Source organism: Streptomyces sp. NPDC127100 (assembly GCF_042724095.1).
Lineage (GTDB): Bacteria > Actinomycetota > Actinomycetes > Streptomycetales > Streptomycetaceae > Streptomyces.
The window spans coordinates 1-55,971 of the sequence record NZ_JBHXFL010000035.1 but is presented as its reverse complement, the minus strand read 5'-3'; the positions used below and the strand labels follow the sequence as shown (position 1 = coordinate 55,971).

Sequence of the window (55,971 nt, the reverse complement as noted above, 5' to 3'; positions counted from 1 at the left end):
TCGTATCCGGTGACCGTGCGGCTGGACCGGCCCGAGGCCCGGGCGGACGGTTCGGGAGAGCAGCACTACACGCGGCTGACGCTGACCTACACCGACGGCAGGCCGGAGGGGGCTCCGCGCGTGGTGACCTACCCTCTGGGCTGACCGCCGACCGACCGGAGTGATCAGCCGGGGAGCACGAGCCGGCTGGTGTCCCCCGGCTGGATCTGCACGGCGCGGTCCGGCAGCCGGACGTCGATCGGCGGCAGGTCCGAGGCCGGCACGGCGATCTCCAGATGGCCGTGCTCCAGCCGGAAGCGCACGCCCCAGTGCCCCTGGTAACGGATGGAGAACCCGTACGACGACAGCTCCGGCAGGGGCACCGGGTCCAGCCAGAGGGCGCCGGCACGGGTCTCCAGTCCGGTCAGACAGCGCTGGATCAGGTCGAGGGTGCCGCCCATGGCGCCGAGGTGGATGCCCTCGCCGGTGGTGCCGCCCTGGAGGTCGGCGACATCGCCCCTGAGCGCCTCCTGGCAGAAGGCCCACGCCTCTGCGCGGCGGGCCCGGGCCAGGACCCAGCCGTGGACGAGTCCGCTGAGGGTGGAGCCGTGGCTGGTGCGGGCCAGGTAGTGGTCGACGGTGCGGCGCCAGGTGTCGTCGTCCAGGTCGTGGCCCAGCCGGCCGAGGAGCGCGCGGAGTTCGGCCGGGGAGAACAGGTAGCCGAGCATCAGGACGTCGGCCTGTTTGGACGCCCGGTAGTTGTTGACGCTGTCGTTCTCGGCCTCCAGGATGCGGTCCAGCCGCCGGATGTCGCCGTAACGCTCCCGGTAGCCGGCCCAGTCGAGTTCGGCGAGGTCGCCGTAGCCCTCGAACTGGCTGATGACTCCCTCGTGGAAGGGCACGTGGAGGGTGCGGGAGATCTCCTCCCATTGCTCGAGCTCGCCGCCGTCCAGCTCGGTGCGCTCGGCCAGTTCGCGTCGGCGGGGCTCGGGGAGGGAGTTCACCGTGTCCAGGGCGCGGGTGAGCACCCAGGACGCGGTGACGTTGGTGTAGGCGTTGTCGTCGAGGCCCGGTTCCGTGGCGCCGGGATAGGCCTCGTGGTACTCGTCGGGGCCGACGACGCCCCGGATGCGGTGCCTGCCCAGGCGCTCGTCCCAGGTGGCCGAGTCCGCCCAGAAACGCGCGATCTGCAGCAGCGTCTCGGCGCCCTTGGTGTGCAGGAACTCGGCGTCGCCGCTGGCCTCGCAGTACTGCCACACGTTGTAGGCGATCGCCGAGCCCACGTGGTGCTGGAGGTGCGAGTGGTCCGGCAGCCAGCGGCCCGAGCGGGGGTTGAGGTGCAGTTGCTGGGTCTCCTCGCGGCCGTCGCTGCCGCTCTGCCACGGGTAGAGGGCGCCCCGTCTGCCGATCGCGCGGGCGGAGGCGCGGGCCCGTTCCAGGCGGCGGTGCCGGTAGTGCAGCAGGGCCCGGGAGACCTCGGGGAAGTGCAGGTTGAGGTAGGGCAGGACGAACAGCTCGTCCCAGAAGACGTGCCCCCGGTAGGCCTCGCCGTGCAGCCCGCGGGCCGGTACGCCCACGTCGAGGTCGGCGGTGTGCGGGGAGAGGGTCTGCAGGACGTGGAAGAGGTGCAGGCGCAGGATGGCTCCGGCCTCGCCGGGGACCTCGAGGCGGGCCCGGCGCCACAGCAGGCCCCAGGCGGTGCGGTGGCCGGCCAGCAGTTCGTCGAATCCGGGGGCGTCGGTCACCCGGTCCACGGCGGCCTGCAGGGGGTCGCTGATCGCCGGGTCGCGCGAGGTGTGCAGCGCCACGACCTTGTCGACGGTGGCGGTGCGGCCCGGCTCGAGGCGCAGGGTGACGCGCTGTGTGGCCCGCAGGTGCTGCCGCCCCGGGGTGACCGGTGTGCCGGCCGACGTCCGGGCGGCCATGCCGATCCGGATGTCCGAGGTCCGGGTGCGGCAGCGCAGCCACACGATGCCGTCGCCGGCGTCGCCGGTGTGCACGTGGGTCAGGTGGCGGCCGGCGAGATCCCGGTAGCGCGGGACGCCCGAGTTGGTGACGTCGCCGTCGAGGGCCGCCACCACCTCGAGGTCCGTGCCGGCGCCCGCCACCGTGAACTCCGTGCGCAGGGCGGCGAGGTGGGGGTCGGCCATGTGCACCACGCGCAGCTGGCGCACGGTCAGCACGAGTCCGCCGCCGAGTGCGAACCGGGTGTTGCGTTCCAGCACCCCGGAGTCCAGGTGCAGGGTCTGCCGGTGCTCCGGCACCGGTGCGGTGTCCGGCGTGAGCCAGTCCCCTCCCCCGGCCCGGAAGGACAGGGGCAGCCAGTTGGGGAGGTTGACCATGTCCTCGTTCTCTACGTGCCCCACCTCTCCTCCGGCGACGGTGGAGGTGAGCCGGTTGTAGCAGCCGGCCACGTAGGTGCCGGGGTAGTGCACGTCGTCCGCGGTGCACTCGGGCAGCGCGCCGCGGGTGGCGAAGTAGCCGTTGCCCAGCGTGCACAGGGACTCCCGCAACCGCTCCTCCGCGGGATCGTAGTGGACGTAGTCCCAGGTGAAGGCGATCGCGGTCACGGGTTTCCCTTCCCTCGGCGCCGGGCGCGGCGGTCAGCCGTCCCAGGACCAGTCGGCGACCTCGGGCAGGTCGACTCCGTGTTCCCGGATCCAGTCGTGGTGGCGCAGCCGGGTGTCCTCCATGCGCTGGCGCACGGCCGCCGCGCGCACGGCGAGGCCGGGCACCCGGTCGATGACGTCCATGACCAGGCGGTAGCGGTCCAGGTCGTTGCCGAGGACCATGTCGAAGGGCGTGGTGGTGGTGCCGATCTCCTTGTAGCCGCGCACGTGCAGGTGGCCGTGACCGGTCCGGCGGTAGGCGAGGCGGTGGATGAGCCAGGGGTAGCCGTGGTAGGCGAAGATCACCGGCTTGTCGGCGGTGAACAGGCCGTCGTACTCGAAGTCGCTCATGCCGTGCGGGTGTTCCCCGCTCGGCAGCAGCCGGGCGATGTCGACGACGTTCACCACGCGCACCGCCAGTTCCGGCAGGTGGCGGCGGATGAGCTGGGCGGCCGCCAGCACCTCCAGGGTGGGCACGTCGCCCGCGCAGGCCAGCACCACGTCCGGCTCGCGGGTGCCGTCCTCGGTGCCGGCCCAGTCCCAGATGCCGGCGCCGCGGGCGCAGTGGACGCGTGCCTGCTCCATGGTCAGCCAGTCGAAGCAGGGCTGCTTGCCCGCGACGATGACATTGACGTAGTCGCGGCTGCGCAGGGCGTGGTCGGCGACGGACAGCAGGGTGTTGGCGTCCGGCGGCAGATAGACCCGTACGGCTTCGGGGCTCTTGTTGAGGATGTGGTCGACGAAGCCGGGGTCCTGGTGGGAGAAGCCGTTGTGGTCCTGGCGCCACACATGGGAGGTGAGGAGGTAGTTGAGTGAGGCGATGGGGGCGCGCCAGGGCAGGCGGCGGGTGACGCGCAGCCATTTGACGTGCTGGTTGACCATCGAGTCGACGATGTGGACGAACGCCTCGTAGCAGGAGAACAGTCCGTGCCGGCCGGTGAGGAGGTAGCCCTCCAGCCAGCCCTGGCAGGTGTGTTCGGAGAGGATCTCCATGACCCGGCCGTGCCGGTCGAGATCCTCGTCGACGGGCAGGGCCCGTTCCTGCCATGCCTTGCCGCTGGCGGTGTAGACGGCCTGGAGGCGGTTGGAGGCCGTCTCGTCGGGGCCGACGAGGCGGAAGTCGCGCCGGTCGGCGGTGGCGGCCATGACGTCCGCCAGCAGGTCGCCGAGGACCCGGGTCGGCTCGTGCGTGCTCGCGCCGGGCTTGTCGACGGCGACGGCGTAGGTCTCCAGCGGCGGCAGGGGCAGTTCGCGCAGCAGCAGTCCGCCGTTGGCGAAGGGGGTGGCGCCCAGCCGGCGCGGTCCCTCGGGCACGGCGGCCAGCACGGCGGGGCGCGGGGCTCCGGTGGCGTCGAACAGTTCCTCGGGGCGGTAGGAGCGCAGCCATTCCTCCAGCTGGCGGAGGTGCTGCGGATTCGTCCGTACGGCGGCGAGCGGGACCTGGTGGGCGCGCCAGGTGTTCTCCACGGGCAGGCCGTCGACCTCGGCGGGGCCGGTCCAGCCCTTCGGGGTGCGCAGGACGATCATCGGCCAGCGGGGGCGGTCGCCGGCGCCGTCCTGGCGGGCGGCGCGCTGGATCGCGGCGATGCGGTCGAGGCAGGTGTCCATGGCCCGGGCCATCGCCCGGTGCACGGCGGCGGGATCGTCGCCGGTGACGTGGACGGGGTCGTGGCCGTAGCCGCGCAGGAGTTCGTCGAGTTCGTCCTCGGGCAGGCGGGCCAGGACCGTCGGGTTGGCGATCTTGTAGCCGTTGAGATGGAGGATCGGCAGGACGGCGCCGTCGTTCACCGGGTCGAGGAACTTGTTGGAGTGCCAGGACGCCGCCAGCGGGCCCGTCTCCGCCTCGCCGTCGCCGATCACGCAGGCGACCACCAGGCCGGGATGGTCGAAGGCGGCGCCGTAGGCGTGCGAGAGCGAGTAGCCCAGCTCGCCGCCCTCGTGGACGGAGCCGGGGGTCTCGGGGGCGACGTGGCTCGGCACGCCGCCGGGGAAGGAGAACTGCCGGAAGAGCCGGGCCATGCCGTCCGCGTCCCGGGTGATGTCGGGATAGGTCTCGGTGTAGGAGCCCTCCAGCCAGGAGTTGGCGAGGACGGCCGGCCCGCCGTGGCCGGGTCCCCAGATGCACAGGGCGTCCAGGTCGCGGGCCTTGATCACCCGGTTCAGGTGGGTGTGGACGAGGTTGAGGCCCGGCGAGGTGCCCCAGTGGCCGAGGAGGCGCGGCTTGACGTGCTCCGGGCGCAGCGGCTCGGTCAGCAGCGGGTTCGCCATCAGGTAGATCTGGCCGACGGAGAGGTAGTTCGCGGCGCGCCAGTGGGCGTCCAGGGTGGCGAGCTCCTCGTCGGGGAGTTCGGGTGGCGCCTGCTGCGTGTCGACGGACATCGGGGGTCCTTTCCGTGTCGGGACAGCGGTCGGGCCGGGTGGGCGCGGTGCCGGGCGGCGCGGGTGGCGCTCTGCACATCCCAACCCTGTGCGGACCGGGCGGGTACCCGACAGGGCCATTCGGGTCACGTCGGTTCCCGAACGGAGGCGGAAGCGGCCTCCGGGAACGTCGGAACAGCGGTTGGCGCCAATCGGTGATCATGGTCTTGCGGTCGGGAACATCCGTGTCGGACCGTGCGCCGAGCCTTCGGCCGGGGCCTCGCTGCCGGGCTGTCGACCACAGACGCGCGGAGCGCGCCCGGAACCCGGCCAAGTGGGCGTGCCACGCCCGGGAGTCACTGTTCTCCCGCTGGCTCACGTGTCACAGCGGGACGCTGACGGCCCTTTACCGTGCCGTCGCTGCTCGCCGCCGTGGCGGCCGCGACGGTGGCGGGACGCTTCCGGTTGCCGGCCGCGCTGGTCGCGGCGCAGACCACCGACTGGCCACCGCCCTGCGGCAGGCGAAGAACACGGACTCCTGGGACTCCCTGGACCGGCGCTTCCGGCCGCTGTGCGCGGACTGGGCACAGGTCGGTGTCTCCGAGGTGGTCTGGTTCCGGGTGCCCGACCCGGACATCGGGGCCGACTGGCACGCGACGGCCGCGCGCGCCGCGGACGGCAGTCGGCGGTGCGCACAGGCGCTGGACGCCCGCGACCGGCCTGCGTTCCTGACCGCGCTCCGGCAGTTGGTCGGCGCCGGGAACTGCGCGGCGAAGGTCAACGCCCGCATCGACACCCTGTTGCGGGACAGCGGCCGTCGCGGCACCGCGCACCGCCCCGTGGAGAACCCGGCCTGTGCGCGCGTGGCGCAGTGACCGTGCGCTCAGCAGCAGCATGTCGTCGCCGAAGACCCTTCACGGGCCAAGGGCGCGGCGCGCGGCGGGAGGGTCAGGCCAGGGAGAGGAAGAGCTTCTCCAGGCGCGCCCGCATCTGCACGGAGTTGCGCACCTCGGGGTCGTCACTGGTCATGCACTGCTGGAGCCCCGTGGCGATGATCGAGAAACCTGCCCGGTCCAGCGCCCTGGAGACCGCGGCGAGCTGCGTGACGACGTCCTCGCAGTCGCGCCCCTCCTCTATCATCCTGATGACCCCGGCCAGCTGCCCCTGGGCACGCCGCAGCCGGTTGAGCGCCGACTTCAGCTCCTCGGCCGACATGTCGAGTTCCACGCTTCCTCCTCCACATACCCCTGTGGGTATGGTACCGCGTGGGCAAATTTTGCATGGCGTGCAGGTTTGCATACCATGCAACTTATGTCGGAGAAGAGTGCCGCCGGGGGCGGTCTGCGGGAGCGGAAGAAGCGGGCCACACGGGCCGCTCTCACCGAGGCCGCGGTACGCCTCGCCGCCGAGCACGGTGCGGACAAGGTCACCGTCGAGGCGATCAGCGCGGCGGCCGGCGTGTCCGTGCGGACCTTCTTCAACTACTTCGACACGCGCGAGGACGCCTTCGTCGTCCTCGACGCGGACGCGGGCGCCCGCATGCGGCGCGCCATCCTCGACGCACCGGCCGGCCTCCCCCCGCTGGAGGCCCTGCGCGAGGCCATGGCCGCGGAACTCGCCGAGGCGGAGCAGCAGCACGAGCTGTGGCGGCTGCACGCCGAAGTGCTGCACGCCTCGCCGCACCTCCTGGCCCGCGGCGTCGGGGCGCACATCGCGGCGGAGGCCGACCTGGCCGACGCCCTCGCCGTGCGTCTGCGCGGTGCCCCCGGCGACGGGGAACGGCCCGCGGACCCCGGGCTCTACCCGCGGCTGCTGGCCGCGGTGGCGTCCGCCGCGGTGCGCACCAGCGTGGAGCACTGGTCGGCCCACCAGCACGAGGCCGCCTTCCTGGACGTGTTCCACCAGGTGTTCAGCCTGCTCGCCGCCGGCCTTCCGGCGCCTCCCGCGTGACCGCAGCGCAGGACGATCGCGACACCCACCCCACCATTCACCCCGAAAGAGATGCCGTGACCGCAGCTCAGGCGCCCGACGACGCGCCTCCCACCTCCATGACCCACCGGCAGATACTCCAGGCCATGTCCGGCCTGATGGCCGGCATGTTCGTCGCGATCCTGGCCGGCACCGTCGTCTCGAACGCGCTTCCCACGATCATCGCGGACCTGGGCGCCAGCCAGTCCTCCTACACCTGGGTCGTCACGGCGGAACTGCTGGCCATGACGGCGACGGTCCCCCTGTGGGGCAAGCTGTCCGACCTCGTCAACAAGAAGCTGCTGCTCCAGCTCTCGCTGAGCCTGTTCGTCGTCGGCTCGCTGCTGGCCGGCTTCTCCCACGGCGTCGGCCTGCTGATCTTCAGCCGGGTCGTGCAGGGCATCGGCGCGGGCGGTCTGACGGCCCTCGCGCAGGTCGTGATGGCCACCGTCATCCCGCCCCGCCAGCTCGGCAAGTACGCCGGCATCTTCGGTGCCGTCTTCGCCGTGGGCACCGTGGCCGGTCCGCTGGTCGGCGGTGTGCTGGTCGACACCTCGTGGCTGGGCTGGCGCTGGTGCTTCTTCATCGGCGTACCGTTCGCGCTGCTCGCCATCGCGCTGCTGCAGCGCACGCTGCGGCTGCCGACCACGCGGCGCGAGGTGCGCATCGACTGGCTCGGCGCCTTCCTGATCGTCGCCGGTGTCTGCGCGCTGCTCATCTGGGTGTCGCTGGCCGGCAACGAGTTCGGCTGGGCCTCGTGGCAGACCGGCGTCCTCACGGGCGGTGGCGTCCTGCTGCTGGTCGCCGCGGTCTTCGTCGAGGCCCGTACCGCCGAGCCGGTCATCCCGCTCGGCATCTTCCGCAACCGCACGGTGACGCTCACGACCGTCGCCAGCCTTCTGGTCGGTGTCGCCATGTTCGGCGGAACCGTCTTCCTCTCCCAGTACTTCCAGGTCTCCCTCGGCAAGTCGCCGACCGTCGCGGGCCTCATGAGCCTGCCCATGATCTTCGGCCTGCTGGTGTCGTCCACCGTCGCCGGCCAGGTGATCAGCAGGACCGGCAAGTGGAAGCGTTACCTGGTGGCGGGCGCGCTGATCATGTCCGTCGGCCTCGCGCTGCTGTCCACGATCGACGCCGGGACGCACTTCGGTCTGCTCAGCATCTACATGGCGGTGCTGGGCGTCGGCGTCGGCATGCTGATGCAGAACCTGGTCCTGGCCGCGCAGAACGACGTGGCCGCCGCCGATCTGGGCGCCGCGACCTCCGTGCTGTCCTTCTTCCGGAGCATGGGCGGCACCATCGGCGTCAGCGTCCTCGGCGCGATCCTCGCCAACCGGGTCACCAGCGAGATGACCGAGGGGCTCAAGGCGGCCGGCGTCACCGCGCCGGCCGGCGAGGGCTCGGGCGGGAGCAGCGTGCCGGACATGTCCACGCTGCCCACCCCGATGCGGTCGATCGTCGAGCACGCCTACGGTGTCGCCACGGCGGACCTGTTCCTGATCGCCACGCCGTTCGCCCTGCTCGCGCTGGTCGCGGTCGTGTTCCTGAAGGAGAAGCCGCTGAAGACCACCAGCGGCATGGAGCGGCTCGCCGAGGAGTCCGGCGGGACCGCCCCCGAGGTCGCCGACAAGGGACCGGCGGCACCGGTCGGCTGAGCCGCCGGCCGCACCGTGCGACGGAGCCGCCCGCCCACCCGGGCGGGCGGCTTCCGCGTACCCGGAGAGAGGCGGACAGGACCGTCTCCGCCCGGCGGCGGCCCGTCCGGGCGGGCGAAAACCACCGCGCCCCGGCGTGAGGAGACTGTTAGGCTGGCGAAGACGTTGATGGCGTATCGAGAGGTCCCGGACATGGTGGGTGACGACGACATCTGCGGGTGATACCCCGCACCGACGGCCACAGGCAGGCGCACAGGAGCGCCGCCGCGGTGGCCGCCTTCGTCGTTCCCCTCTCCCTGTCTGTCCCGGGCGGGCGCGTCCCTTCCCCCGCCCCTCTCCTCAGCGAGGTCATCCATGTCCGACGCCGCCGTCGTCTGCTCGAACCTGTCCTTCTCGTGGCCCGACGACACCCCCGTCTTCGAGGACCTGTCCTTCACCGTGGGCACGGGCCGCACCGGTCTGGTGGCCCCCAACGGCTCCGGCAAGAGCACCCTGCTCAGGCTGATCGCCGGGGAACTGCGGCCCGGCGCCGGGTCCGTCACCACCACCGGGACCGTCGGCTGGCTGCCGCAGACCCTCCCGCTGACCGGTGACCTCACGGTGGCGGAGGTGCTGGGGGTCGCGGCCGTGATCCGCGCCATCGACGCCGTCGAGTCCGGAGACGTGGCCGAGGAGCACTTCACGGCCATCGGCGACGACTGGGACATCGAGGAACGCACTCGTGCCCAGCTCGACCGGCTCGGCCTGGGCGACCTCGCCCTGGACCGGCGTCTCGGTACCCTCAGCGGCGGACAGGTCGTCTCCCTCGGGCTCGCCGCCCAGCTGCTGAAGCGGCCCGACGTGCTGCTGCTCGACGAGCCCACCAACAACCTCGACCTGGACGCCCGGCACACGCTCCACGACGTGCTGTCGGACTACAAGGGCTGCCTGCTGCTGGTCAGCCACGACCGCGCCCTGCTGGACCGCATGGAGCGCATCGCCGAACTCGACCGCGGTGAACTGCGTTTCTACGGCGGCGATTTCACCGCGTACGAGGAAGCGGTGCGGGCCGAGCAGGAGGTCGCCGAGAAGAACGTCCGCAACGCCGAGCAGGAACTGAAGCGGGAGAAGCGGGAAATGCAGCAGGCCCGGGAGCGGGCCGAGCGCCGTGCGAGCAACGCGGCCCGCAACCTCAAGAACGCCGGTCTGCCGCGGATCTTCGCCGGGAACATGAAACGGGGCGCGCAGGAGTCCGCGGGCCGGGCCGGGCAGACGCACGCCGGCCGGGTCGGCGAGGCGAGGGCCCGGCTGGACGAGGCGGGACGCGCGCTCCGCGACGACCAGCGCATCGTCCTCGACCTGCCGGACACCGACGTGCCCGCCGGGCGCACCCTCTTCCTCGGGGAGCGGCTGCGAGTCCGGCTCGGCGACCGGGAGGTGTTCGCCGGCGAGGGTGTCGACCTGACCGTGCGGGGGCCCGAGCGCATCGCGCTGACCGGCCCCAACGGCGCCGGCAAGAGCACGCTGCTGCGGCTGCTGAACGGCGACCTGGAGCCCGGCGGGGGCACGGTCGGGCGGGCCGACGGGCGCGTCGCGTACCTTTCGCAGCGGCTCGACCTGCTGGACGGGGACCGCACGGTCGCCGAGAACTTCGCCGCGTACGCCCCCGAGCGGCCCGAGGCCGAGCGGATGAACCTGCTCGCCCGGTTCCTCTTCCGGGGCGCCCGCGCCCATCTGCCCGTCCGCGTGCTGTCCGGCGGCGAGCGGCTGCGGGCCACCCTCGCCTGTGTGCTGTGCGCGGAACCCGCCCCGCACCTGCTGCTGCTGGACGAGCCGACCAACAACCTCGACCTGGTCAGCGCGGCGCAGCTGGAGAGCGCCCTGAACGCCTACCGGGGTGCCTTCGTGGTGGTCAGCCACGACGAGCGGTTCCTGAACGGGATCGGGGTCGACCGGTGGCTGCGGCTGGCCGACGGCACCCTGACGGAGACGGCGGCCCCCGAGGTGTGAGCCGGCCCGCGGTGCCTGTTGCGGCCGGAGGGTCGCGGACGGCAGGCTTCGGGGTGTGGCCACTTTGCTGATCGTGCATCACACCCCGTCGCCGAACTGCCAGGCGATGCTCGAAGCCGTCGTGTCCGGAGCGACCGCTCCGGAGATCGAGGGGGTGCGGGTCGTCCGGCGTGCGGCGCTGGCGGCCACGGCCGTCGACGTGCTGGAGGCGGACGGATACCTGCTGGGCACCCCGGCCAACCTGGGCTACATGTCCGGCGCCCTGAAGCACTTCTTCGACCAGGTCTACTACCCGTGCCTGGACGCCACGCGGGGGCGGCTCTTCGGCTACTGGGTGCACGGCGGCAACGACACCACCGGCGCCGTGCGCGGCATCGAGTCGGTGACGACCGGCCTCGGCTGGCAGCGCGCCGCCCCGGCGGTGACGGTGGCCGGTGAGCCCGCCAAGGCCGACCTGGAGGCCTGCTGGGAGCTGGGGGCCGCGCTCGCCGCCGGGCTGATGGACTGACGCGGCGGCGCGGCCGGCGTGCCCGGGTACTGGATCACGCCGTCACGCCGCGGTTCCGTCAGAGGGGCGTCGCGGCGCGGAGGACGAGGAACATCGTGACGGCCGCGTTCGCGGAGGACATCGCCGACACGGCCGTGCCGGCCGCCGCGCCCCACACCGCCAGCCCCACCGAGGTGAACACCGAGGGCCTGGTGCGGGGCGTCGGAGCGGGGCCGAGCAGGGCCGCCACCCGGCGCGGCACCGGCCCAGGTGCCGCGAGACCGGCGAGGGTGGCGACCGGGGTGCCCCGGGAGACGAGGGCCGCCTTGCCGATGGCGGTCGCCACCGCGCGGCGGTTGCCGACCGTCCGGGCCGCCTCCTCGTCGGCCCAGCGCTCCGCCGTGTAGGACACGGCCGTACGCAGCGGCCGCAGGAACGGGTTGGCCAGCGCGGCGAGCCGTACGGCGAGCAGGAACCGGTGGTGACGGGCGGCCAGATGGGCCCGCTCGTGGGCGAACAGCGCCCGCCGCTCGGCCGGTTCGAGGCAGTCCAGCAGGGCCGTGGTCACCACCACCCGGTCCCTTCGCCCGCCGGGCAGCGCGTACGCGTAGGGCACCTCGTCCGGCAGGACGGCCACGGACGTGCCCGGCAGCCCGGCCAGTGCGCGGTGGGCGCGGCGGCGCACCCGGCCGTGGCGCCACAGGGCCCGGGCTGAGGCCACGACCACCGCGCACAGCGCGGGGATCGCCGCCTTGCCGGCGACCTCGTCGTAGGGCACCGCCGCCCGTACCTCCGGGTCCGACCAGCCGTCGGGCAGGGGATTGCCCGGGAGCTGCGCGGTGCCGACCACCATCAGCAGGGCGAGGCACACCGTGCTGCACAGCGCCATCACCGCGGCCACGGCGGTGAGCAGCCTGGTCGCGGTCCGGGGATGCAGGTGCTGTTCGGCCAGGCGCGCGATCGGCCACGCGGTCAGCGGCAGGACGAGCGGAAGGAAGACGAAGACCCCCATGAGGCGTCAGTCTTCCCCCGCGGCCCGCGCGTCGCCGCCCAGCAGGTCGCGCAGCAGCCGTTCGTCGGCCGGGTCGAGGCCCGTCACGAAGCTCGCCAGCACCGCCCCGCGGTCGCTCTCGGCGTCCAGCACCCCGCGCATCCGGCGCGCGGCCAGGCCCGCCGGGTCCGCGGGCGTCCAGACGAAGGACCGGCCCGCGCGCTCCCGGCTCACCGCGCCCTTGTCCAGCAGGCGGGTCAGGATCGTGACCACCGTCGTGTAGGCCAGGTCCCCGCCCAGGCGCTCCTGCACCCGGCCGGCCGTCGCCGGACCCTCCGCCCCGCGCAGCACCGAGAGCACCAGCGCCTCCAGCTCGCCCTGCCCCCGCCGCCGGGGACGCCGGTCATCCGCCACGCCCGCACTCCCCTCGTCCCGCCGTCCGCTTCCCGGTACGCCATCGTATCGACGCCGCGGACACCGCCGGGCCACCGGACCGCCGCCCCGGCGCACGGGGACGGCGGGGTTCGTTCGCCGGGCGTACGCCCCTCCGTCACCCGGAGAGCGCCCCGGCGACGCACTCCACCCTCAAGATCACTTGGTGCCCTTTGTTGTCATGTCTTCGACTTCGGGAGTACCGGCGTGACCAGATTCCCCTTCGGCCGTACGGCCGCCTGCGCCTTCGCCGCGGCCTTCGCCGCCCTGCCCGTGGCTCCGGCCGCGGCCCACGGCGGCGACGCGCTGCCGACCGTGCGGCCGCGGGCCGAGACGGCCGCCCTGTACGACGACGAGGCCGGCGGGAACGCAGACGCGGACGACCCCGCCATCTGGCGCAACCCGTCCGACCCCGACCGCAGCCTCGTCGTCGCGACGGCCAAGGAGGGCGGCCTGCGCGTCTACGACCTCGACGCCCGGCTGGTGCAGTCGGTGGCCGCTCCCCCGGCCTCGGATCCCGACAGCGCGCCCGGCCGCTTCAACAACGTCGACCTGGTGCAGGGCATGCCGCTGAGCACCGGCCCGGCGGACCTCGCGGTCACCACCGACCGCGGCAGCGACCGTCTGCGCTTCTACCGCATCGACCCGGCCGCGCCGGGCCGCCCGCTGACGGACGTCACCGACCCGGCCGCCGCGCCGGTGTTCTCCGCGGACCAGGACGAGATCGACGAGCAGCGCACCGCGTACGGTCTGGCCACCTGGACCGACAGGGCGACCCGGCGTTCCTACGCGCTGGTCAGCCGGCGGGAGCGTACCCGGCTCGCCCTGCTGGAGCTCACCCCGGCGGCGTCCGGGCGCGTCGGCTACCGCACGGTCCGCACCCTGGACCTGCCCGCGTCCTTCCGGCTGCCGAACGGCGCCCGCTGGTCGCCCTGCGCCGAGCCCGGCGAACTGCCCCAGGTGGAGGGCATGGTCGTCGACCCGGCCGACGGCACCCTCTACGCCGGGCAGGAGGACGTCGGCATCTGGCGTCTGCGCGCCGACCTCACCGGCACACCCCGGCTGGTGGACACGGTGCGTGAGTACGGTGTCCCCGCCACGTACGACGAGGCCGCCGACGAGTGCGTCGCCGGCTCCGACCCCGGGTTCGGCGGCAGTGTGCTGTCCGCGGACGTGGAGGGGCTGACGCTCCTCCAGGAGTCCGACGGCGACGGGTATCTGCTGGCGTCCAGCCAGGGGGACGACACCTTCGCCGCGTACGACCGCGAGCAGGGCGACCACAACGAGTACGAGGGCGGGTTCCGCGTCGGCGCCGTCTCGGCCCGGCTGGACGGCTCCGAGGAGTGCGACGGGGCGGCGGTGCTGAACCGGCCGCTGGGCCGCCGCTACCCCGACGGCCTGCTCGTCGTGCAGGACGGCCACGACACGCCGGAGGACGGCGAGCGTGCCGCCACCGGCTTCAAGTTCGTCGACCTGGGCGACGTCAAGGACGCGCTCGGCGACTGACGCCGTTAGGTCCCGGCCGGCGTCGGGACCGAACGGCGCGTCAGGGGGGTGTCACAGGGTGCGCCGCCTGGTGCGGAGCAGCAGCAGGCATCCGGCGGCGAAGAGGACGCCACCGGCCGCCGCGGGCCAGAGGCCGAGGCCGGAACCGGTCTCGGCGAGACCGCCCCGGTCGCCCTGCGGCCCGCTCGCGGAACCGGCGGCCTGCACGGCGCCCCCGTCCGTCCCCCGCGTCCCGCCGGGGGCGGCCGCGGAGGCGCTCGCGTCGCCCGGAGTGCCGGCGGGCGGGGTCGCGGCCCTGGGCTCGGCGGAACGGGAGGCCTCGGGCCGGTCCGGGTTCGCGGGCCGGCCGGCGTGCTCCGGCTGCTCCCCGTCCTGGCCGGCGTCCGCGGGCGCCGACGGGGCGCCGGTCTGCCCGGCGGGGGGTGCGGCGGTCTGCCCGCCGTCGTCGCCCGGCTGTTCGGGGGTCTCCTGACCGTTTCCGTCGTCCGGGGCCCCGGATGCCTCGGGGGTCCCGGGGTCGTCCGGAGTTCCGGAGACCTCGGGGGTCCCGGGGTCGTCCGGGGCCCCGGTCGGCTGCCGCGGGGTCTCGCTCTGGCCGGGGTCCGGGGCGGGCGGCGTGCCCGCGCCGCACGAGCGGCCGCCGTTGATGCAGTCGACCATCTCCCGCATCAGGTCCTCGTCGAAGACGTTGATGAAGTCGCTGTGGTCCGTGACCGGCTTGTGCAGCTGCTCGGGGAAGGAGTCCACGGCGAACAGGGGTGTCGTCCGGCCTCCGTCACGGAGACTGGGCGCGTCCACGTCGTACACGATGCGCTGCACCAGCCGCGGGACGGGACGGAAGCCGTCCGGGCAGCTTCCGTCGGCGGCGGCGAACGCCACGTGGGTGCGGTGGTTGGCGCTGTCGATGTTGCGGCCGTCCCAGCAGCTCTGGAAGGTGAAGGTGCGCACCACGTCGCTGCCGGCCGGGCAGAGCGGGTACTTGTCCTTCAGCTGCCGGTCCTCGTGGCCGGTGCAGCTCCAGGAGGCGTTGGCGTTGGTGTTGCCGTTGACGAACGCCTTGGCGTCGCCGGTGATGACGCGCAGCAGCCGCGGCATGCCCGTGACCTTGCCGCGCTCGTTGCCCTCGAAGGTCAGCGTCACCTCGGCCGGCGTGACGATCTCGCCGGCGTTGCCCTCGACGCCCCCGCCGGGCGACCGGTCGTCCTGTTCGGCGGTGCCGTTCTGCAGCCGCAGCACGGGCCAGTAGTACGAGGACTTGTCGCCCTGGTCCGCGCAGCTGGTGCCGGCGTTCGCCAGGTCGTCGTCGGAGGCGAAGGCGTCGTTGCCCTGGTTGCCGACGTAGTCGTGGAAGTGGTGGGCGCCGTTGCCGACGCCGGGCGCGGCGATCAGGTTGTCCGAGTTGAACAGGCCGTCGGCGTTGACGCCGCAGCTGGTGGTGAAGGAGCCGCGCGAGGCGCCCTTGTCCGGGCTCGGCTTCGCCGCGCCGGGCGGGACGGTCGTGATGTCGACGTAGTCGGCCGCGACGGGGCCGTTGCCGGCCTGGCCGCCGTTGCCCTGCTCCTGCCCGGCACCGGGCTGCTCCCCGTCGGCGGCGTCACCGCCCGCCGCTCCGGTTCCGTCGTCCGCTCCGGTGTCCCCGCCGTCGCCCGAGCCGTCCTGCCGCCCGTCCGCGTCGCCGCTCGCCGCGTCCGGTGTCGCGACCGCGGTGCGTCGCAGCGTGCACGGTGCGAGGGCCTCCAGCCCCTCGGGCCGGTCCCCGGCGCCGTCGACGGCGGAGACGATCCGCGCGATCGTCTCCGTCCGCTGCCGCTCCAACGGGTCGAGGATCGCGCCCTCGTCCAGGCCGCCGTCGTCGGCGGTGCGTGCCGCTTCCTGCAGTTGCCGGTAGGCCGTGGCGATCTGCCCGTCCAGGCGGGCGAGTTCACCGTCGACGTCCGGCCTGGCCGCCTCGGGGACGGTCGTCAGCCGCTCGCTCAGGTCGGGGCAGTCGACCGTGGCCGCGACGCCGGAACTGCCCAGGGGGACGGCGGGGCCGGTCCCCGTCTCGGTCGCGGAGGCGAACACGTTGGCGGCGACCAGACCACCGCCGCCGAGTATCAGGGCGACCGCGGAGAAGGTCGCGCGCCGCGCCCCGGTCGGGCGTCTGCGCCTGCTGTGTCCCAAGGCGTGCTCCTGTGTGCGTCGTGGCGGACCCGGGGCATGCGATGCCCCCGGCTCCATACGGAGTCGGGGGCGCGGGCGTTCAACCGCCTCGTGGATTCTCAGGAATCCCTCACCTCACGGGCGCAGGATCAGCCGGATCGGGTTGCCCTCCTTCTTCTCCAGCCGGGCGACCGCCTCGGCGGCCTCGGCCAGCGGCAGCACCCCGCTGATGGACGCGGAGAAGTCCAGCCGTCCGCCCTGGATCAGCCGCAGCAGCTGGGGCAGGGCCACCGGCATGTCGGAACCGTAGTGGCCGAGGATCCGCTGCTGGAGGTAGCTGAAGCGGGTGCCGTCCACGACGCTGAGCGGCTTGTCGGTCAGGCCCACCAGAACCAGTCGGCCCTTGGGCGCGAGGACGGAGAGCGCCTGCTCGCGCACGGCGGGCACGCCCGCGAAGTCGAAGGCGGCGGCGACCCCCGCCCCGCCGGTCACCGCCGCGACGGCCTCGCGCAGCCCGGGGTCGGCGGAGTCCAGGGCGAGGTCGGCCCCGGCGGACAGGGCACGCTCGCGCGCCACCGGATTGGGGTCGACGGCGACGACCGGGCAGGCGCCGACCGCGCGCAGCAGCTGCACGGCGTGCACACCGAGTCCGCCGACGCCCCACACGCCGACGGCCTCGGCGGGACGGACGCCACCGGTCTCGGTGATCGCGCCCCACGGGGTGGACACGGCGTCGGGGATGATCGCGCCCTGGTCGAAGGGGATCGCGTCGGGCAGCGGGGTCAGGGCGGTCTCGGCGGACAGCGCGTACTCGGCCCAGCCGCCGTCGTAGTCGACGCCGCGGGTGTAGGTGACGCCGTCGCGGACCTCGCCGGCGTACAGCACGACCCGCTCACCGGGCGACCAGGTGGTCACGCCCTCGCCGGTCTCGGCGATCGTGCCGGAGACCTCGTGGCCGAGGGTGACCGTGTCGCCCCGGAGGAGGAGCGGGGTGAGCGTCCCGTCGATGAGGTGGACGTCGGACAGGCACACCCCGGCCGCCTCGACCTTGACGAGGACCTCGCCCGGGCCGGGCTTCGGCCGGGGCACCTCCTCCAGCCGCAGCGTGCGGCTCGGGACGTGCAGGCGGGCGGCGAGCATCTGCGCCATGACATGACCTCCTCGGTGCGGCGACCCGGACGGGCCCCACCGGTCCATCGCAGGTCGACTTGCGTTAACCGTACACCCAACGCAAGCCGACCTGCTTTAGTCTGGTGCGATGACCTCTCCGGAACCCGCCGCCCCGCCCCTGCGCCGCCGTGGGGAGCGAATGCGGCAGGCCGTGCTGGCCGCCGCGGTGGAACTGCTGTCCAGCCAGGGCCTGGCGGGGACGACCGTGGGTGCCGTCGCCCGCGCGGCCGGGGTGCACGAGACGTCGGTCTACCGCCGCTGGGGCACCCGCGAGAACCTGGTCCTGGACGCGTTGAACACGCAGCTGGACTCCGCACTGCCGGTCCCGGACACCGGGCGCGTGCGGGACGACCTGCTCGGCTTCTTCTCCTCGCTGGCCGTGCTCCTCGGCACCGCCCAGGGGCACGCGCTGCTCCGGATCGGTGTGGAGCACGACGAGACGCTCGACGACCGCCGCCGGCCCTACTGGAGCGACCGCCTCGACCGGGCCGTCGTGATGGTCCGGCGCGGCGTCGAGCGCGGCGAGCTGGCGGCGGACACCGATCCGGGCCTGCTGATCGAGGCCCTGAGCGGCCCGCTGTTCGTCCGGGTGCTGCTCAGCCGGGCTCCGCTGGACGAGGCGCTCGTGCGGGGGCTGGTGGACCTGGCCCTGGAGGGGGCCCGCCCCCGTCCGGCATGACGCCGGGACCGCACGGACCCGCGGTTCTGTTAACCGGCTGCGAGAGGGGAACCCGGGGCCCGTCGTGACCGTCGTGCGCCACCGCGCCCCTGTCGAGGGAGTTCCGGGATGCAGTCACTGATCAAGGGCCTGGTCGCCGGCGCGGCGGGGACCGTCGCGCTGAACCTCACCACGTACGGCGACATGCTGCTGCGCGGCCGGGGCTCCAGCGACATGCCGGCCGAGGTCGCGGACCGCGTCGCCGACCGCGTCGGGCTGGTGCTCGGCGACGAGGAGACCAAGCCCCACCGCGAACAGGCCGTCGGCGCCCTGCTCGGCTACGCCACCGGCCTCGGCGTCGGCGCCGTCTACGGGGTGCTGTGCCGCCGGCGCGGACCGCTGCCGGACTGGGTGGCCGGGCCCTTGCTCGGTGCCGTGGCCATGGTGGGCAGCGACGTGCCGGCCACCGCGCTCGGCGTGACGGACCCGAAGCAGTGGGACCGTACGTCCTGGGTGTCGGACATCGTGCCGCACGTCGTGTACGGCTTCACCACGGCGTCGGTGTACCAGGCACTGCACTGACCACCGGACGGCCGGCGCCCCGTCAGGTGTCGCGCGACGGCATGGAGGCGTCCAGGGCGGGCAAAAGGTTCGCCTGGAGCTTGGAGGACGCCATGACGACGACTGAGCAGCCGGCCGATCCGACGGGAAAGGACGCCGCGTGCTGCGGACACGCCCACAGCCACGGGCTCGGCTCCGGTGCCGAGGACCGGGAGACCCCGCGTGAACGGGTCAACCGCCGCTGGAACGAGATACTTCAGGAGACCCGGGTCACCCAGACAGGCGTGCAGATCCTCTTCGGGTTCCTGCTCAGTGTCGCCTTCACCCCCACCTTCAGGCAGCTGGAGACGCTGGACCGCAGCATCTACGTCATCACCGTGGTGCTCGGCGCGGCGGCCACCGCCTCGCTCATAGCCCCCGTCTCCATACACCGCTTCCTGTCCGGTCAGCGCATGAAGGACGAGGTCGTGGAGGCCGCCGGCCGCCTGATGATGTGCGGCATGGTCCTCCTCGCCCTGACCATCGGCTGCACCCTCCTGCTGATCCTCCGGTTCGTGGTCCCGGGCGTCCTCGCCGAGATACTCGTGGGCACGGTCATGCTGTGGTTCGGCCTGTGCTGGTACGCGCTGCCCCTGCGCCTGCGCCACCGCGCGGGCCGCCGCTCCCGCTCCGCCGGGGACGCGTGACACGGTCGACGGCCGCGTCACGGAGGGCCCCTTGTCGGGGCCGTCCCCCCGGTGGAGGATGAGCCCGGCACCGGCTCATCCAGCGAAGGGACCCTCGTGACCGACGGACAGCAACGGCCGCGGGCCGCCGCCGTGTTCGACGCGCTGGGCGCCGACTACGAGAAGGCGTTCGCCGGGGCGCCCGCGCACCGCCGCTCGCTGGAGTGGCTGCTCGGGCGGCTCGCGCCGGGCAGCCGGGTGCTGGACGTGGGCAGCGGGACCGGGCGCCCCACGGCCGAGACCCTCGCGGACGCCGGTCACCGGGTCGAGGGCGTCGACATCTCCCCCGTCATGGTGGAGCTGGCGGCCCGGCAGGTGCCGGCCGCCTCCTTCCGGTGCGCCGACATCCGTGACGTGCCGCTCGCGGAGGGCTCCTTCGACGCGGTCTGCGTGTACTTCGCGCTGCTCCAGCTGGACCGGCGCGAGCAGACGGACGTGGTCCGGCGCCTCGCCCGGGCGCTGGCCCCGGCGGGGCACATGGTCCTGGCCACCGTTCCGCTGGACGTGGAGGGCGTCGACGCCACCTTCATGGGACAGCCCGTGCGCGTGACCAGCTTCACCGCGCCGGACCTCGTCGCCGTGGCCGAGGGCGCGGGCCTGGAGGTCCTGGAGCGGGAGGAGTTGCTGTTCACCCCGGCCCACCCGGAAGCCGGGCCCGAACCCCATCTCTTCCTGCACTGCCGGCGCCGGCCCACGACGACCGGCGCCTGAGCCACCGTCAGCGGTAGTCGTCCGCCGAGCCGTCCTTCCCGCCGTACCGGGTGTCCTCGAAGTACGCCCAGGCGTCGGGGCGGCTGCCGTCCACGTCGCGTACGCCGTAGGCCTTGGCGAGGTCCGCGCTGGAGGCGGACTTCCTGTTCCAGCGGGCCGCCCGGTCCGGGTCCGCGGCGAGCGCGGCGACCGCTCGGGCGAGGTAGTGCGGTGACTCGGCGATGGCGAAGGCCGGTTCCTGGGCGACGGCGTCGCGCCAGTTCTCCTCGCTCACACCGAAGTGGGCGAGCATCTGTTCCGAGCGCATGAAGCCCGGTGTGACGGCGACGGCCATACCCCCGTACTCCGCCAGCTCCTCCCCCAAGCCGAAGGCGATCCGGATCGGTGCGTTCTTGGCGAGGTCGTAGTAGAGGTTCTCGCGGTAGCGGCGGTTGGAGGCCGCCGTGCCGTCGGTGACCTCGACGTGGAGCGGGGCGTCGGAGCGCACCAGGAGCGGGAGGGCCAGCGCCGCGGTGATCACGTGGGAACGGACTCCGAGTTCCAGGATGCGCAGGCCGTCGGCTAGGGGTGTCTCCCAGGTCTTCTTGCCGAACACGGAATCGACGAGGAGGTGTTCGCCGCCCCACAGGTCGTTGACGAGGATGTCCAGTCGTTCCTGCTCGCGTTCGATGCGTCCGACAAGGGCGCGTACCTGGTCCTCGTCGAGGTGGTCGGTGGGCACCGCGATGCCGGTGCCGCCGGCCGCAGTCACCAGTTCGCCGGTCTCCTCGATGGTCTCCGTGGTCCGGCCGACCTCGCTGGCGCGCGTACGGGTGGTGCGGCCGGTGACGTAGACCGTGGCGCCGAGCCGGCCGAGTTCGACGGCGAGCGCGCGTCCGGCGCCGCGTGTGGCCCCGGCGACGAGTGCGATCCGGCCGGTCAGCGGAGCCTCGCCGGCGATGTGCTGGGGGGTCGTGTCCTGGTTCATGCGACCACCGTGCACGGTAAACACGACAACCTGCGTCGCCTTTTCCTCGCGAGTTCGCAGCGGTGGTGGTGTCGTCCTGGACGGGCGGGGCGGCGTTGTGCAGGACGCCGAGGCCGGCGTCCGTGGTGAGGGTGGCCGCGCGGCATCAGGGGTCCGCCGTCAACGTGGCGACTGGGGCGGTAGAGGCTCGGTCGGGGGGACGCCGTCCGCTTTGGCGGCGTCCGCCAGGGCCTCCGCGGCGGCTTCCGCCGCCTGCGCCGTGTCACTGGCGGCCTGCGCGGCCATGTCGTCACCCGACGGCTTCTCGCGGGTTGCCGGTGACGGGGGCAGCACCTCGCTGAAGGCTCGGGACACGCCCTGAAGGGCAGAGGTGATCTCGCTGGGGATGACCCAGAAGTTGTTCCCCTGGCCTTGCGCGAGCTGGGGCAACGCCTGGAGGTACTGGTAGGCGAGGAGTTTGGGGTCGGGGTCGTTGCGATGCACCGCCTGGAACACCTCGTCGACGGCCCGGGACTGGCCCTCGGCCTGGAGAATGGCCGCGGTCCGGTTCCCCTCCGCGCGCAGGACGGCAGCCTGCTTGTCCCCCTCGGCGGTGAGGATCTGCGACTGGCGCTGGCCTTCCGCCCCGAGGATCGCGGCGCGCTTGTCCCGTTCGGCGCGCATCTGCTTCTGCATCGCGTCCTTGATGGACTGCGGTGGATCGATGGCCTTGATCTCCACTCGGTTCACCCGCAGCCCCCACTTGCCCGTGGCCTCGTCCAGTACGCCGCGGAGCTGACTGTTGATGGTGTCCCGTGAGGTGAGCGTCTTCTCCAGGTCCATCGACCCCACGACATTGCGCAACGTGGTGACGGTGAGCTGCTCGACGGCCTGGAGGAAGCTGGCGATCTCGTAGAAGGCCGCTCGCGGGTCGGTGACCTGGAAGTACAGGACCGTGTCGATCTCGACGACGAGGTTGTCCTCGGTGATGACGGGTTGCGGTTTGAACGAGACGACCTGTTCGCGCAGATCGATCAGCGGATGTACTCGGTCGATGAAGGGGATGACGAGGCTGAGTCCGGGAGTCAGTGTGCGGTGGTAGCGGCCGAGTCGCTCGACGTTGCGAGCGCGTGCCTGGGGCACGATGCGCACCGCCCGCACCACGGTGAAGATTGCGATGAGCGCGACGATCAGGCCGGCGATGAGGGACGCGGACAGCTCCATGGCTTCAGTCCCGTGGGTAGACGAATGCGGTGGTGCCGCTGATCCGTATGACGTCGACGGTCGCTCCGGTGGCGATCACCAGCGTCTCGTCGTAGGGGCGGGCCGTCCACTCCTCTCCGTCGATGCGGATCCTGCCGCCCGTGGCCGTGACCTCCGAGGTGACGTAGGCGGCCTTGCCGACCAGCGCGTCGATGCCGAATCGTGCCACCTGGGGCTGCAGCACGTGGCGCAACGCGATCGGCCGCACGAACAGCACGGTGACCGTGGCAACGACGGCGTACACCAAGAACTGAAACGGCACCGGCAGACCGACGGCGGCCCCTCCGGCCGTGACCACAGCGGCCACGCTCAGCATGCCGAGCGCGGCGGTGAGCGTGAAGATCTCCGCCACGGCAAGGACCGCCGCGATGATCAACCAGACAAGCCATGGGTCCATGACGCACCTCTTCTCACCGATCCAGGTGAAGAGGTCGGATCACGCCGTTCAGTCCTTCGACCGACCGGACGGACGCGATGTCGCTATTTTACCTATCCCGACCAGCATGCTCCTGTCGGCTGGAGGAGGGCCGGCCGTAGCCCCGTGGGAATCGGTGGCCGCCGAGCGTGGCGATGCCGGTCCTCCCTCTCCCGCGGGCGATACGGTCATGTCCGGAAAGTCGGCCAGAAGGACCTCGCTCGATACCGTTCCGGGGAGTATTCGTGCCCGTGCTCGATCGTCTCGCCTCCGGCGTCCGGTCGTTCGCCGCGATGGCGGCGGACGGGGTGACAGACGGCGATCTGGCCGCGGCCCGGGCACAGATGGGCTTCTCACTGGCCTGGCACATCATCGTGGCCTGCCTCGGCGTGGGGCTGCCCGCCCTCACGCTCATCGCCGAATGGTACGGAATCCGCACAGGTGATCCGGCGCACCGCCTGCTGGCACGCCGATGGGCCCGTGGAATGGGGGTCCTGTTCGCGGTGGGCGCCGTTTCCGGCACCATCCTCAGCTTTGAGATGGGGCTGTTGTGGCCGGGCCTGATGGGCACGTACGGGCAGGTCATCGGCTTGCCGTTCGCGCTGGAGGGCATCGCGTTCTTCATCGAGGCGATCTTTCTGGGCATCTACCTCTACGCCTGGGACCGGATGCCGCCCAGGCGGCACCTGCTCATCGGCTTGCCGATCGTGGTGGCGGGCGTGGCCTCGGCGTTCTTCGTCGTCTGCGCCAACGCATGGATGAACCAGCCCCGCGGATTCACGCTGCGGGACGGGAAAGTCGTCGACGTGGATCCCTGGGCTGCCATGCTCAACCCCGCGAGCCCGCCCCAGACGGTGCACATGATCCTGGCGGCGTTCATGGTGGCGTCGTTCCTGACCGCGGCGGTCTATGCGGTCGCCATGCTGCGGGGCCGCAGGGACGCCTATCACAAGGCGGGTTTCTTCATCCCGTTCACTCTGGGGGCGGTGGTGACCCCTTTCCAGATCGTCGTCGGCGACTGGGCCGCACGGTTCCTGGCCGAGTTCCAGCCCACGAAGCTGGCCGCCATGGAAGGCGTGTACACCACCGGGTCCCACGTGCCCCTGACCCTCGGAGGCATCGCCCGCGACGACGCCCTGCGCTACGGGCTGGAGATCCCGAACGGACTCTCCCTGCTGGTCGGATACCGCCCCAGCACCGTCGTCCAGGGTCTGGACAAGGTTCCGCGCGGTCAGTGGCCCGCGGTGACAGCGGTGCACTGGGCGTTCGACCTGATGGTGGCCGTCGGCTTCTTCCTGTTGCTCCTGGGGGCCTGGCTGCTGTTCTCGTGGTGGCGTGGCCGACGCGGGAGCGGTGAACTGCTCGACCGGCGCGGATCGCGTCTGTTCCTGTGGGGGGCCGCGATCGCCGGTCCGGCTTCGGTGGTCGCGTTGGAGAGCGGCTGGTGTGTCACCGAGCTCGGACGCCAGCCGTGGATCGTCTGGGGGATCATGAGTGTGCGGGACGCCGTCAATCCGGCGCCCGGGCTGATGACCGGCCTGTGGCTGGTGCTGATCGTCTACGCCGCCATGACCGTCGCCACGGTGTACGTCCTGCGCCGTCTGGCAACGCGCACGGCCGTGCCGCTGGCGCCGCAGGAAGAGGACGTCGAACGCTACCCCGTCGTGTGACCGCGAGAGCTCTCGTCATCCGACGCCGTCGTCCGGCCCGAACCGATTCGCGCCCCGTTTTCCCGGCCACCACTGGAGGTCACCGTGCTCGCAGACACGGCACTCGCTGTCATGTGGGTGGGTCTCACCTGCTACGCCGTCTTCGGCGGTGCCGACTTCGGCGCAGGCGTGTGGGACCTCCTCGCCGGCGGAGCCCGACGAGGACGAGACCGGCGCCGGCTCGTCGAGCACAGCATCGGTCCGGTGTGGGAGGCCAACCACGTCTGGCTGATCTTCGTGGTCGTGCTGCTGTGGTCGGCCTTCTCACCGGTCTTCGCCGCCGTGATGTCCACGCTCTACCTGCCGTTGACCTTCGCAGCCCTGGGCATCATCGCCCGTGGAGCCGCCTTCGCCTTCCGCAAGGCCAGCACGGAATTGTGGCAGCAGCGTCTGTTCGGCGCCTGCTTCGCCCTCTCCTCGCTGATCACACCGTTCTTCCTCGGCACCGTGGCCGGCGGCGTCGCCTCCGGGCGGGTCCCGCCCGGCCTCGCCGAGGGCGACGTCCTCACCAGCTGGCTCAACCCCACGTCGGTCCTCGGCGGCGTCCTGGCCGTACTCACCTGCGCCCACCTCGCCGCGGTGTACCTGTGCGCCGACGCCGCCCGCGAGGGCCGGGCCGCTCTCGCCACCGACTTCGCCCGACGCGGCATCATCAGCGGTCTGGCGTGCGGTGTCGTGGCGTGCGTCGGCATCGCCGTCCTGAACGCCGATGCGCCATACCTCTTCCACGGACTGACCCACCGCGGCCTGCCCCTGGTCGTCCTCAGCGCCGTGGCCGGTCTCAGCGGGCTCGCCCTGCTGCACAGGAGACGCTACGTACTGGCACGCCCCACCGCGGCGCTGGCCGTCGCCGCGATCCTGTGGGCCTGGGGCGCGGCGCAGTACCCGGCCATGCTGGTGGGCGGTACGACGGTCGCCCGGGCCGCCTCCGACGGAGCGGTCCTCTCCGCCTGTCTGATCGCGCTGGCGGTGGGAGCGGTGCTCCTGGTGCCCTCCCTCTGGCTGCTGTACGCGACCTTCCAGCGGCGCACCCCTGCCGCGCCGCCCGGGGCGCGCCCCGAGACCCCCGGCCCTCACTGAGGTCGTCCGGGTGTGCCGCTCGGGCCTCGGCGCGCGCCGGCGGACAGGGGCCTCGCGCCGTTCGCCATCCGCATGGCAAGACGGCATGACATCCGGAGCACCTTCCTCCGTATATTTGTCCGCATGCATGCTTCGGCTCCCGTGCTGTGTCTCGCGCTCTTCGCCTGCTCGGCGTGGTGCGTCGACGACGGCCTCTGTCCCCGCTGAGCCTCCGGACCGGCCGCGTGATTCCCGCCGCCGGCCCGCCAGCGTCCGCCGCCCCGTGCACACCACCTCCGGAGCTCTTCCGTGACCACCGCACCCCCTGCCGGGTCGTCCCCGGCCGCGCCGCCGCGCGCGACCACCCCTCTGTTCGCTCCCTCGCCCACCTCCTCGGAACGTCCGAAGGCGCCGTCCCTGCCCCCGGTGCGGCGGACGCCGCTTGTCGTGTCCGGCCTGCTCGCGGTCGCCCTGACCGCGTACGTGTGGTCCGCGCACGGTGCCAAGCCGGGTGTACTGCTCCTGCTCGGACTCGGCCTGGGCGTCGCCCTCTTCCACTCCCGGTTCGGCTTCACTTCCGCCTGGCGGCAGCTGGTCGCCGTGGGCAACGGGACGGGGCTGCGGGCACACGCCCTGCTCCTCGGCACGACGGCCACCCTGTTCGCGCTGCTCATCGGTACGGAGACCGGGCTGTTCGGCTCCCAGCCCGCGCCGTCCGCCGGACCGATCGGCGTCGGTCTGTTCGCCGGTTCCGCGCTGTTCGCGATCGGCATGCAGCTCGGCGGCGCCTGCGCCTCGGGCACCCTCTTCGCGGTCGGCTCGGGGCAGACGTCGATCGTGCTCACCCTCGGGGGCTTCGTCGCCGGAGCCACGCTGGCCGCCTGGCAGTTCGACCTGTGGAAGGACCTGCCGGCCTGGGATCCCGTCGTGCTGTCCGACCACATCGGCTGGTTCGGCTCCTGGGGCGTGACCATCGCCGCGCTGCTCCTCGTGGTGCTGGTCAGCCGGCGTGTCCAGGCCCGCCGGAACCCGCCGCCGCTGGGCGCCGTCCCCTCGGCGCGCCGGGCAGCCGTCCGGGCCGTCCGCGGCTCCTGGCCCCTGGCCGTCGGCGCCCTGGCACTGGCAGTGCTCGGTGCGGGCGTCCTGCTGGTGTCCGGCGGCGCCTGGGGTGTCACCAGCGCCTTCAGCCTGTGGGGCTCGGAGCTGGTGGGCGCGCTCGGCGGTCACCCGGAGAACTGGACCTGGTGGCAGCAGCCCGGCAACGCCGAGATGCTGGCCGGTCCGATGCTCGCCGACAAGACCAGCCTCACCGACATCGGCATCATGATCGGCGCGGCCGTCGCCGCCGCGCTCGGCGGCACCTGGGCGCTGCACCGGGGCGTCCCCTGGCGCACGGCGCTCGCGGCGGTGCTCGGCGGCATGCTGATGGGCATCGGCGCCCGGCTGGCCGGCGGCTGCAACATCGGCGCCTACCTGGCGGGCATCGCGTCGGGCAGCCTCAGCGGCTGGCTGTGGGGCGCCTTCGCGCTGGCCGGCACCTGGGTGGGCCTCAGGCTGCGGCCGTTGTTCGGCCTGGGCAACCCCAAGCCGGGCGACGGCGTCTGCTGACAGGTCCGGAAGCTTCGGGGCTGTTCACGGAGGGCAGGTCAGCCCGTTTCCCGCCGCGGCCCCAGCGACTAGCGTGGCCCCATGCCGCACTCCTCCGCCGTCCTCGTCATCGACATGCAGAACGCGCTGATGGGCATCGCCCACCGGGCAGCGGAGACCGTCGCCACGATCGCGGCGCTGAGCGAGCGGGCCCGGGCCGCCGGTGTGCCCGTGGTGACGGTGCGGCAGGGAGACGAGGAGCTGGTGCCCGGCACCGAGGGGTGGCGGGTCGTGCCGGAGCTGGCGCCCCGCGAGGGGGAGGCGGTCGTCGACAAGACGACGCCCGACGGCTTCCTGGACACCGGTCTCGACGGGACGCTCGAGGCCCTCGGCGTCACCGAGCTCATCGTGACCGGCTTCGCCACGGAGGTCTGCGTGGACACCACGGCGCGGCAGGCACTGAGCCGGGGCTACGACCTGGTCGTCGTGGCCGACGGACACACCACCTCGGTGCGCGGTGAGGCGGACGCCGATCTCGTCCCGGCGGACCGCTCGATCGCCCAGTACAACGCGATCTACCGGACGATCGGCTGGCCCGGTCGCCGTATCCGGGTTCGGGCCGCCGCCGACGTGGACTTCACCGCCCCCGAGGGGGCGGGGAGGCTCACGCCTGCTTGATCGCCGCGATGGCCGGCGCGCGCCGGCCGTCGCGGCCCGGCCCACGGCTCCTGCCCGGACGGGCTCAGGCGGAGGCGCGGGCGATGGTGCCCGCGGTGAGCGTGGCCAGCATCTCCTGCAGGGTCACCGGCGGGAACGGCGGGATCGGACTCGAGACCGCCCGTGCGCTCGCCCGGCACGGTGCCCGCGTCATCCTGGCCGGCCGCAGCCGGACCAAGCTGGACCAGGCCGTGGAGGCCGTGCGCGCCGCGAGCCCCGGGGCCCGGACGGACACCCTCGTGCTCGACCTCTCCGACCTCTCCTCCGTCCGCGACGCGGCCACCCGCATCGCCGAGACCGAGACGGTCGACCTGCTCCTCAACAACGCCGGCGTGATGAACCTGCCCGAGCGGCGGACCACCCACGACGGCCTCGAGATGACGGTCGGCACCAATCACCTCGGCCACTTCGCCTTCGACGCCCAGGTCTGGCCGGCCGTGCGCCGCTCGTCCGCACCGCGCGTGGTCACCGTCAGCGCCATCGCGGCCCGGTGGCCGACGGGCAGGCTGGACGACCTGATGAGCGAGAAGAGCTACCGCGCCATGGGCGCCTACGCCAAGTCCAAGCGCGCCAACATCGTCTACACCCTCGAACTCGCGCGCCACACCGCAAGCGGCCCCGTCGAGGCGCTCGTCGTCCACCCGGGGTCGGCGATGACCAATCTGCAGCGGCACGGCACCGGCGCCCTGAGCCGCGTGGTGACCCCGATCGCCGCACGCCTTCTCATGGGCTCGGCCGAGGGTGCCGCCTGGCCCTCCCTGTACGCGGCGACCAGCCCGCACGTCCAGTCGGGCCGGTTCATCGGCCCCGCCGGACGCGACCAGACCTCCGGTACCCCCGAGCCCGCCAAGCTCCCCACCGGCGCCGACGACCCCGCGGAAGGAAGGCGGCTGTGGGCGGCGAGCGAACGGCTCACCGGCGTCCCCTTCGACGTCGAAGCCGGGGCCGCCGGCTGAGGGCCGTCTTCACAGGTCGCCGGACGGTGGATCGTGGTGGCGCGGTACGCCGTCATGAACTCACCGATGAGGGGTGGGAGTCACTCGCTCCGCTCAGTCCACGGACCGGGATCTCCTGGCGTGACCTGCCGGGAACGGTACGGCCCTGGCAGACGGTCCACAACCGCCGTCGCGACTGTCCATCGGGTGGTCTCGTCCGTGCATGAGGCCTTCGTCCGGGGTACCCGGTCCGGGCCGCATCCGCGGCTGCCGGCAGGGAAGGCGGCATACCGGTGAGCACACGACACGGCACGGCCCTGGTGACGGGGGCCTCCTCCGGCATCGGCGCGGCCTACGCCGGACGACTCGCCGCCCAGGGGTGGGACACCGTCCTCGTGGCCAGAAGAGCACAACGGCTCGACGACCTGGCGCAGCGGCTGAGCAGGGCGACGGGCACCACGGTGGAGACCCTCGTCGCCGACCTGTCGGAGCCCGGTGACCTGGCACGGGTGGCACGGCGGGCAGCCGACGACGACATCGGGTTCCTCCTCAACAACGCGGGGATCAACGGCTACGGTCCGTTCGCCGGCCTCGAACCGGAGCTCATGACGAAGGTCCTGGCCGTCAACGTCCTCGCCGTCACCGCGCTTGCGCGGGCCGCTGCCCCGGGCATGCTGGCACGGGGGCACGGCACCCTGATCAACGTGGCTTCACAGCTGGCCTTCGCGGGCGCGTTGCCGCCGCATCCGCTGCCCGAACGCGCGGTATACGGCGGCACCAAGGGCTACGTGGTCACCTTCACCCGCACTCTCGCCGCCGAGCTCGCCGGCACGCCGCTGCGGATTCAGGTGCTGTGCCCGGGGCTGACCGCCACCGAGTTCCACCGGTCGCGTGGTCACGAGCCCGTGCCGGGACGGGACGAGTCCGTGCACGAGGAGGGAGGCATGCCCGTCGATCGCGTCGTCGACTCGTCACTGGCCGCGTTGGAAGCCGGCGAGGTGGTGTGCGTACCGGGGCTCGGGAACGCGGCTTTGATCGACGCTCTGGCGGAGGCCGAACTGGCGATCCGCACGGCGGCGCGCCCGCTCGGACGCTGACCCGGGCGTGCCGGATGCTCTTCGGGGCGGCCTTCGCAAGCGCCTGCGGGACGGCGACGAGCTGGTCGGCGTTCTCGCGGGTCCTGGCACCCCCCCCCCGTGACGGGTCGTGAGTTCAGGAGTGCCCGGATGGGGTAACTGCGGGCGCGCGGACCGGTACTCGCGGTCAGAGTGGGCTGCATGACAGAACCTGGCGAGCGGCGTCGCGGCACGACGTCCACCACCACGCGCGAGCGTCCTGTACGGGGTGCCCGGGACGCCGCGCAGCATGCCGCGGACGCCCTGTCCGAGCTGATCCGGCACCGCCTGGAGGGGGTCTCCGCGGTGTACCGGAGCGAGGACGACGGCTGGATCGTCAACGTGGACGTGCTGGAGGTGGCACGGATCCCGGACACCACCAGCCTGCTCGCCACCTACGAGGTCGAGCTGGACACGGCGGGCGACCTGCTGCGGTACCGCAGGATCGCCCGCTACCGGCGCGGTGCCCAGGACCAGTGACCGGGCCGCTGGGCCCGCCCCCGGAAGGACCACCCGCATGATCCCGTACGAAGACGAGCTCGTCTGCGCGCCCCGCGCCGGAACGCTCTACGACGTCCTGGAACTCATCCTCGACCGCGGCATGGTGATCGACGTCTTCGTGCGCGTCTCCCTGGTCGGCATCGAGATCCTCAAGGTGGACGCCCGGATCGTGGTCGCGAGCGTCGACACCTACCTGCGGTTCGCGGAGGCCTGCAACCGTCTGGACCTGGAGCACGACGTGCGCTCCAAGACCGTTCCCGAGCTGTTCGGCGGGCCGGTCGCCAAGACCGTGGGCCGGGCGGCCGCCAAGCGGTCGACGCGCTCCCTGACCGACCGGGTGCGGGACATCCTCACGCCCGAGGAACCGGAGCCGGAGGAGGACGAGGAGGCGCCCCTGCCGCGCCGTGCCGGCTCCCGCACCCGCGAGCGCGAGGAGCGGACGCAACGGCCCCGGAACCGCCCGGCGGGGCGCCCCCGCGGTGACGACGACCGCCCGCGCAGCCGCCCGCGCCGGCGCACGGAGACAGAGGAGGAATGACCGTGCCCACCACAGCCCCCGCCCCCGCAGCCGTTGTTCCGGAGACCGGGGACGCCCTGTACGTCTACGGCATCGCCCCCGCCGGGGTCCGCACGCCCCGCTCCCCCGGGGTCGGCGGCGCTCCGGTGCGGCTGCTCACCGAGTCCGGCCTGTGCGCCGCGGTCTCGGCCACGCCCGCACGGCTCAGGCCCCGCCGCCGTGACCTGATGGCCCATCAGGCGGTGCTGGACGAGCTGGCCGCGCAGGGGCCGCTGCTGCCCATGCGGTTCGCGGTCCTCAGTCCCCGTCCGGAGGTGCTGCTCGCGCAGCTGCGTTCCGACGCCGACCACCTGGCACGGCAGCTCGACGGCGTCCGGGGGTGCGTCGAGTTCAACGTCAAGGGAGCGGTCGTACCCAGCAGTTTCGCCGAGCTGGTGCGCCGGGACGAGAAGCTGCGGTCCCTGGCCCTGCGGACACGGCGCCGGCCGGACTACGAGGCAAACGTCCGGCTCGGCGAGGCGCTCGCCCTGGCCGTCCGCCGCGAGGCGCGGCGCGCGGCCCAGGAGGTCCTCGACCGCCTGACCCCTCTCGCCGTGCACACCGTGGGGGGCCCGACCGACGACGAGCAGGTGCTGAGCGCGTCGTTCCTGCTGCGCGCGGCCGACGAGTCCCGGTTCCGGCAGGCGGTGGACGCGTGCGCCCGTGACCGCGGGGACCGGCTGGCGCTGAGTGTGACCGGGCCCCTGCCCTGCTACAGCTTCGTCGACCCGTCACCCGCCCCGGCCGGACGGTGACGCGGTGGGCCTCGTGAGCGGTCTCCTGCTGCTGCCCCTGGCCCCGGTGCGGGGCACGGCGTGGATCGCCGACCAACTGCTCCAGGAAGCCCGGCGCCAGGTCCACGACCCGCGCGCCGTCCAGGCCCGTCTGGCCGCGCTCAACCGGGCCCTGGACGAGGGCGCCATCGACGAGGCGGCCTTCGAGCGGGAGGAGGAGCGCCTGCTCGCCCTCCTCGACCGCCCGGTCCGGCCCACCGGCCGCACCACCACCAGCACGGAACCAGCGCACGGAAGGCACCCATGAACGACAGCAAGGCGGCCCTGGCGGCGGCCATGGCGGGCGGATATCTCCTCGGCCGCACCAAGAAGGCGAAAGTGGCCTTCGCGGTGGGCTCCTACCTGGCGGGACGGCGCCTCGGGCTCTCCCCCGGCCAGGTGCTGTCCACGGGGCTGGGCAGGCTGCAACTGGCACCGCAGTTCCAGGAACTGTCGGACCAGGTGCGCGGCGAGCTGCTGGCCGCCGGACGCACGGCCGTCACCGCCGCGGCGAACCGCAGGCTCACCGGCCTCGCGGACACCCTCCGCGACCGCACCGACGCGCTCGCCGGCGCGGTCCGGGAGGGCGGCGGCCGGGAACCGGACGACGGGTACGACGACGCGGCCGACGAGGCCGACTACTTCGACGACGAGGAACGGGAGGAGGACCGCGAGCCCGCCCCCGCGCCGCCGAGGAAGGCGGCGCGGAAGACTCCCCCGCGTCCGTCGGCGCCCGGTGGGAAGCCACCGGCGAAGAAGGCCGCCGCCAAGAAGGCCGCGGCGAAGAAGGCCGTGCCGTCGGGCACCCGGCGGGGAGGTGGCCGCGGATGAGCCCCACCGGAAAGGGCGAGGGCGCGGCGTCCCCGCTGGGCGACGTGAAGAGCGCTCTCGGCGGCTACCTCTCCGCGACCGGGCACAGCCTGGCGGGCAGGGCGAGTGAGCGGATCGGCGGTCTGACCGACCGTCTGACCGCCTCCGCGGGCGGCAAGGGCTCGGGCGGCAGGAGTTCGGGCAGGAGCGGCTCGGAGGAGGACGAGTCGGAGGGCGGCGGCCCGGGAGGGGACGACTCGGGAGGGCGCGGCTCCAAGAAGCGAGGACGAGGGCCCTGGGGCAGCGTCAAGGCGACGCACATCATGGAGACAGTGGACATCGGCATCCCCCTGCGCACCGTCTACGACCAGTGGACCCAGCTCCAGGACTTCAGCTCCTTCACCAAGGGCGTCCGCAGCGTCAGCCCCTCCGACGAGGTCACCTCCGACTGGAACGTCAAGGTCGGCCCGTCGAGCCGGAGCTGGAAGGCGACCGTGCAGGAGCAGGTCCCCGACGAGCGGATCGTGTGGACCTCGGAGGGGGCCAAGGGCAGCACACGCGGTGCGGTCAGCTTCCACGAGCTGGGGCCCCGGCTGACCCGCGTCGTCGTGGTCGTCGAGTACTACCCGGCGGGCTTCTTCGAGAAGACCGGCAACCTCTGGCGCGCCCAGGGCCGCCGGCTGCGCCTGGACCTGAAGCACTTCGCACGGCACGTGACCCTCATGGACGCCGAGGAGCTGGAGGGCTGGCGCGGCGAGATCCGCGACGGCGAGGTCGTCCGGAGCCACGAGGAGGCGATGGAGGAGGAGAACGCCGACGACGCCGACTACGAGGGCGAGGGCGACGAGGACACGGACGAGGAGGCCGGGGACGGCGAGTACGAGCAGGACGAGGACGAGGAAGGCGAGTACGACGACGAGGGAGGCGAGTACGACGAGGACGAGTACGAGGACGAACCCGAAGAGGACGACGAACGGGCCCGCCCGCGTCGCTGACCGCCCGGGGAGTACGCAGTGACGGACGTCGACCACCGGTACGCGGAGCTGGACACCGAGCTCTGCGCCCCCGCCTCGGGCAGCCTGGCGGACCTGCTCGAGCGGGTCCTCGACAAGGGCGTCGTGATCGCCGGGGACATCAAGATCGACCTGCTCGACATCGAGCTGCTCACCATCCGGCTGCGGCTGTTCATCGCCTCGGTGGACACCGCGAAGAAGGCCGGCATCGACTGGTGGGAGACCGACCCGGCCCTGTCGTCCCGGGCCGCACGGGACGAACTGGCCGAGGAGAACGCGCGGTTGCGGGCCCAGCTCGACGCCCTGGCGGAGGCCGCCGGGGAGACGGCGGGAGCCGTCCGGTGAGCGGGCCTCCGGCCGGCCCCGGCGCGCCCGGCCTCGTCTGCGCGTTCGCCGTCACCCGCACTCCGCCGGACGCCGCCGCCCTGGCCGCGGTGACCGGTCACGAGGAGGGCGGCCCGCTGCGCGTGCTGCACGCGGACGGCCTGTGCCTGCTGGTCCAGGACGTCCCCGCGGCGCTGTTCGGCGACGAGGCGCTGGCGGAGCGGCTGGGCCGGCCCGAGGACCTGGAGCGGTGCGCCCGTGCCCACCACCGGGGCGTCGAGGCCGCGGGCGGGCGGGGCCGGTCCGTCGTCCCGCTGCCGATGGCGACGCTGTACCACGGCGAGGAGAGCGCGCGGCAGGCGGTCGCCTCGCGCGCGGCGGTCCTGGACGCGCTGCTCGACCGCCTCCAAGGCCGTACGGAGTGGGCGGTGAAGGTGCACGCCGCCACGCGGACCGCCGCCCGGGCCGGCGACGACACCGGCTCGGGGGCGAGTGGGCGCGCCTACCTGAGCCGGGCCAGCGCACAGCGGCGCGACCGCCGGGACGCGCAGGCGAAGGCCCTGGCCGAGGCGGAGGCCGTCGACGCGGAACTGCGGCGGTACGCCGTCGCGGCGACCCGGCACCGCCCGCAGAGCGACCGGCTGACGGGCCGCAGCGCACCGCAACTGCTGAACGTCGCCTACCTCGTGGAGGACGCGGAGGGCGCGGCCTTCACGCGCGCGCTGGCCGCGCTCACCGCGGACCGCCGGTACTCCGCCGTCGAGATCGGCGCCTCGGGTCCCTGGATCCCCTACTCCTTCGCCCGCTGGGACGAGGAGGCGGACCCCGCCCGGCGGGAGCACGCGGAGCCGGGGGTGCGGCCGTGACCTCCGTGGACACCCGTACGCCGGGTCCCGCTCCCGTGCCCTGGGGCGGGCCCGAGCCGTACGCGCCGGTCGGGGTGCCCCTGGTCGACCTCCTGGACCGGGTGCTGGCGACCGGTGTCGTGGTCAGCGGGGACCTGGTCCTGGCCATCGCCGACGTGCCACTGGTGCGGATCTCCCTGCACGCCCTGCTGTCGTCGGTGAACGAACGCGTGCCCGCCCCGTGGCCGGACAGCGGGCCGCTGTGACGACGCCCCGCGCCCACCTCGACCTGGACCCCGAGCGGGTCACGAACGACCTGGCCGCGCTGGTGCTCACCGTGGTGGAGCTGCTGCGGCAGCTCATGGAACGCCAGGCCGTGCGCCGCTTCGACGAGGGCACGCTGAGCGCGGAGCAGGAGGACCGGCTCGGCACCGCGCTCATGCTGCTCGACCGGCGCATGGACGACCTGTGCGCGCAGCACGGCCTGAGCCGCAGCGACCTCAACCTCGACCTGGGCCCGCTGGGCCCGCTGCTCGCGGATCCCGGACCGTAGCGTCCCGTGTTCCCGAGGAACGCACACCCGCCAGGAGCGATCGTTATGATGACGGCGAATCGCTCAAACGAACATCTGCGGGTGGGGAGTACTGATGCGGGAGCCGGTCGATGTCAGGCGGCAGCGGATCCTGGCGGCGGTCCAGGCGCGCGGCACCGCGCGGGTGCGCGACCTCGCCGACGAGTTGCAGGTCTCGGTGGTGACGGTCCGCCGGGACGTGGAGGAGCTGACGCGGGAGGGCAGGCTGCGCCGCGGGCACGGCGTCGTGCGCTCGACGCTGCCCGCTCCCGAGGTGCCGGCCGGTGACCTCGCCGACGGCGACCGGGTGGCCGTGGTCGTGCCGGAGCGGCACTCGTACCTGACCGAGACGCTGCACGGCGCCCGCACGGTGCTGGAGGAGGCGGGCGTGCGCCTCGCGCTGCACATCGCGCCCCAGGCGGCCGGCGCCGAACGCCCGCTGGTCGAGCGGGCCCTGGAGGACGGCGCCCGGGGGCTGCTGCTCGCGCCCCGGTGGAGCAGCCTGGCCGCCGAGGAGGGCGACTACGCGTGGCTGGCGGCGCTGGACGTGCCGACGGTGCTGATGGAGCGGCGGCCGCGGCGCGGCAGCGCACCGCACGTGCTGGACTCGGTGTGCTCGGACCACTGGTACGGGGCGCACCTGGCCGTGGAGCACCTGGTGGGGCTCGGCCACCGGCGGATCGTGTTCGCGACCCGGGACGACAGTCCGACGGCGCGCACCCTGCGGGCCGCGTTCGCCGGGATCGCCGGGGCGCACCCGCTGGTGGAGCACTGGACGTGGGCGCTGAGCGCGCCGGAGTCGGGGGCCGAGGGGCCGTACGCGGCGGAGGAGACGGCCGAGCTGCCGGTGCTGCTGAGCAGGACGGGGGCGACCGGTGTCGTGCTGCACGGGGACGTGGACGCGCTGATGATCGTGCAGCGGCTGGCGGACCGGGCGGTGCGGGTGCCGGAGGACTGCTCGGTCGTGGCGTACGACGACGTGGTGGCCGGGCTCGCCATGCCTCCGCTGACGGCCGTGGCCCCGCCCCGTGCGGAGGTCGGCCGGGTGGCCGCCGAGCTGCTCCTCGAGCGGCTGCGGGAGGCGGGCGGGCGGCCCGCGCGGCGCGTGGAACTGCTGCCCCGGCTGATGGTGCGCGGTTCGACCCGGCGAGCGGCCGACACACTGAGCGTTTGAGCGTTTTATTTTCCTCTGATCGATCTATTGACCGTTTGTGCTGGGCCGGTCCAGGATTCCCGTGTCCCCAACAGCCGTGCCCCGAGCCGCGGGCACGCAGGAGCCGTGGGAGCCGCCATGCCCGGACGACCCAGTCGTCGCTCCGTGCTCGCCGCGATGGCCGCCGTACCCCTGACAGGAGCCGCAGGCGCCTGCAGCGGGGGGAACGGCGCCTCGTCGGCCCGCACGGGCACCACCACACACATCACCTTCTGGTCCGCCCTGCGCGGCAGCCAGGAGGTGGTCGACGCCTTCAACCGCACGCACCGCTCCATCAGGGTGGAGTTCCAGCAGATCCCCTCCGGCGGACAGGGCGGCTACGCCAAGCTGAGCAACGCCGCCCGGGCCGGCAACGCGCCCGACGTCGCCACCATCGAGTACCCGCAGGTACCGGGGTTCGCCATCGACGGCGTCGCCCGCGACATCACCGACCTGATCGGCGACGGGCTGCGCCGCAAGCTGCTGCCGCAGGCACTCGGCCAGACCACCTTCGAGGGCCGGGTGTTCAGCGTGCCGCTGGACGTGGAGCCCATGGTGATGCACTACCGCGCCGACCTGTTCGACCGGCACGGTCTCCGGGTGGCACGCACCTGGGACGAGTTCGCCGAGCAGGCCGCCGCCGTGCGCCGTACCGCGCCGGGGCGACGGCTGGTGCTGTTCCCCACCGACGGGATGACCCAGTTCGCGGCGTACGCCTGGCAGGCGGGCGCCCAGTGGTTCGACACGTCGCGCGGCGCCTGGAACGTCTCCCTCGCCGACGCGCCCTCCCGGCGCGTCGCCGACTACTGGCAGCGGCTCATCGACCGGGACGACGTCTTCATGAACGCCGTGGAGAGCAGGCAGTCCGACGCGCAGCTCGGCAACGGACTGGTGCTCACCCGGCTCAGCGGCGCCTGGGACGCGGGCGCCCAGATGAACGCGCGGCCCGGGCAGAAGGGGCAGTGGCGGATCGCCCCGATGCCGCAGTGGGACACCGGCAGCCCGTCCGTCGGCATGCACGGCGGCTCCACCTTCGCCGTCACCAGGGACAGCCGCCACCCCGAGGCCGCCATGGAGTTCATCGAGTGGCAGGTGTCCCACCCCGACGCCCTGCGCGCCCGCCTGTCCAGCGGCACCAGCAGCCAGTATCCGGCCGCTCCCGGACTGGTCACGGTGGGACGCGAGGCCTTCGACCGGTCCTACTACGGCGGACAGGACATCTACGGCCTGTTCGAGCAGGAGGCCGAGAAGATCGGCGAGGGCTGGCTCTGGGGCCCGCGGATGAGCGCCACCCAGAAGGTCATGCAGGACTCCTTCGCCCGGGTCGGCGCCGGCCAGGGGTCCCTGACCGAGTCGCTGCGCACGGCGCAGGAGGGCACCATGCCCGACCTCAAGGCCCTCGGCCTGTCCACCACCCAGCACAGCACCTGAGCCGACGAAAGGCAGGTGACACCCCATGACCACGACCACCCCGCCCCGGGTGCCGGCCGGCACCGCGCGCGCCGCCGGTCCGGAGCCGTCCGCCCCGGGCCTGCGCGCCCGCAGAGCGGCCGCACGCCGCCGGCTGGCCGCGTGCGGCGTCCTCATGACGCCGTTCTTCGTCCTGCTGGTCACCGTCTTCCTGATCCCCGTCGGTACGGCCGTCCACCTCAGCTTCTTCAGCGACGACCAGCCCGGCCTCGGATTCGGTCCCGAGCGCACCGTCTTCGTCGGACTGCGCAGCTACGCGGCCGTCCTGACCGACCCCACCTTCCTCGGCGGACTCGGCACGGTCGCGCTCTACTGCCTGATCTACATCCCCCTCATGGTCGTCGGCGCGCTCGCCCTCGCCCTGCTGCTCGACTCGGGCGTGGTGCGGCTGCGGGCCTTCGCCCAGCTCGGCCTGTTCCTGCCGCACGCCGTGCCGGGCATCATCGCGGCCCTGATCTGGCTGTACCTGTACACGCCGGGCATCAGCCCGGTGATCGACCTGTTCGCCCGCGCCGACATCACGATCGACTTCCTCGGCATCCACACGGTGATCCCGTCGATCGTGAACATCGCGCTGTGGAGCAACCTCGGCTACAACATGGTCGTCTTCTACGCCGCCCTGCAGGCCGTGCCCCGCGAGGTGATCGAGGCGTCGGTGGTCGACGGCGCCGGTCCGGTGCGCACCGCACTGCAGGTCAAGACGCCGCTGGTGCGGGCCTCGATCGTCATGGTCGCCATCTTCACCCTGATCTGGGCGCTCCAGCTCTTCACCGAGCCCATGCTGCTCAGCCAGTCCTCCCCCATGATCAGCTCGCGTTTCTCGCCGAGCATGTACATCTACGACGCGGCGTTCACCCGCAACAACTACGGCCTGGCGGCGGCCGCCTCGGTCGTCCTGCTCGTCTGCACCATCGCCCTGTCCTACGGCGTCACCCGCTTCACCAGCCGCGCCGACTCCGCCGAGGAGGCCCGATGAGCGCCACCGACAGCTCACTGCTGCGCCCGGGACTGCTGGGCCGCGCGACGGTCAACGTGGTCGTCGCGATCTCCGTCCTCTACACCCTGCTGCCGGTGCTTTGGCTGGTGCTCGCCACCACGAAGAGCCGGGACGCGCTGTTCAGCAGCGACCTGCTGTCGCTGAGCGACTTCTCCTTCGCGCAGAACCTGCGGGACCTGTTCGCCATGGACGGCGGGCTGTACGGCCGCTGGTACCTCAACAGCCTGCTGTACGCGGTCCTCGGCGCCGCGCTGGGCGCGCTGCTGAGCGTCGCCTGCGGCTACGCCTTCGACAAGTACCGCTTCCGGCACAAGGAGAAGCTGTTCGGACTGGTGCTGGCGGCGGTCATGGTGCCGCAGACCGTCCTCGCGCTGCCGCTGTACCTGATGGCGTCGGCGGCCGGCCTGGTCAACACCTTCTGGGCGGTGTTCGTCCCGGTGCTGTTCAACCCGTTCGGCGTCTATCTCGGCCGCATCTTCAGCCGGGGCTACGTGCCCGACGAGGTGCTGGAGGCGGCGCGCGTGGACGGCGCGGGCGAACTCACCACGTACGTGCGGGTGTCGCTGCGAATGCTCGGCCCCGGACTGGTCACCGTCTTCCTCTTCCAGCTCACGGCGATCTGGAACAACTTCTTCCTGCCCATGGTGATGCTGTCCGACCAGGACCTGTATCCCGTCAGCCTCGGCCTGTACCAGTGGAACAGTTCGGCGTCCGTCTCGCCGGAGTACTACCCGGTGGTCGTCATGGGCTCGCTGCTGGCCGTGCTGCCGCTCATCCTCGCCTTCGTCCTGCTCCAGCGCTTCTGGCGGAGCGGGCTGACCGCCGGAGCCGTCAAGTGACCTCGCACGCCCCCGACACACCCGGCCGCGGATCCCGGCCCCGGGCCGCCGTGGCCATGTCCCGGGACGCCGCCGCGGCCGTCCTCGACCCCGAGTCGCTCGGCGCCCTGGGCCGGATCTGCGACCTCGCCCCGCTGCCCGCCCTGGACGACCTGTCCACCCCGCGCGCCAGGTCGCTCCTGGCCGACGCCGAGCTGCTGGTCACCGGCTGGGGCTGCCCGCCGCTGGACGCCGAGGTGCTTCGGGCGGCGCCGCGGCTGCGGGCCGTGGTGCACACCGCGGGCAGCGTCCGCGGACATGTCACCGACGCGTGCTGGGAGCGCGGGGTCGAGGTCTCCTCGGCCGCCGCGGCCAACGCCGTTCCGGTGGCCGAGTACACCCTCGGGATGATCCTGCTGACCGGCAAGCAGGTGCTGGAGCGGGCCCGCGACTTCCGGCTGTCCCGCACCCGCGGCAACTGGCTGCACACCCCGCGCCGCGTCGGCAACTACCGCCGCACGGTGGGCCTCCTGTCGGCGTCGCTGATCGGCCGCCGGGTCGCCGAGCTGCTGCGCCCGCACGACCTCGAGGTCCTGCTGCACGACCCTTATGTCAGCGACGCCGACGCCACCGCGCTCGGTGTCGAACGCGTCGGGCTGACGGAGCTGTTCGCGCGCTGCGACACCGTCAGCGTGCACACGCCGCTGCTGCCCGAGACCCGCGGTCTGGTCAGCCGTGCCCTCATCGACGCGATGCCGGCCGGGGGCGTGCTGATCAACACCTCCCGGGGCGCGGTCGTGGACCAGGAGGCGCTCACCGACGCCGTCCTCGCGGGCCGCGTCCGGGCCGTGCTGGACGTCACCGACCCCGAGGTGCTGCCGCCGGACCACCCGCTGTGGGACTGCGAGAACGCGCTGATCACCCCGCACCTCGCCGGTTCCGAGGGCAACGAGTGGCGCCGCCTGGCGGACCTCGCCCTCGCCGAGACCGCCCGCTGGGCGTCCGGTGCCGGCTTCCTCCACCCCGTACGACGCGAAAGGCTGGCGTTCCTGGCATGAGCATCCCCTTCGAACTGCCCACCGAGGACCGTGCGCTGAGCCCGTACACGGGTTACACCCGCGCCCACTGGGAGGCCGTCGCGGACGGGCTGCTCTGGGCGGCGTGGCGCTGGAGCACGCCGGGCCGCGCGCTGCTCGACCTGCCGGGCCGGCCCTCCCGCTCGGGCGTGCGCTCCGACGGCCTCGAGGGCTTCGCGCGGACGTTCCTGGCGGCGGCGTTCCGGGTGGCGGGAGCCGGCGGCGACGATCCGCACGCCTGGCTGGACCGCTACGCGCGCGGCCTGGCCTCCGGCACGCTCACGCCCGGCCGCGACGACGGCGAGTCCTGGCCGCTGATCCTCGACCACGACGTGCAGGGCCAGCCGATGGTGGAGTCGGCGTCGGTCGCGCTCGGGCTCCGGCTGACCGCGCCGTGGCTGTGGAAGAACCTCGACGCCGGGGTGCAGGACCGGGTGGAGGAGTGGCTGCGCGGGGCACTGCGGCACGTTCCGGCGCCGAACAACTGGTATCTGTTCCCGTACACGGTCGCCGGGTTCCTCGAGTCGGTCGGCCGCGGTGACGCCGGGACGGCCGCGGCCCGGCAGCGGGCGCTGGAGCTGATGGAGGGCTGGTACCGGGGCGGGGGCTGGTACGCCGACGGCGACGGACGCGCCTTCGACCACTACAACGGCTGGGCGCTGCACCTGTACCCGGTGCTCGACGCCCACCTCGGCGGCGACGGCGGCCTCGCCGAGCGGTACGGGGGCCGGCTGCGCGCCCACCTCGACGGGTTCGCGTCGACGTTCGGCGCGGACGGGGCGCCGCTGCACTTCGGCCGCTCCCTGGCGTACCGGTTCGCCGCCTCCTCGGCGGTGGGCCTCGGTGCCCTGACCGGGTACACGCCGCTGGCTCCGGGCGTCTCGCGGCGGCTTGCCAGCGGCAGCCTGCGGTACTTCCTGGAGCGCGGGGCGCTGACCGACGACGGGCTGCTCAGCCTGGGCTGGCACGGGCCGCACGAGGCGACGCTCCAGCCGTACTCCGGCCCGGCGTCCCCCTATTGGGCGTCCAAGGCGTTCGTGTCGCTCCTGGCGCCGGCCGATCACCCGCTGTGGACGGCCACCGAGGAGCGGGCGCCGGTCGAGGAGGCCGACCGGGTGCTGGCCCTGCCCGCGCCCGGGCTGCTGGTGCAGTCGACGCGCGACGACGGCATCGTCCGGCTGCACAACCACGGCAGCGACCATGTCCGGCCGCACGAGGGCGAGTCGGCCGCCGGGGACGACCCGCACTACGGCCGGCAGGCGTACTCGACCCGGACCGGCCCGACGGCACTCGGCAACGTCGCGGACAACCACCTGTCGGTGGAGGTGAACGGCCGGGGCAGTGTGCGCCGCCGGATCCGGCCGCTCGGCGCGGGGCACGGCGACGGCTGGGGCTGGGCTGCGTCCTGGCACCGGCCCGTCTTCGCCGGCGGACCCCCGATGGTGCCCGGGCTGCGGGTGGAGAGCGTGACCGTGGCGCGCGGGCCGTACGAGCTGCGGGTGCACCGGGTGACCGGCGCCCCGGCCGGGACCCGCCTCACCCACACCGGGTGGGCCACCGGTCCCGACGAGCCACTGGTGTCGGCGCTGCACGGCCTGCACGGCTGGAGTGCCGAACCGGAGACCGTGCGCGCACCGCAGGGCACCGCCTACGTGCCGTGGGCGGAGGTGCCCCGGCTGTCCGCCGGCGCGGGCGGCACCTCGCTGCACGTCTGCCTGGCCGCGCTCACCGGTGAACCGGGCCCCGGTCCCCTGGCGGACGCCGTCACGGAGGTCGTGGCCGACGGCACCGGTGTCGAGGTGGTCTGGGCGGACGGCGGCGCGCGTACGCGGGTCTCGTTCGCCCCGCTGGAGGTCACGCACGGGTGACCCCGCGCGGCCCGAGGCCCCCGTCCGGCAGCCGGCCGGCCGGGGGCCTCCCTCGTGCGCACGCCTCCGGTGGCGCGCCGGTCCCCGGCCGGTGACGCTGGTACGGCCCCCGGCGCGAAGGAGTCCCCATGCACAAGGCGTCGCGCGCCGTGCTCGGTCCACCCGTCGTGTCCGCGGAGCGGCCGTCGTCCCCGCGAACGGGGCCCGCTCGTCCCGCCGCGAACGCGCATGCCTTGAGTCCGGGTGGCTGGGTACGCGGTCACGGCCCACCACGGCAGTCGGTATTCGAGGACGACCGGCCGCGTGCAGCGGTCCGCCCAGAACGGAGAAAAGGCTGATGAGCGAGGCCAACCCCCTCAAGCGGGTAGCCCACAAGGTCACCGATGCCCTGCAGGGAGAGGGCGGCGGGCCGGCGGACGGGGTGCCCGGCAAGCCCGCCCCCGAGTCGCCCCCGGTCGCCGAACCCACCACTCCCCGCGAGCCGCTGCCGCCCAAGCCGGACCAGAGCGGTCCGGCCACCGTGTCGCCGACCGGCCAGCCGACCGGTGCCGACCAGGCCCGGGTCGCCCAGTCCGGGAGCTATCTGACGAACGCACAGGGCACACGGCTGTACGACACCGACCACTCGCTGAAGGCGGGGCCGCGCGGGCCGGTCCTGCTGCAGGACCATCACCTGCGCGAGAAGGTCATGCACTTCGACCACGAGCGCATCCCGGAGCGCGTGGTCCACGCCCGGGGCGCGGGCGCGCACGGGGTCTTCCAGAGCTACGGCACGGCGGCCTCGGTGACGAAGGCGGGGTTCCTCGCCGCGGACGTGGAGACGCCGGTGTTCACCCGCTTCTCCACGGTGGTCGGCTCCCGCGGATCCGCGGACACCGTGCGGGACACCCGGGGTTTCGCGACGAAGTTCTACACCAGCGAGGGCGTCTTCGACCTCGTCGGCAACAACATCCCGGTCTTCTTCATCCAGGACGCCATCAAGTTCCCGGACGTCGTGCACGCCGCGAAGCCGCACCCCGACCGGGAGATCCCGCAGGCGCAGAGCGCCCACGACACCTTCTGGGACTTCGTCTCGCTGCACACCGAGGCGACCCACCACACCATCTTCTTCATGGGCGACCGCGGCATCCCGCGCTCCTACCGGATGATGGAGGGCTTCGGCGTCCACACCTTCCGGCTGGTCAACGCCGAGGGCGCCACGACGCTGGTGAAGTTCCACTGGAAGCCCAAGCTGGGCGTGCACTCCCTGGTGTGGGACGAGGCGCAGATCATCAACGGCGTCGACCCGGACTTCCACCGCCGCGACCTCGCCGACGCCATCGAGGCGGGCGCGTACCCGCAGTGGGAGCTGGGCATCCAGACGTTCCCCGACACCCCGGAGCAGACCTTCGAGGGCATCGACCTGCTGGACCCGACGAACATCGTGCCCGAGGAGCTCGCCCCGGTGCAGCCGGTCGGGCTGCTGACCCTGAACCGCAATCCGTCCAACTTCTTCGCCGAGACGGAGCAGGTCGCGTTCCACGTCGGTCACCTGGTGCCGGGCATCGACGTCACCGACGACCCGCTGCTCGCCGGCCGCCTGTTCTCCTACCTGGACACGCAGCTCACGCGCCTGGGCGGCCCCAACTTCCCGCAGCTGCCGATCAACCGGCCGCAGGCGCCGGTCAACGACATGCTGCGCGACGGCATGCACCAGACCGCGGTGCACCGGGGCGTGGCGCCGTACCGCCCCAACTCCCTGGACGGCGGTTGCCCGTTCACGGCCGGCGCGGACATGAGCGCGTACATCGAGGCACCGGTCCGGATCCCGGAGGCGTCGAAGGTGCGGGAGGCGCCGGAGTCCTTCGCGGACCACTTCAGCCAGCCGCGCCGGTTCTGGCTGAGCATGAGCCCGGTGGAGCGCGAGCACATCATCGGCGCCTACACCTTCGAGCTCGGCAAGTGCTACGAGCAGGCCATCAGGGAGCGCACGCTCCAGGTGCTGGCCAACATCGACCCGGAGCTGTGCGCGGGCGTCGCCGAGGGCCTCGGTCTGCCCGCTCCGGAGCCGACCGTGCCCCTGGCCGACGTCGAGCCCAGCCCGGCGCTGTCCCAGGTCGGCGGGACCTGGCCGACCGAGGGCCGTGTCGTCGGCATCGTGACCAGCGGGGCCGACCTGGAGGGTGTGACGGCCGTGCGGGAGGCGGTGCTGAGCGCCGGCATGGTGCCGCTCGTGGTGGCGCCGACGGGCGGCACCCTGGGCTCGGGCGACGCGGCGGTGACCGTCCAGCGCAGCTATGTCACCGCACGGTCGGTGGAGTTCGACGCCGTCCTGGTGGCGGGCACGCCCGCGATGGGCGGCGACGCGTACACGCCGCGGGACTACAAGGCGGCGCCGGCGCCCACGGGTCCGGGGTCGATCGACCCGCGGGTGAGCCTGCTGGTGTCGGAGGCGTTCCGGCACGGCAAGGCGATCGGCGTCTGGGCCGGCGGCGAGACGGCCCTCGAGGCATCGGGTGTGCCCGCCGACGCCGCGGGCGTGGTCGTCGCCGACTCGGGCACCGCCGCGCTGGAGCGGGTCACGCGGCTGCTGGGATCGCACCGGGTGTGGGAACGCTTCACCACTCCGCGGGGCTGATCCGCGAGGCCCCCGGGGCCGGTCGCCGAGGTCGGCGGCCGGCCCCGGCGCGTGTTCAGCACAGGACACGCAGCGCTCCGGGCAGCACCCTCGCCGTGACAGGGACGACGGCCTCCACCTCCCCGTCGGCGCCGTAGGGCACGGCCCGGTCGGCCTCGATGCGGACCTCCTTCCCGCGCAGCACCTGCACCTGGGGCCGGTGGACGTGGGCGCCGGAGGCGAGTTCGTTCATCAGGGCGAAGAACAGCCGCCGCGGCGCGTGCCGGATCATCACGACCTCCAGCAGTCCGTCGTCCACCCGGGCGGCGGGCGCGATGAGGCGGTTGGACCCGTAGTAGCCGGAGTTGGCGGCGACCACGGTGTAGCCGGTGAAGGCGTGCTCCTGTCCGTCGACGGTGACCCGGTAGCGGGCCGGGCGCCAGGTGGTGATCGCGCGCAGCGCGCCCACGTAGTAGGAGGCGGTGCCGCGCAGCAGACGCGCGTGGTTGGCATGACGGTTGGCGAGCGCGTCGACCCCCGCGTAGACGCTGCCGAGCACGACGGTGCGGTCGTGGACGGCGGAGGCGACCTCGATGGTGTCGACGGGGCGCGGCTCGCCGCGCAGCAGCAGTTCGGCGAGGGCTTCGGGCTCGGCGGGCAGGCGCAGCGCGCGGGCGAAGTCGTTGCCGCGGCCCGCCGGGACGAGTCCCAGCACGGTGCCGGTGCCGCTGAGGGCGCCGCCTATCCCGCCGGCCATCCCGTCCCCGCCGACGGCGAGCACGACCCGGCCCTGCCGCCCGGCCTGCCGGGCGACGTCCCGGGCGTGCGCGAGGCTGCGGCTGTACTCGGTCTCCAGTCCGGCGCCCGCCTCCCGCAGCAGCCGGGCCACCCCGAGCAGCGCGGCGGCCGAGGTGGCGCCGCCCGCGGTGGGGTTGACGACGGCGGTGAACTGTCGCATCGATGTGCCTCCGGGCAGACGGATGGTGCCGGACTCTTGTCTCACGGGACCGACGGGTGGCCGGCCGGGGGGTCAGTCGCCGGGCAGGAGGACGCCCGGGTTGAGCAGCCCGGCCGGGTCCAGGCGCCGCTTGACGGCGCGCAGGGCCTCGATGCCGAGTGGGCCCGCCTCCCGGAGGTACCAGTCGCGGTGGTCGGTGCCGACCGCGTGGTGGTGGGTGATGGTGCCGCCGGCGTCGAGGATCGCCTCGTTGGCGGCGTGCTTGGCCCGGGTCCAGTGGGCCACGGCGTCGTCCCCCTGGGCGGAGACGACGGTGAAGTACAGGGAGGCGCCGTTCTCGTACACGTGCGAGATGTGGCACATGACCAGCGGAGGGGTGCCGGCCTCGGTGAGCGTCGCGGTGAGCGCGTCGCGGACGGCCGTGTACAGCGCGGGGATCCGGGACCAGTAGGCCGCCGTCTCCAGGGTCTCGGCGAGCGCCCCGGCGTCCAGCAGTGAGTCGCGCAGATAGGGCGCGGAGTACCGGCCGTGCGCCCACCGTTCCCCCGGTTCGCCGCCGGCGGACGTGCCGCCGCACTCGGCGAGTACGGCGGCCGCCGTCCCGCGGCGGTGCGCGGTGTCCTGTTCGGTGCCCTCGAAGCCGACGATCGCGAGGCAGCCGGCGTTCCCTCCGGCGAGGGAGGCGCCGATGGCGTCGGGCTGGGCCAGGCCGATCAGGGTCTCGGTCTCGTCGGACAGCCGCAGCACCGTCGGGCGCGGGCCGTCCTGGGCGAGCCGGCGCAGGGCGGCGGCGCCCTCGTCGAAGGAGGCGAAGCGCCAGCCCTCGTAGCGGCGGACCTCCGGCACCGGCCGGAGGCGCACGGTCACGGAGGTGATGACGCCGAACGCGCCTTCCGAACCCAGCACGAGCTGGCGCAGGTCGGGGCCGGCCGCCGAGCGGGGGGCGCGGCCCGTGTCAAGGGTGCCCTCGGGGGTGGCGAGGGTCAGGCCCAGCACCATGTCGTCGAAGCGTCCGTACCCGGCGGAGGCCTGCCCGCTGGAACGGGTGGCGGCGAAACCGCCGATGGTGGCCCACTCGTAGGACTGCGGGAAGTGACCGAGGGTGTAGCCGTGCCCGGCGAGCAGGGCCTCGGCCTCGGGGGCGCGCAGGCCGGGTTGCAGCGTGGCGGTGCGGGAGACCGGGTCGAGGTCGAGCAGGCGGTTCATGTGCCGCAGGTCGAGGGCGACGAAGGGGCCCGGCCGGCCGGGGGCGAGGCCGCCGACGACGGAGGTGCCGCCGCCGAACGGGACGAGCGCCAGGCCGTGTTCGGCGCAGGCCCGCATGACCGCGAGCACCTCGTCGTGGCCGTCGGGCAGGACGACGGCGGCCGGGGTGTCGCGGACGTCGCCCCGGCGCATGCGCAGCAGGTCGGGGGTGGACTTGCCGCGGGTGTGGCGGACGCGGGCCTCGGCGTCCGTGCGCACGCGGTCGGCGCGGTCGCCGACGGCGGCGAGCAGGGCGCGGCGGGCCGGGTCGTCCAGTGCGGCCGGGAGCTCGATCTCCTCCAGGCGGACGGACTCGGCGTCCTTCTCCTCGACACCGAGCAGATCGCGCAGCAGCCCGGTCACGGTGTCGGGCAGCGGCGTCGCCCGGGCCGGATCGCCCCAGCCGTTCCACAGCATGTCCATTGCCTGTCGTCCTCACCGGTCGATTCGGGGGATGCCGCCCGCGCGGCCTCACTGGCGTTACACTGTTACACATGACGCCCAACCGTCACAACAGCTCGAGCCGGCCGAACTCCTCGGACAACGACACGGTGCTCGACGCCGTCCGCGACTGCGTCCTGGCCGTCGGCGTCCGCCGCACGACCATGACCGATGTGGCCCGCCGCGCCGGTGTCTCCCGGATGACGCTCTACCGGCGGTGGCCCGACGTGCGGTCCCTGGTCGGCGACCTGATGACCCGCGAGTGGATCGCCGTCGCCACGGGGGCCGTCCCCGAGTCCCGGCCCGGCCTCGCCACCCGCCCCCGCGTGGTCGAGGGGCTGGTGACCGGAGTGGAGGCGTTCCGCGCCCACCCGCTCTTCCGCAAGATCGTCGACGTCGATCCCGAGCTGCTGCTGCCCTACGTCCTGGACCGGCGCGGGGCCAGCCAGGAAGCCCTGCTGGAGCTGCTGGCCGCCCAGTTGCGGGAGGGGCACGCCGACGGCTCGGTACGGGTGGCGCCCCCCGAGCGGCAGGCGCGGTCGGTGCTGCTGGTCGTGCAGTCCTTCGCCCTGTCCCTGCGGACCATGACCGACGAGGACGACCCCGACCTGACCGCCGCGGCCCTCCTCGCGGAGCTGCGGACCATCCTCGAGAGGACCCTCACCCCATGAGCCCCACCAGCAGCCCCGCCGCGGGTGCCGCCCTGTCCGCCGCGCGGCGCTCGCGGGAACTGACCGACACCGTCGGCGGTCCGGCCGTCGACGTCCTGGTCGTCGGCCTCGGCGCGACCGGCGCCGGCGCCGCCCTGGACGCGGCCGCCCGGGGTCTTGGCGTCGTCGCCGTGGACGCGCACGACCTGGCGTTCGGCACCTCCCGGTGGAGCTCCAAGCTGATCCACGGCGGACTGCGCTACCTCGCCTCCGCCCAGCTCGACGTCGCCCACGAGAGCGCGGTGGAGCGCGGGGTGCTGATGGAGCGCACCGCCCCGCACCTGGTGCGCGCCCAGCCGTTCGTACTGCCGCTGACGCCGCTGGTCTCGCGCGCGCAGGCCACGCTGGCCTGGGCGGGGTTCCGGGCCGGCGACACGCTGCGCCTCGCCGCGCGCACGGCCCGGAGCACGCTTCCCGCGCCGCGCCGGCTGTCCGCCGTGGAGACCCGCCACCTCGCCCCGGCGCTGCGCCCCGCCGGGCTGCGCGGCGGCCTGCTGTCCTGGGACGGCCAGCTCACCGACGACGCCCGGCTGGTCACCGCCCTGGCCCGCACCGCCGCCGCGCACGGCGCCCGCGTCCTGACCCGGGTGCGGGCCCTCGAGCTCACCTCGTCCGGCGCCCTGATACGCGACGAGGTCACCGGCGAGACGGGCGAGATCCGCGCCCGCGCGGTGATCAACGCCGCCGGGGTCTGGGCCGGCGGCCTGGTGGACGGCATCCGGATCCGGCCCTCCCGCGGCACCCACCTGGTGCTGCGCGCGGAGCACCTCGGCCCGCTGCCCGCCGGACTGCACGTCCCGGTCCCCGGGGAGACCAACCGCTTCGTCCTCGTCCTCCCCCAGGGAGACGGCCGGGTCTACGTCGGGCTGACCGACGAGCCCGTGGACGGCCCGGTGCCGGACGTCCCCGAGGTGCCGGAGACCGACATCGGCTTCCTGCTCGACGTGCTCGGCTCGGTCCTGGACGTGCCCGTCCGCCGCGAGGACGTGGTCGGCGCCTTCGCGGGCCTGCGTCCCCTCCTGGACACCACGCCGCCGGACCGGCCCGGCGCCGGGGACCGGACCGCGGACATCTCCCGCAGGCACGCCGTGCTCACCTCGCCGGAGGGGGTGACCACCGTGGTCGGCGGCAAGCTCACCACGTACCGGCGCATGGCCGAGGACGCCGTGGACGCCGCCGTCGCCGCCCGCCGCCTCGCCGCCGGGCCCTCCACCACCGACGCCCTGCCACTGGTCGGCGCCGCGGCGCCGCACGTCCTCGCCGCGCTGCGGGCACCGCGCCGCCTGGTGCAGCGCTACGGCACGGAGGCGCCGGCCGTGCGGGCCCTGGCCGGCCTGGACCCCCGGCTCGGCGAGCGCGTGCTGCCCGGCCACCCCGTCACCGGGGCGGAACTCGTGTGGGCCCTGCGTCACGAGGGGGCCCTCGACGAGGCCGACCTGCTCGACCGGCGCACCCGCATCGGGCTGGTGCCCGCGGACCGGGCCGCGGCGCTGGCCGCCGTACGCGACCTCGTCGGCGAGACCCTGTCCCGGCAGGGCTGAGCCGGCCCTCGGGCCCCGGCCGCGCGGGCGCGCGGCGGGGACCGGGACCGAGGGCGGGCGTCAGCTCCGGGTCACCCGTCCTGGACGGCCTTGCGGACCTTCGCCTCGAGCTTGTGCCGGGACTGCCCCTCCTCCTTGACGTACTCAGTCATCGCGGTCTGCGCGTCCCGGTCCAGGTCGCGCCATGCCCGCACGGCGGTCTCGTACATGTACGACTGCCGTCGGGTCCACTCCTGCTGCGTAGGAGGCCCGTACGAGTCGCGCAGCTCCTCGACCCGGTGCTGTGCCTGGTCCGCCGCGCGGCGCTTCTGCACGAGCTCTTCGAATGTGTGATCCACCACATCTCGACGGTAGTCAGAGGACGGCCGTCGCGCGCGTCGAGGCCGTCCCGGCCCTTTCCGGACCCCTTCCGGTCTGCACAAGTGGCCCACACAAGCTTCGAAGGGCCTTAACATCGACCCACCAACGACGGCCGGGCATATGCGAGAGGTGAGGAAAGCGTGGCGGACATCGAGGGAGCGGCAGTACCCGAGCGGCTGCTGATCACCCGTACCACCACGGGCGGCGACGTCAGCGTCGTCAGCCTCGCCGGAGAAGTGGATCTCGACGGCAGCAGTCAGCTCCTCGACGTCCTGCTGTCCTGTGTGCAGACGGCACCAGGCACGGTGGTCGACTTCTCGGAGGTCGCCTTCCTCGACTCCAGCGGCATCAACGTGCTCATCTCCGCCCACCAGGCCGCCGAGTCCCGGGGCGTGTTCTTCCGGCTCGCCGCGCCGCAGCAGGCCGTCCTGCGCGTCCTGCAACTCGTCGGGGTGGACACGCTGATCGCCTGCTACCCCACCGTCGAGGAAGCCCTGGCCGCCTGAGGACCGGCCCCCTGGTTCGGCCCGGTCACCGCAGCGGCAGCCGCGCGGAGACGGTCTTGCCGGTCGCGTGCGGCCTGGTGACGACCTCGTCGCACAGCCGCGTCACGATCTCCAGGCCGTGCCGGCCGATCCGCAGGGGATCGCCGGGCAGGAACGCGGGGAATCCCTCCCCCGAGTCCGACACCGCGATCTCCACCCCGTCCTCCACCAGCGTCAGCACCAGCCGGCACGGGCCCGGCGCGTGCCGGAGCGCGTTCGTCACCAGTTCGCTGGCCACCAGGCGGGCGGAGTCCAGGAAGGTGTCGGCCATGTCCACGCCGGCCTCGCGCAGGCGGGCGACGAAACCCTGGACGACGTCCCGGGAGGCAGGGATCATCGCCGATCCGCCCCTGAACTCCACCACGGTGGCCGTGGCAGGGGCGTCGGCGGCCTCGCGTCTGTGCGCCGGAGTCATACAGAGCCTCACCGTCCGGTCCGGGGCCGAGGAGTGGAAGCGAAGGCCCGCGCTGTTTCACGATACGCACCGAACCGGCTCTGCCCCTTCCTTTGCCCCAACTTCCGTTGCCCACAGCCCATTCCGGACGGAACACGGGGCCCGGGCAACACCGGAAACGGCGTTGCCCCGGCCCACTACGGGCGGTAACGTCGGCCAGGTGACTGCCGGGTCGGCCATGGGCCACGCACGAGAGAGGGTCCCGGCCCCGGCATGAGCACGCGGGCCCGCGGCCCGCCCCTGTCTCCGCGTCCACGTTCCAGGTGCCCGCACACCGGGCGCCGCCCCCTCGGACCCGAGACCCGGAGATCTTCGAACCATGCCCGACAGCCGGCAGCACCCGCGCTCCCCCGAACCGCCGACCACGACCGTGCGGCTCGACCACACCGCCGTCCTCGCCCGCGACCGGCGGCTTTCCGCCGAGTTCCTCGCCGCGATCCTGGGACTGGAGGTCGGCGCTCCGTTCGGCCCGTTCCTGCCCGTCGACCTCGGCAACGGCGTCACCCTCGACTACTACGAGATGCGGGACGAGCCGATCCAGCCGCAGCACTACGCGTTCCTCGTACCCGACGAGGGGTTCGACGGCATGCTCGCCCGCCTCGAGGCGGTCGGCGTCACGTACTACGCCGATCCCCCGCACACCGAACCCGGCCGGATCAACCGGCTGTTCGGCGGCCGGGGCGCCTACTTCGACGATCCGGACGGCCACAACATGGAGATCATGACCCGGCCCTACGCCCGGCCCTGACAGCCCCGCGGCCGGGTCCGGACACCGCGCCCCGGCCCCTCCCGGCCTCTCGCGGGCCCGGGAGGGGCCGGCGGATCGACGCCGGTCGCGCACCACCCGGACGGGCGTACCGGGCCCGCGGGGACGGTCACCGGGAGGCCGCCGTCCCCGCGGACGCCCCTCGCTTCACGCGGCCCGGCAGTGTAGACATGGGCACATGGTCCGACTGATGGGTCGCTCGGGAGAGCGGTCACCCCGTCGTCCCGTCGGTTCGCTCGCCCGGCAGCGGGAGGCGGACCGGTCACGGCGGGCAGCGGCCGGGGGGCGGCGGGGACGAGTCGCGGCTCTGCGGTCGGCGCTGTCCGGGCGCAGTGTCGCCGGACAGGTCTTCGTGCTGAACGTGGTCATCGTGCTGCTGCTCGTCGTGACGGCGGCGGTCTCGCTCGTGCTCCAGGTGCAGCACGACAGCACGGTGGAGGCCCGCAACCGGTCGGTCGCCGTGGCCGCGACGTTCGCGAACGCCCCGGGCACGCGCGCGGCACTGCGCAGCCCCGATCCCACGGCGGTGCTCCAGCCGCGGGCCGAGGCGACGCGCAAGGCGACCGGCGTGGACTTCGTCGTCGTCCTCAACACCGAGGGAATCCGCTACACGCATCCGGTGCCCGACCGCATCGGCAAACAATTCGTGGGGAACATCGAGCCGGCCCTGAAGGGGCGGACCGTGACCGAGGAGGTCGACGGCACGATCGGCCGGCTGGTCCAGGCCGTGGTGCCGGTCGAGGAGCCGGACGGCAAGGTCGTCGGCCTGGTCTCGGCTGGCATCACGACGGAGAACGTGGGCGGGACCGTGGACCGGCAGCTGCCGCTGGTGCTGCTCACCGCGGGCATCGGGCTCGCCCTGGCGACCGCGGGCACGGCACTGGTCAGCCGGCGCCTGCTGCGGCAGACGCACGGGCTGGGCCCGCGCGAGATGACCCGGATGTACGAACACCACGACGCGGTCCTGCACTCCGTCCGCGAGGGAGTGCTGATCGTCGGCGGGGAGGGCAGGCTGCTGCTCGCGAACGACGAGGCGCACCGCCTGCTCGACCTGCCCGCCGACGCCGAGGGCCGGCATGTCCTGGACCTCGGTCTGCCCGCCGACACGGCGCGGCTGCTGGACTCCGGACGGGTCGCCACGGACGAGGTCCACCTGGTCAAGGACCGGCTGCTGGCGATCAACCTGCGGCCCACGGACGAGCGGGGCGGACCGCCCGGCAGCGTCGCCACCCTGCGCGACTCCACGGAGCTGCGGGCCCTGTCCGGCCGTGCCGAGACCGCCCGGGAGCGGCTGGAGATGCTGTACGACGCCGGGGTGGGCATCGGCACCAGCCTGGACGTCACCCGGACCGCCGAGGAACTGGCGGAGCTCGCCGCGCCCCGGTTCGCGGACTACGTCACCGTGGACCTCTTCGACTCCGTGCTCCGCGGCGGCCAGCCGGAGGCGGTCACCCCGCTGCGCCGCACCGCGCTCAGCGGCGTGGACGCGAAGGCGCCGCTCTACCCGGTGGGCCGGCAGATCCGCTTCGTGGCCTCCTCCCCGCAGGGCCGGACCCTGGACACCGGCCGGCCCGTCCTGGAGCCGGACCTCGGCCGGGCCGCGGGCTGGCAGGCGCAGGACGTCGAGCAGGCCGCCCGGATACTGGAGTACGGCATCCACTCGCTGATCACCGTGCCGCTGCGCGCGGGCGCCCTCGTGCTCGGGGTGGTCGGCTTCTGGCGTTCCCGGCGGCCCGAGCCGTTCGACGACGACGAGCTGGCGCTCGCCGAGGAGCTGGTCGCGCGCGCCGCCGTCTCCATCGACAACGCGCGCCGCTACACGCGCGAGCACGGCATGGCGGTCACACTCCAGCGGAGCCTGCTGCCCCGCCGGATGCCGGAGCAGAACGCCCTGGACGTCGCCCACCGCTACCTGCCCGCGCAGGCGGGGGTGGGCGGGGACTGGTTCGACGTGCTGCCGCTCTCCGGGGCCCGGGTCGCGCTCGTGGTGGGCGACGTCGTCGGCCACGGGCTGCTCGCCGCGGCCACCATGGGCCGGCTGCGCACCGCGGTCCACAACTTCTCCGCGCTGGACCTGCCGCCCGACGAACTGCTCACCCTGCTGGACGAGCTGGTGGCCCGGATCGACCAGGACGAGACCACCGAGGACGGCAGTGCCCCCGTCACCGGCGCGACCTGCCTCTACGCGATCTACGACCCGGTCGCCGGCACCTGTGTGATCGCCCGGGCCGGTCACCCGCCGCCCGCGCTGATCCGGCCGGACGGCACCGTGGAGTTCCCCGAGGTGCCCGCCGGTCCCCCGCTGGGCCTGGGCGGTCTGCCGTTCGAGACCGCCGAACTGCGCCTGGCGGAGGGCAGCCGGCTCGTGCTGTACACCGACGGGCTCGTGGAGGACCGGGAGCACGACATCGACGTCGGACTCGAACAGCTCCGCAGGGCCCTGGAGACCGCCGGCGACTCGCCGGAGGACACCTGCCGGACCGTCCTCGACGCCCGGCTCCCGGACCGGCCGGGCGACGACATCGCCCTGCTCGTCGCCCGCACCCGCGTACTGGGCCCGGACCGGGTCGCCGAGTGGCCGGTGCCGTCCGACCCGGCCGCCGTGGGCGAGGTGCGTGCCCAGGTCACCCGTCGGCTGGCGGAGTGGGGGCTGGACGAACTGGCGTTCACGACGGAGCTGATCCTGAGCGAGCTGGTCACCAACGCGATCCGGTACGGCGGCGAGACCGTGCACGTACGGGTGCTGCGCGACCGCAGCCTGATCTGCGAGGTGTTCGACAGCAGCAGCACCTCACCGCACCTGCGCTACGCGGCCATGACCGACGAGGGCGGGCGGGGACTGTTCCTCGTGGCACAGCTCGCCGAGCGGTGGGGCACCCGCTACACGCCCGACGGCAAGGTCATCTGGGCGGAGCAGCCCATACCCTGACGGGACCGGCGCCGTCCGCCGGCCCGAGACCAGGAGCATCCGTGAACCACCCGTCCCCCGATCCCGCGCGCCGCCGGGGCGTCCTGCGTCGCGCCCTGACCGCCCTGACCTCCGCGTCACCGGCGGCGGCGATCCCCGGCCTGCGGCCGTCGCGCGCGGCGCCCGGGCGTCCGGCGGGGCTGGCCGACCCGGCGAAGAAGGAGATCGCCATGCGCCTGGTGTCGAGCGCCGAGAACTCCTCGCTCGACTGGAAGGCGCAGTACGCGTACCTCGAGGACATCGGTGACGGCCGCGGCTACACCGGCGGCATCATCGGTTTCTGCTCGGGCACCGGCGACATGCTCGGCCTGGTGGAGCTCTACACCGACCGCAGGCCCGGCAACGTGCTCGCGCGCCATCTGCCCGCGCTGCGCGCGGTGGACGGTTCCGACTCGCACGAGGGGCTGGACCCGGACTTCCCGGAAGACTGGCGCCGTGCCGCCCGCGACCGGGAGTTCCGCCGGGCACAGGACGACGAACGCGACCGCGTGTACTTCGGCCCGGCCGTCCGACGGGCCACCGGGGACGGTCTCGGAACGCTCGGCCAGTTCACGTACTACGACGCGATGGTGATGCACGGCGGCGGCGACGACCCGGCCGGCTTCCCCGCGATCCGTGAACGGGCGATGCGCCATGCCAGGACCCCGGCCCTCGGCGGCGACGAGGTGGCCTATCTGCACGCCTTCCTCGACGCGCGGGTGCGGGCGATGAGGCAGGAGGCGGCGCACAGCGACACCAGCCGGGTCGACACGGCGCAGCGGGTCTTCCTGCGCGAGGGCAACCTCGACCTCGATCCGCCGCTGCGGTGGCGGGTGTACGGCGACAGCTACCGCATCGACTGAGGCCGCCGGGCACCGCGATGGGCCGCGGAGAGAGCGTACAGCGT

The 55,971-nt window shown here is 73.5% G+C and carries 54 protein-coding genes (1 of these 54 only partly in view); 40 read left to right on the top strand and 14 right to left on the bottom strand.

The genetic code is table 11. From position 1 onward, the window contains the following. Positions 1-144 carry the final stretch of a hypothetical protein gene (locus ACFWJB_RS26515; RefSeq protein ID WP_385465064.1) on the top strand. The gene continues 309 nt to the left of window position 1, outside the view, so 144 of the gene's 453 nt are visible here — the last part of the coding sequence; its start codon lies beyond the left edge, outside the window; it ends in the stop codon at positions 142-144. Between the two features lie 20 nt (positions 145-164). Here the strand turns inward: ACFWJB_RS26515 and ACFWJB_RS26510 are convergent, their stop codons facing one another. Further along, entirely contained in the window at positions 165-2,549 is a 2,385-nt protein-coding gene (locus tag ACFWJB_RS26510; protein ID WP_386925271.1) for a glycoside hydrolase family 65 protein, read from the bottom strand. A 33-nt stretch (positions 2,550-2,582) separates the two neighbouring features. Beyond that, on the bottom strand, positions 2,583-4,967 hold the full coding sequence (locus ACFWJB_RS26505) for a phosphoketolase (protein WP_386925269.1): 2,385 nt from the start codon (positions 4,965-4,967) through the stop codon (positions 2,583-2,585). A 599-nt stretch (positions 4,968-5,566) separates the two neighbouring features. Between ACFWJB_RS26505 and ACFWJB_RS26500 the strand changes: the two genes are divergently transcribed. After that, on the top strand, positions 5,567-5,821 hold the full coding sequence (locus tag ACFWJB_RS26500; protein WP_386925267.1) for a hypothetical protein: 255 nt from the start codon (positions 5,567-5,569) through the stop codon (positions 5,819-5,821). Positions 5,822-5,894: 73 nt separating this feature from the next. Here the strand turns inward: ACFWJB_RS26500 and ACFWJB_RS26495 are convergent, their stop codons facing one another. Beyond that, positions 5,895-6,173, bottom strand: coding sequence for a metal-sensitive transcriptional regulator (locus ACFWJB_RS26495; RefSeq protein ID WP_385465076.1), 279 nt, complete (start codon positions 6,171-6,173; stop codon positions 5,895-5,897). A gap of 75 nt (positions 6,174-6,248) precedes the next feature. On the opposite strand from ACFWJB_RS26495, the gene ACFWJB_RS26490 reads away from it, so the two are divergent. From ACFWJB_RS26490 to ACFWJB_RS26475, 4 genes are all read left to right on the top strand, one after another. Next, entirely contained in the window at positions 6,249-6,896 is a 648-nt protein-coding gene (locus ACFWJB_RS26490; RefSeq protein ID WP_385465079.1) for a TetR/AcrR family transcriptional regulator, read from the top strand. Between the two features lie 98 nt (positions 6,897-6,994). After that, a complete protein-coding gene (locus ACFWJB_RS26485) occupies positions 6,995-8,569 on the top strand; it encodes an MDR family MFS transporter (RefSeq protein ID WP_386925300.1) in 1,575 nt (524 codons plus the stop codon). Positions 8,570-8,923: 354 nt separating this feature from the next. Continuing rightward, positions 8,924-10,558 carry a ribosomal protection-like ABC-F family protein gene (gene abc-f, locus ACFWJB_RS26480; RefSeq protein ID WP_385465082.1) on the top strand — a complete coding sequence of 545 codons (1,635 nt, stop codon included), beginning with the start codon at positions 8,924-8,926 and terminating at the stop codon, positions 10,556-10,558. 55 nt (positions 10,559-10,613) lie between these two features. Further along, complete coding sequence (locus tag ACFWJB_RS26475) at positions 10,614-11,066, top strand: flavodoxin family protein (protein ID WP_385465086.1); 453 nt, start codon at positions 10,614-10,616, stop codon at positions 11,064-11,066. Positions 11,067-11,124: 58 nt separating this feature from the next. On the opposite strand, the gene ACFWJB_RS26470 is transcribed toward ACFWJB_RS26475, so the two are convergent. Both ACFWJB_RS26470 and ACFWJB_RS26465 read right to left on the bottom strand, forming a co-directional pair. After that, on the bottom strand, positions 11,125-12,057 hold the full coding sequence (locus tag ACFWJB_RS26470; RefSeq protein ID WP_385465089.1) for a M56 family metallopeptidase: 933 nt from the start codon (positions 12,055-12,057) through the stop codon (positions 11,125-11,127). A 6-nt stretch (positions 12,058-12,063) separates the two neighbouring features. Then, a complete protein-coding gene (locus ACFWJB_RS26465; protein WP_385465092.1) occupies positions 12,064-12,450 on the bottom strand; it encodes a BlaI/MecI/CopY family transcriptional regulator in 387 nt (128 codons plus the stop codon). Positions 12,451-12,675: 225 nt separating this feature from the next. Here ACFWJB_RS26465 and ACFWJB_RS26460 point away from each other — a divergent pair, with 225 nt between their 5' ends. Further along, on the top strand, positions 12,676-13,974 hold the full coding sequence (locus tag ACFWJB_RS26460; protein ID WP_386925263.1) for a phytase: 1,299 nt from the start codon (positions 12,676-12,678) through the stop codon (positions 13,972-13,974). 51 nt (positions 13,975-14,025) lie between these two features. Here ACFWJB_RS26460 and ACFWJB_RS26455 read toward each other — a convergent pair whose 3' ends face one another. Continuing rightward, positions 14,026-16,137 (bottom strand): DUF1996 domain-containing protein, encoded by a 2,112-nt coding sequence (locus ACFWJB_RS26455; protein ID WP_386925261.1) that lies wholly within the window; start codon positions 16,135-16,137, stop codon positions 14,026-14,028. Between the two features lie 114 nt (positions 16,138-16,251). Further along, a complete protein-coding gene (locus ACFWJB_RS26450; protein WP_386925259.1) occupies positions 16,252-17,265 on the bottom strand; it encodes a zinc-binding dehydrogenase in 1,014 nt (337 codons plus the stop codon). Positions 17,266-17,374: 109 nt separating this feature from the next. Between ACFWJB_RS26450 and ACFWJB_RS26445 the strand changes: the two genes are divergently transcribed. The 4 genes from ACFWJB_RS26445 to ACFWJB_RS26430 all read left to right on the top strand — a co-directional run bounded on the left by ACFWJB_RS26445 (position 17,375) and on the right by ACFWJB_RS26430 (position 19,941). Beyond that, positions 17,375-17,965, top strand: coding sequence for a TetR/AcrR family transcriptional regulator (locus ACFWJB_RS26445; protein WP_385470445.1), 591 nt, complete (start codon positions 17,375-17,377; stop codon positions 17,963-17,965). Positions 17,966-18,073: 108 nt separating this feature from the next. Continuing rightward, positions 18,074-18,526 carry a hypothetical protein gene (locus ACFWJB_RS26440; RefSeq protein ID WP_385470443.1) on the top strand — a complete coding sequence of 151 codons (453 nt, stop codon included), beginning with the start codon at positions 18,074-18,076 and terminating at the stop codon, positions 18,524-18,526. 92 nt (positions 18,527-18,618) lie between these two features. Continuing rightward, the gene (locus ACFWJB_RS26435; RefSeq protein ID WP_385470441.1) at positions 18,619-19,191 is read left to right on the top strand and encodes a DUF6328 family protein; all 573 of its coding nucleotides are present in this window, start codon (positions 18,619-18,621) and stop codon (positions 19,189-19,191) included. A gap of 96 nt (positions 19,192-19,287) precedes the next feature. Next, positions 19,288-19,941 (top strand): class I SAM-dependent methyltransferase, encoded by a 654-nt coding sequence (locus tag ACFWJB_RS26430; RefSeq protein ID WP_386925256.1) that lies wholly within the window; start codon positions 19,288-19,290, stop codon positions 19,939-19,941. A 7-nt stretch (positions 19,942-19,948) separates the two neighbouring features. Here the strand turns inward: ACFWJB_RS26430 and ACFWJB_RS26425 are convergent, their stop codons facing one another. The 3 genes from ACFWJB_RS26425 to ACFWJB_RS26415 all read right to left on the bottom strand — a co-directional run bounded on the left by ACFWJB_RS26425 (position 19,949) and on the right by ACFWJB_RS26415 (position 22,547). Further along, entirely contained in the window at positions 19,949-20,908 is a 960-nt protein-coding gene (locus ACFWJB_RS26425; RefSeq protein WP_386925254.1) for an SDR family oxidoreductase, read from the bottom strand. Positions 20,909-21,067: 159 nt separating this feature from the next. Next, the gene (locus ACFWJB_RS26420; protein ID WP_385470435.1) at positions 21,068-22,111 is read right to left on the bottom strand and encodes an SPFH domain-containing protein; all 1,044 of its coding nucleotides are present in this window, start codon (positions 22,109-22,111) and stop codon (positions 21,068-21,070) included. Between the two features lie 4 nt (positions 22,112-22,115). Continuing rightward, the gene (locus ACFWJB_RS26415; protein WP_385470433.1) at positions 22,116-22,547 is read right to left on the bottom strand and encodes an NfeD family protein; all 432 of its coding nucleotides are present in this window, start codon (positions 22,545-22,547) and stop codon (positions 22,116-22,118) included. Positions 22,548-22,858: 311 nt separating this feature from the next. Between ACFWJB_RS26415 and ACFWJB_RS26410 the strand changes: the two genes are divergently transcribed. The 23 genes from ACFWJB_RS26410 (at position 22,859) to ACFWJB_RS26300 (ending at position 45,118) form a co-directional block, all read left to right on the top strand. Next, a complete protein-coding gene (locus ACFWJB_RS26410; protein WP_385470451.1) occupies positions 22,859-24,235 on the top strand; it encodes a cytochrome ubiquinol oxidase subunit I in 1,377 nt (458 codons plus the stop codon). 84 nt (positions 24,236-24,319) lie between these two features. Further along, positions 24,320-25,354, top strand: a complete 1,035-nt coding sequence (locus ACFWJB_RS26405) for a cytochrome d ubiquinol oxidase subunit II (protein ID WP_385470431.1) — start codon at positions 24,320-24,322, stop codon at positions 25,352-25,354. 288 nt (positions 25,355-25,642) lie between these two features. Next, complete coding sequence (locus ACFWJB_RS26400; RefSeq protein WP_386925251.1) at positions 25,643-26,941, top strand: YeeE/YedE thiosulfate transporter family protein; 1,299 nt, start codon at positions 25,643-25,645, stop codon at positions 26,939-26,941. A gap of 81 nt (positions 26,942-27,022) precedes the next feature. Next, the gene (locus ACFWJB_RS26395) at positions 27,023-27,598 is read left to right on the top strand and encodes a cysteine hydrolase family protein (RefSeq protein WP_386925249.1); all 576 of its coding nucleotides are present in this window, start codon (positions 27,023-27,025) and stop codon (positions 27,596-27,598) included. 95 nt (positions 27,599-27,693) lie between these two features. Continuing rightward, a complete protein-coding gene (locus ACFWJB_RS26390) occupies positions 27,694-28,593 on the top strand; it encodes an SDR family NAD(P)-dependent oxidoreductase (protein WP_386925247.1) in 900 nt (299 codons plus the stop codon). Between the two features lie 272 nt (positions 28,594-28,865). Next, positions 28,866-29,669 carry an SDR family NAD(P)-dependent oxidoreductase gene (locus tag ACFWJB_RS26385; RefSeq protein ID WP_386925245.1) on the top strand — a complete coding sequence of 268 codons (804 nt, stop codon included), beginning with the start codon at positions 28,866-28,868 and terminating at the stop codon, positions 29,667-29,669. 180 nt (positions 29,670-29,849) lie between these two features. Next, a complete protein-coding gene (locus tag ACFWJB_RS26380; protein WP_385470420.1) occupies positions 29,850-30,167 on the top strand; it encodes a gas vesicle protein in 318 nt (105 codons plus the stop codon). Between the two features lie 37 nt (positions 30,168-30,204). Continuing rightward, on the top strand, positions 30,205-30,726 hold the full coding sequence (gene gvpJ, locus ACFWJB_RS26375; protein ID WP_385470418.1) for a gas vesicle protein GvpJ: 522 nt from the start codon (positions 30,205-30,207) through the stop codon (positions 30,724-30,726). Then, complete coding sequence (locus ACFWJB_RS26370; protein ID WP_385470416.1) at positions 30,723-31,499, top strand: GvpL/GvpF family gas vesicle protein; 777 nt, start codon at positions 30,723-30,725, stop codon at positions 31,497-31,499. Before gvpJ ends, ACFWJB_RS26370 begins: the two co-directional genes overlap by 4 nt. A 4-nt stretch (positions 31,500-31,503) precedes the next feature. Further along, positions 31,504-31,785 (top strand): gas vesicle protein GvpG, encoded by a 282-nt coding sequence (locus ACFWJB_RS26365; RefSeq protein ID WP_385470414.1) that lies wholly within the window; start codon positions 31,504-31,506, stop codon positions 31,783-31,785. Beyond that, positions 31,782-32,348, top strand: coding sequence for a hypothetical protein (locus ACFWJB_RS26360; RefSeq protein WP_386925242.1), 567 nt, complete (start codon positions 31,782-31,784; stop codon positions 32,346-32,348). The genes ACFWJB_RS26365 and ACFWJB_RS26360 overlap by 4 nt, the downstream gene beginning before the upstream one ends. Beyond that, entirely contained in the window at positions 32,345-33,322 is a 978-nt protein-coding gene (locus ACFWJB_RS26355) for an SRPBCC family protein (RefSeq protein WP_386925240.1), read from the top strand. The genes ACFWJB_RS26360 and ACFWJB_RS26355 overlap by 4 nt, the downstream gene beginning before the upstream one ends. An 18-nt stretch (positions 33,323-33,340) precedes the next feature. Next, complete coding sequence (locus ACFWJB_RS26350; RefSeq protein ID WP_385470054.1) at positions 33,341-33,685, top strand: gas vesicle protein; 345 nt, start codon at positions 33,341-33,343, stop codon at positions 33,683-33,685. Next, positions 33,682-34,530 (top strand): GvpL/GvpF family gas vesicle protein, encoded by an 849-nt coding sequence (locus ACFWJB_RS26345; RefSeq protein ID WP_385470052.1) that lies wholly within the window; start codon positions 33,682-33,684, stop codon positions 34,528-34,530. The genes ACFWJB_RS26350 and ACFWJB_RS26345 overlap by 4 nt, the downstream gene beginning before the upstream one ends. Positions 34,531-34,565: 35 nt before the next feature. Continuing rightward, positions 34,566-34,775, top strand: coding sequence for a gas vesicle protein (locus ACFWJB_RS26340; RefSeq protein ID WP_055421623.1), 210 nt, complete (start codon positions 34,566-34,568; stop codon positions 34,773-34,775). Further along, entirely contained in the window at positions 34,772-35,062 is a 291-nt protein-coding gene (locus ACFWJB_RS26335) for a gas vesicle protein K (protein ID WP_385470050.1), read from the top strand. The genes ACFWJB_RS26340 and ACFWJB_RS26335 overlap by 4 nt, the downstream gene beginning before the upstream one ends. Before the next feature lie 94 nt (positions 35,063-35,156). Next, entirely contained in the window at positions 35,157-36,254 is a 1,098-nt protein-coding gene (locus ACFWJB_RS26330; RefSeq protein WP_385470048.1) for a substrate-binding domain-containing protein, read from the top strand. Positions 36,255-36,371: 117 nt separating this feature from the next. Then, positions 36,372-37,703 (top strand): ABC transporter substrate-binding protein, encoded by a 1,332-nt coding sequence (locus ACFWJB_RS26325; RefSeq protein ID WP_385470046.1) that lies wholly within the window; start codon positions 36,372-36,374, stop codon positions 37,701-37,703. 25 nt (positions 37,704-37,728) lie between these two features. Continuing rightward, positions 37,729-38,718 carry a carbohydrate ABC transporter permease gene (locus tag ACFWJB_RS26320; RefSeq protein WP_385470044.1) on the top strand — a complete coding sequence of 330 codons (990 nt, stop codon included), beginning with the start codon at positions 37,729-37,731 and terminating at the stop codon, positions 38,716-38,718. Then, positions 38,715-39,578 (top strand): carbohydrate ABC transporter permease, encoded by an 864-nt coding sequence (locus ACFWJB_RS26315; RefSeq protein ID WP_385470042.1) that lies wholly within the window; start codon positions 38,715-38,717, stop codon positions 39,576-39,578. Before ACFWJB_RS26320 ends, ACFWJB_RS26315 begins: the two co-directional genes overlap by 4 nt. After that, on the top strand, positions 39,575-40,615 hold the full coding sequence (locus tag ACFWJB_RS26310) for a hydroxyacid dehydrogenase (RefSeq protein WP_386925236.1): 1,041 nt from the start codon (positions 39,575-39,577) through the stop codon (positions 40,613-40,615). Before ACFWJB_RS26315 ends, ACFWJB_RS26310 begins: the two co-directional genes overlap by 4 nt. Continuing rightward, positions 40,612-42,501, top strand: a complete 1,890-nt coding sequence (locus ACFWJB_RS26305) for a DUF2264 domain-containing protein (RefSeq protein ID WP_386925234.1) — start codon at positions 40,612-40,614, stop codon at positions 42,499-42,501. The genes ACFWJB_RS26310 and ACFWJB_RS26305 overlap by 4 nt, the downstream gene beginning before the upstream one ends. Positions 42,502-42,838: 337 nt before the next feature. After that, on the top strand, positions 42,839-45,118 hold the full coding sequence (locus ACFWJB_RS26300; protein ID WP_386925232.1) for a catalase: 2,280 nt from the start codon (positions 42,839-42,841) through the stop codon (positions 45,116-45,118). A 55-nt stretch (positions 45,119-45,173) separates the two neighbouring features. Here ACFWJB_RS26300 and ACFWJB_RS26295 read toward each other — a convergent pair whose 3' ends face one another. Together ACFWJB_RS26295 and ACFWJB_RS26290 are read right to left on the bottom strand one after the other, a co-directional pair. Further along, the gene (locus tag ACFWJB_RS26295) at positions 45,174-46,055 is read right to left on the bottom strand and encodes a YegS/Rv2252/BmrU family lipid kinase (RefSeq protein ID WP_385470034.1); all 882 of its coding nucleotides are present in this window, start codon (positions 46,053-46,055) and stop codon (positions 45,174-45,176) included. A 72-nt stretch (positions 46,056-46,127) separates the two neighbouring features. Continuing rightward, positions 46,128-47,723, bottom strand: a complete 1,596-nt coding sequence (locus tag ACFWJB_RS26290; RefSeq protein WP_386925230.1) for an FAD-binding oxidoreductase — start codon at positions 47,721-47,723, stop codon at positions 46,128-46,130. 71 nt (positions 47,724-47,794) lie between these two features. On the opposite strand from ACFWJB_RS26290, the gene ACFWJB_RS26285 reads away from it, so the two are divergent. Together ACFWJB_RS26285 and ACFWJB_RS26280 are read left to right on the top strand one after the other, a co-directional pair. Further along, positions 47,795-48,412, top strand: a complete 618-nt coding sequence (locus ACFWJB_RS26285; protein WP_386925228.1) for a TetR/AcrR family transcriptional regulator — start codon at positions 47,795-47,797, stop codon at positions 48,410-48,412. Continuing rightward, positions 48,409-49,992, top strand: a complete 1,584-nt coding sequence (locus ACFWJB_RS26280) for a glycerol-3-phosphate dehydrogenase/oxidase (protein ID WP_386925226.1) — start codon at positions 48,409-48,411, stop codon at positions 49,990-49,992. The genes ACFWJB_RS26285 and ACFWJB_RS26280 overlap by 4 nt, the downstream gene beginning before the upstream one ends. A 71-nt stretch (positions 49,993-50,063) precedes the next feature. On the opposite strand, the gene ACFWJB_RS26275 is transcribed toward ACFWJB_RS26280, so the two are convergent. Further along, a complete protein-coding gene (locus ACFWJB_RS26275) occupies positions 50,064-50,330 on the bottom strand; it encodes a hypothetical protein (RefSeq protein ID WP_385470058.1) in 267 nt (88 codons plus the stop codon). A gap of 162 nt (positions 50,331-50,492) precedes the next feature. Here ACFWJB_RS26275 and ACFWJB_RS26270 point away from each other — a divergent pair, with 162 nt between their 5' ends. Next, positions 50,493-50,858 (top strand): STAS domain-containing protein, encoded by a 366-nt coding sequence (locus ACFWJB_RS26270; RefSeq protein ID WP_385470027.1) that lies wholly within the window; start codon positions 50,493-50,495, stop codon positions 50,856-50,858. A 25-nt stretch (positions 50,859-50,883) separates the two neighbouring features. Here ACFWJB_RS26270 and ACFWJB_RS26265 read toward each other — a convergent pair whose 3' ends face one another. Then, positions 50,884-51,312 (bottom strand): ATP-binding protein, encoded by a 429-nt coding sequence (locus ACFWJB_RS26265; protein ID WP_386925223.1) that lies wholly within the window; start codon positions 51,310-51,312, stop codon positions 50,884-50,886. Between the two features lie 358 nt (positions 51,313-51,670). Here ACFWJB_RS26265 and ACFWJB_RS26260 point away from each other — a divergent pair, with 358 nt between their 5' ends. From ACFWJB_RS26260 to ACFWJB_RS26250, 3 genes are all read left to right on the top strand, one after another. Further along, positions 51,671-52,099 (top strand): VOC family protein, encoded by a 429-nt coding sequence (locus ACFWJB_RS26260; RefSeq protein ID WP_385470023.1) that lies wholly within the window; start codon positions 51,671-51,673, stop codon positions 52,097-52,099. A 208-nt stretch (positions 52,100-52,307) separates the two neighbouring features. Next, positions 52,308-55,046 carry a SpoIIE family protein phosphatase gene (locus ACFWJB_RS26255; RefSeq protein WP_386925221.1) on the top strand — a complete coding sequence of 913 codons (2,739 nt, stop codon included), beginning with the start codon at positions 52,308-52,310 and terminating at the stop codon, positions 55,044-55,046. A 41-nt stretch (positions 55,047-55,087) separates the two neighbouring features. Further along, complete coding sequence (locus ACFWJB_RS26250; protein WP_386925219.1) at positions 55,088-55,927, top strand: chitosanase; 840 nt, start codon at positions 55,088-55,090, stop codon at positions 55,925-55,927. Positions 55,928-55,971: the final 44 nt, after the last annotated feature.

Excerpts from the sequence above, each read along its gene's own strand:
- ACFWJB_RS26325 (WP_385470046.1), top strand. The coding sequence starts at position 36,372 with ATGCCCGGACGACCCAGTCGTCGCTCCGTGCTCGCCGCGATGGCCGCC.
- ACFWJB_RS26470 (WP_385465089.1), bottom strand. The coding sequence starts at position 12,057 with ATGGGGGTCTTCGTCTTCCTTCCGCTCGTCCTGCCGCTGACCGCGTGG.
- ACFWJB_RS26370 (WP_385470416.1), top strand. The coding sequence starts at position 30,723 with ATGACCGTGCCCACCACAGCCCCCGCCCCCGCAGCCGTTGTTCCGGAG.
- ACFWJB_RS26450 (WP_386925259.1), bottom strand. The coding sequence starts at position 17,265 with ATGGCGCAGATGCTCGCCGCCCGCCTGCACGTCCCGAGCCGCACGCTG.
- gvpJ (WP_385470418.1), top strand. The coding sequence starts at position 30,205 with ATGATCCCGTACGAAGACGAGCTCGTCTGCGCGCCCCGCGCCGGAACG.
- ACFWJB_RS26380 (WP_385470420.1), top strand. The coding sequence starts at position 29,850 with ATGACAGAACCTGGCGAGCGGCGTCGCGGCACGACGTCCACCACCACG.
- ACFWJB_RS26490 (WP_385465079.1), top strand. The coding sequence starts at position 6,249 with ATGCAACTTATGTCGGAGAAGAGTGCCGCCGGGGGCGGTCTGCGGGAG.
- ACFWJB_RS26435 (WP_385470441.1), top strand. The coding sequence starts at position 18,619 with ATGACGACGACTGAGCAGCCGGCCGATCCGACGGGAAAGGACGCCGCG.
- ACFWJB_RS26290 (WP_386925230.1), bottom strand. The coding sequence starts at position 47,723 with ATGGACATGCTGTGGAACGGCTGGGGCGATCCGGCCCGGGCGACGCCG.
- ACFWJB_RS26330 (WP_385470048.1), top strand. The coding sequence starts at position 35,157 with ATGCGGGAGCCGGTCGATGTCAGGCGGCAGCGGATCCTGGCGGCGGTC.
- ACFWJB_RS26440 (WP_385470443.1), top strand. The coding sequence starts at position 18,074 with ATGCAGTCACTGATCAAGGGCCTGGTCGCCGGCGCGGCGGGGACCGTC.
- ACFWJB_RS26360 (WP_386925242.1), top strand. The coding sequence starts at position 31,782 with ATGAACGACAGCAAGGCGGCCCTGGCGGCGGCCATGGCGGGCGGATAT.
- ACFWJB_RS26420 (WP_385470435.1), bottom strand. The coding sequence starts at position 22,111 with ATGGAGCTGTCCGCGTCCCTCATCGCCGGCCTGATCGTCGCGCTCATC.
- ACFWJB_RS26265 (WP_386925223.1), bottom strand. The coding sequence starts at position 51,312 with ATGACTCCGGCGCACAGACGCGAGGCCGCCGACGCCCCTGCCACGGCC.
- ACFWJB_RS26295 (WP_385470034.1), bottom strand. The coding sequence starts at position 46,055 with ATGCGACAGTTCACCGCCGTCGTCAACCCCACCGCGGGCGGCGCCACC.
- ACFWJB_RS26505 (WP_386925269.1), bottom strand. The coding sequence starts at position 4,967 with ATGTCCGTCGACACGCAGCAGGCGCCACCCGAACTCCCCGACGAGGAG.
- ACFWJB_RS26445 (WP_385470445.1), top strand. The coding sequence starts at position 17,375 with ATGACCTCTCCGGAACCCGCCGCCCCGCCCCTGCGCCGCCGTGGGGAG.
- abc-f (WP_385465082.1), top strand. The coding sequence starts at position 8,924 with ATGTCCGACGCCGCCGTCGTCTGCTCGAACCTGTCCTTCTCGTGGCCC.
- ACFWJB_RS26355 (WP_386925240.1), top strand. The coding sequence starts at position 32,345 with ATGAGCCCCACCGGAAAGGGCGAGGGCGCGGCGTCCCCGCTGGGCGAC.
- ACFWJB_RS26415 (WP_385470433.1), bottom strand. The coding sequence starts at position 22,547 with ATGGACCCATGGCTTGTCTGGTTGATCATCGCGGCGGTCCTTGCCGTG.
- ACFWJB_RS26305 (WP_386925234.1), top strand. The coding sequence starts at position 40,612 with ATGAGCATCCCCTTCGAACTGCCCACCGAGGACCGTGCGCTGAGCCCG.
- ACFWJB_RS26410 (WP_385470451.1), top strand. The coding sequence starts at position 22,859 with ATGGCGGCGGACGGGGTGACAGACGGCGATCTGGCCGCGGCCCGGGCA.
- ACFWJB_RS26320 (WP_385470044.1), top strand. The coding sequence starts at position 37,729 with ATGACCACGACCACCCCGCCCCGGGTGCCGGCCGGCACCGCGCGCGCC.
- ACFWJB_RS26260 (WP_385470023.1), top strand. The coding sequence starts at position 51,671 with ATGCCCGACAGCCGGCAGCACCCGCGCTCCCCCGAACCGCCGACCACG.
- ACFWJB_RS26425 (WP_386925254.1), bottom strand. The coding sequence starts at position 20,908 with ATGAACCAGGACACGACCCCCCAGCACATCGCCGGCGAGGCTCCGCTG.
- ACFWJB_RS26315 (WP_385470042.1), top strand. The coding sequence starts at position 38,715 with ATGAGCGCCACCGACAGCTCACTGCTGCGCCCGGGACTGCTGGGCCGC.
- ACFWJB_RS26255 (WP_386925221.1), top strand. The coding sequence starts at position 52,308 with ATGGGTCGCTCGGGAGAGCGGTCACCCCGTCGTCCCGTCGGTTCGCTC.
- ACFWJB_RS26300 (WP_386925232.1), top strand. The coding sequence starts at position 42,839 with ATGAGCGAGGCCAACCCCCTCAAGCGGGTAGCCCACAAGGTCACCGAT.
- ACFWJB_RS26285 (WP_386925228.1), top strand. The coding sequence starts at position 47,795 with ATGACGCCCAACCGTCACAACAGCTCGAGCCGGCCGAACTCCTCGGAC.
- ACFWJB_RS26395 (WP_386925249.1), top strand. The coding sequence starts at position 27,023 with ATGCCGCACTCCTCCGCCGTCCTCGTCATCGACATGCAGAACGCGCTG.
- ACFWJB_RS26485 (WP_386925300.1), top strand. The coding sequence starts at position 6,995 with ATGACCCACCGGCAGATACTCCAGGCCATGTCCGGCCTGATGGCCGGC.
- ACFWJB_RS26280 (WP_386925226.1), top strand. The coding sequence starts at position 48,409 with ATGAGCCCCACCAGCAGCCCCGCCGCGGGTGCCGCCCTGTCCGCCGCG.